Genomic DNA, 57,038 nt, shown 5'->3' with positions numbered 1-57,038 from the left:
GCGGCCTCGTTCGCGACTATGTCGAACACTCCGCAACAGTGGAATGGCCGATGATGGCGCGCCAGACCGCCTCGCTGCGGGCGGCTCCGCCGGCGCTCGTCGAAGCCCTGCAACTCGTCGTCGCGATCGCCCCACAGGGAGAAGGGCAGCAGAACGCACAGCGCGAAATCATCTCCGCACTTCAGTCCGCCCTGGATGCGCGAAGGCAACGCATCATTGTCAGCCAGGCTGAGGTGAACCGGGTCAAGTGGTGGTGCCTCTATCTGCAGGCGATATGCGAGCTGCTGGTGATCGCAATCGTGCACGTCGACAATCGGCTGGCATCCGCCATTGCGTTGGCGCTGTTCGCGACCGGTGTTGCCGCTTCGGTCCTACTGATCGCGGCGCATGACCGGCCCTTCACCGGCCAGATATCGATCGGGCCGGAGCCCCTGCTGCAAATCATGCCAAGCGCTCTGAACAGCCGGTAAGCCGCCCGTCCCTCTCACACTATCGAATAGCCTTCGCCGTCTCGACCAGCCGCGCGCTGGTCGTTGCCGTCGCCAGCAATGCGCCATCCTCGGCCATCAGCCGCCCCTCCACGAAAGCGACGGTCTTGCCGAGCTGGGTGACTTTCGCCTCGCCCGTGATCGGCCCTGGCCTCGCCGGCGCGAGATAATTCACGGTCAGGGTGATCGTCGCCGTATATAGCCTACCCTCGGTCATAACGAAGACCGCCGGCCCCATGGTGTCGTCGAGCATGGCCGAAAGGATGCCGCCCTGCACGAAGCCGGCCGGATTGCAAAAATCCCGCTTGCCGTCGAAGCCGATGCGGATCCAGCCCTCTTTCGGCCGCGCGTCGAGCAGGCGCCAGCCGAGCAGTCTGGAAGATGGCGGCGGGTTGAAATTGTCGAGCGCAGTCGCGATCATGGGAACCTCCTTGAGGCTCCTTCCTAACCCAGCCCTGCTGCCAGCATGGTGTCAGCAAGCTGCGCGTACCGGGGGCGCGAGCTTTCAATTTTGATCGTTTCCAGAATTCGAGGCTGGCGCCCGCACCGCATCCCGGTTAGGAAGCGGCTGCTGCGCTTAAGGCGCACCGTAAGCGTCTCACGTCAGGCAACGCATTCAACCGGTCGGCTCGACCCCGGAGGAATGCATCATGCGCCATCGTGATCGACCGACCAAATCCAAAGAGTGATATCATGATTACGTATCAGGCTCCGCGCTCGCGCGGAAAATTACCTGCACGCTATGCGGCGGTCGTCATGCCGCTGGTGTTGTCGGTGCTGATGACCTTCGTCGCCTCCGCGATTTCGACCTTGAGGAGTCTCGGTCCGACACCTGCCTTCATGGCGACCTGGCCCGCTGCATGGGCGATATCCTGGCTGGTGGCGTTTCCGACGCTGCTCGCGGTGCTACCGCTGGTGCGACGAATCGTGGCGTTCGCCGTCGAGGCGCCAAGATCAAACTAGCCAAGGCAAGCGGGCGCGGTCATAAGCGCCCGCTTCATTCGCCTGGCCGCTCGTGACGACCCGCGGAAATGCGAAGTATTAATTTCGCCACTTCACGTCGTGGCCTTCAGCTATTGACGATTGTTGAGCTTCCGCTGACCGGAAGCACTTGAGCTTCGGAACAGCTCTTCTTACTTCGGGCGCCCCGATCCTTGGCGAGGCGGCGCGGCCCGTTCGGCCGGCATCTGCAGCGAAACGCGCGCTCCCTGTCCCGAGAGTTCAGCGACCAACGTCTTCGCCTGTTCAAGGTGGCTGAGTACGACCGGCAGGGTAGCGGCCGCCCATCGCTGCAGAGCTGCGTCCTGGCCTCGCCCGATCTCCCAGGTCAACAGCACAACCGTCTTCTGATGATCGATGACCTGCCGTTGCATGTAGGCGAGGTCGAATGCATCTGCGGATGCACTCTCAAGAGTCGCGCGCACGCTTTGGTCCTCCGGGTTGAGTTGGGTCGGAAGCGGGATCTGCGCGGCACTCGCAAGGCGTTCCAGTTCGCGATTTGCCTTGGTGTGGTCCGCGATCATGAGCCGGGCGAAATCTCCAACTGCCTGGCTTCGGGCCTTGCCCTCAGCCAGTCGCCCGAGGTCAACTTCAGCCATGCCCCCAGCAGCCAAAAGGCGCGCAAAAAGTCGATCCTCGGTGTTCGTCTGATGAGGCGCGGGCACACCTGGAGTTGCCTCTTGCGTTCCAGGCGCCACTCCGGCCGGATTGCCGAGCTGAGCGGTTGCAGACGTGGCGACCAGAAAAGCGGCCAGAATCAAAGGAATGCGCATTGCGTTCTCCTTCTGAGGAATCAGAGAGTGAGCATGAAGGCAACCAGTGCATCCTTTTCTTGCTGGGTCAGACGGGTGCCGAGGACAAGATTGAAGAACTCGACCGTGTCCGCGAGCGTCATCAGCCGTCCATCATGCAGGTATGGCGGCGAATCCTTGATCCCTCTAAGCGTAAACGTCTTGATGGGACCATCCGGAAGCGCAACAAAGTCATTCGCGACTTGGCCGGTACGATAAAAGCGCTCGAGCTTCAGATCGTGCATGTTATTGTCCATGAACGAGGTCTGAGGCATGTGGCATTCGCCGCACCGTCCCTTGCCGAAAAACGCGCGCTCTCCGGCAAGCTCCTGTTCACTTGCCTTCGCAGGATCGAGACGACCGAACGGGTCCAATTTCGGAGCGGGCGGGAAATCCACGATGTTCTGCATCTGCGCCATCATCGCTACCTGATTGGGTCGATCAGGCAGATGAACGCCTTTGCGCGTCGCGCTGACATGGTCGCCATTGAAATAGGCTGTGCGCTGCTCGAACTCCGTGAAATCCTCAACGGATCGCAGCGAACGCTTCGAGCCGTGAATCTGCTGGTTGAACAGCCCGCGCAAGCTGACCGTGTCGAGGCGAAACCGCGCCGATTGCGGCCGTACGTCAGGCGTCAGGTGGAAGGCGCTGTTGGTATGGAAATTGGAATGACAATCCAGGCAGGTTACGCCCATGCTCTGGTCGGCGACCTTGCGGTCTTCCGTTTGATTAAACTCTTCCTGTGGAAACGGCGTGAGAAGCAGACGCAGGCCTTCCATCTGGACCGGCGTTACAATGCCGTTCATCAGTTCATAAAAGTTCTTGATCGTTAAGAGCTGCCCTCGTGACACATCGCCCAAATGCGGCTGGGTAGTCAGGAAGATCGGCGGAGGAAATTCAGCGGTTAGATGATCAGGAAGATCGAAGTTCACGTCGAACCTCCTGAGGTCCCTGCTTTCCTGGCGTCTTATTTCGTCGATTTGCCGGTCTGGGAAGACCTGGCCGCCGGTTGCCTGCTTGACATGAGGCAAAGGCATGAAGCCTTCGGGCAACAGGCCGCGCTGGCGGATTTCGTCTGGACTCATGGCGGCCAGCGAATCCCAGGTGACGCCGGCTGGTAGCTTCACCCGAACGCCGGCCTGCACTGGTTTCTTGCCGCCGGACATCATGACACCGGCGATCGGCTGGTTCGTGAGATCGTACCGACGATTCAACAAGTCCGCTTGTCGTGCCATGACTTGCGGCTTCTGCGCTTCGTCATCGGCCCTTATCTCGGAAAGCGGCCGAGTCGGCAGCGGGCGATAGGTGGTGCCAGGAGGTAGCGGGTCGGATGATGCGGAAATTACCAGCGCAGAGCAAATGCCGATTATGGCAAATGCGGGAATTGCCTTGGCGAATAGCAGCATGCTGACCTCCGCGACCGACTTCGCATAGCTGGGGTCACCCGCTAACACCCAGGCGGTGCGGTTGTTCCTAATCGGGAAGTCCAAAAGGCTGATCGAGTGCAAGCTGCGAAAGTGCTTTTGTTCTTGCGCCAGGACCGCGTTCGCACCTGCGGCTCAATTTCGCGCTGTTAGACACCAAACGGGATGCCCTGTTGCTGCACGCTCATATCGACGCGCATTTCAACAGCGCCGGAGAGCGCGCGGCCATTTGAGGCATAACGCGAAATTCTCGGGTGGCACAACGTCTGTAGCTGCCGGCAGCGTACATCGCATTTTTATGAATGCACGGCCTGGCTCAGTCCAAGGCGTGCGCGATGGCCTTGCGCATCACATTCGGAAGCGCCTCGTCGGCAAGCGTGGCGACCGCCACCCAGCGCATGCCCTCCGGCGCGCGCGTTCGCGCCGGCACGGTTGCGGTATAGATCACGAGCTCGAGCGGAAAATGCGTGAACACGTGGGTGACAACACCGGTCTTGCGATGCCAGCGCGAGATGGCCTTCATCGCGGGCGCCTGATCCAGGGCCGTCCTGTCGTCCTGGCCGCTCAGCCATTCCGAGCCGGGCACTTCGGTCATGCCGCCGAGCAGGCCCTTTTGCGGCCGCGTGCGCACCAGAAGTTCATCGCCGCGCGTGACCACGAAGGCCGCGCCACGGCGCAGCTCGCCCGACTTCTTCGGCGCCTTGCGCGGAAACGTCTCCTGATCGCCACGCAGGCGAGCCACGCAATCATCATTCAGCGGGCATAGCGCACAAGCTGGCTTCTTCGGCGTGCAGATCGAGGAGCCCAGATCCATCAGCGCCTGCGCGCTGTCGCCGGCGCGATCAGAGCCGAGCAAGGTCGCGGCCAATTCCTGGATGCGCGGCTTGGCCTGTGGCAGCGGCTCCTCTACCGCGTAAAGCCGCGACACCACGCGCTCGATGTTGCCGTCGACCGGCATGGTGCGGACGTTGAAGGCAATGGCCGCAATCGCCTTGGCTGTATAGGGCCCGATGCCTGGCAGTTTGCGCAGGCCGTCTTCGGTGTCGGGAAACACCCCGCCATGGTCACGCAGCACCGCGACCGCGCAGGCATGCAGATTACGCGCGCGCGAATAATAGCCGAGCCCGGCCCACATCCGCAGCACGTCATCCAGCGAGGCGCGGGCGAGCGCAGCGACGTCCGGCCAGCGCGCCACAAACTTCTCGAAATACGGCCCGACCGTCTTCACGCCGGTCTGTTGCAGCATGATTTCGGACAACCAGACACGATATGGATCGGCTTGCTCGCCGGCCGGCGGACGCCACGGCAGGCGCCGGCGATGACGGTCATACCAGTCGAGCAGCAGCGCGGGACGGTAGGCGCTTTCGGCAGGAAGTTCCTGTCGTTTGATTTTGGCGGCGGCGGACGAAACCATCCGGTTACTTTAGTGTCGGATCGCAAATCTCTCCACGTCATGCCCCCGGCTTGTCCCGGGCATCCACGCCTTTCTTCGGCGCCGCCGGCGTGAAAGAACGTGGATGACCGGCATAGGCGAGCGGTAGCGACGCCGTCCTTCTCTATGCCCCGCATCACTCAAGGTGATACAAGCGCCCATGTCCAAACCCGGCCCGATCTCGGCCAAGCCGCTTTCCGTCCTGCTCAAGGACGTGTTTTCCGACGCCTATGCCAAGCAGGGGTTTGCCGCGCGCGAACTGGTGACGCGCTGGGCCGAAATCGCCGGGCCCGAGATCGCCGCCCATTCGGAGCCCTTGAAGATGCAATGGCCGCGGCCGGTGGAAGGCCAGCCGCAGGAGCCGGCGACGCTGGTGTTGCGGGTGGAAGGTCCAATGGCGCTGGAGATCCAGCATTCCTCCGACGTCATTCTGCAGCGGGTCAACCGCTTCTTCGGCTGGAGCGCGGTCGGCCGGCTGGCGCTGCGGCAGGCGCCGCTGTCGCGCCGGAAAGCGCCCGCGCGCCCGCGCGCGCCTGACCCGAAATCGGTCGCCAAGGTCGCCGAAACCCTGTCCGCGGTGGAAGACGAGGAATTGCGCGCCGCGCTGGCGCGGCTCGGCGCCGCGATCAAGCGAAATTGAGCCTTTTGCGCGGCTCGCGAAGCGCAACGCGGCATTGCCTCAAGTGGCGTTTCAAGCTAGCGAAGGCTTCTTTTTCGTAACTTTCGGGCGTGAACGCGCCATTTGGGAGCCGACTTTGATGATCACGCGCCGCGTCTTCACCGCCGCCCTTTCGCTGACCGGGCTTGGCCTGCTCACCGGCTTCTCGCCGCTGCGGCTGATCACGGACGCAATGGCGCAGACCGCCACCGACGTGGCGAAACCGGTGTCGCTGCCCGACATGGCGCTGGGCCCGGCCAATGCCACGGTGACCGTCACCGAATTCGCCTCGATGACCTGCCCGCACTGCGCAGCCTTCACCGAAAAGGTGTTCCCGAAGATCAAGTCGGAATTCATCGACACCGGCAAGATCCGCTTCATCTTCCGCGAATTCCCGCTCGACATCAAAGCGGCGGCCGGCTCCATGCTGGCGCGCTGCATCGCCAAGGACGACGCTCCGAAATATTTCGCCGTCATCGATCTCTTGTTCAAGCAGCAGAACGACTGGGTGGCGAAGAACACCACGGAGACGCTGACCCGGATCGGCAAGCAGGCGGGCTTGACCCAGCAACAGGTCGAGGATTGCCTGAAGGATCAGGCGCTGCTCGACAAGATCGCGGCCGACCAGAAGTACGCCGCCGATGTGCTGAAGGTGGATTCGACGCCGACCTTCTTCATCAATGGCGAGAAGGTCAAAGGCGAGCAGAGCTTTGAGGAGTTCTCAAAGCGCATCAATGCGCTGCTGAAGAGCTGATTCGAGCATTCGGATTGATTCGCTGCCAATAAGTCCAGCGAAAGACGCCACACAACCGCCTCAAATCCCTTGGGAAAAGCCCCGCGCGGCCGTTGCCCTCCGGCCCCGGCCTCGCCATTGTCGCGGGCCATAAGGGCTGCCACCGGCGGTTCGCCCACACACCGACATTGCCATCTATGGTATTGTCACGGCAGGGAGATTCGCGCCCGGCCAACAGAGATTTGTGTTCATGAAACTCACGCGCCTCCGCCTCCACGGTTTCAAGTCGTTCGTCGAACCCACTGATTTCATGATCGAACCCGGCCTCACTGGCGTCGTCGGTCCGAACGGCTGCGGCAAGTCGAACCTGGTCGAGGCGCTGCGCTGGGCGATGGGCGAAACCTCGCACAAATCGCTGCGCGCCGCCGACATGGATGCGGTGATCTTCGCCGGTTCCGGCAACCGTCCGGCGCGCAACCACGCCGAAGTCACCATGACGATCGACAATACCGATCGCACCGCACCGGCCGCCGTCAACGACAGCCAGATCCTGGAAATCTCCCGCCGCATCGAGCGCGAGGCCGGTTCCGTCTACCGCATCAACGGCCGCGACGTCCGCGCGCGCGATGTGCAGATCCTGTTTGCCGATGCCGCGACCGGCGCGCGTTCGCCGGCGCTGGTCCACCAGGGCAAGATCGGCGAGATCATCCAGGCCAAGCCTGAGCAGCGCCGCCGCGTGCTGGAAGACGCCGCCGGCGTCGCCGGCCTGCACGCCCGTCGCCATGAGGCCGAGCTGCGGCTGAGGGCGGCCGAAACCAATCTCACCCGCGTCGAGGACGTGATCGGTCAGCTCACCGGCCAGATGGAAGGGCTGAAGAAGCAGGCGCGCCAGGCCATTCGTTTCCGCGAGGTCGCCGCCAAGGTGCGCAAGGCCGAAGCAACCTTGTTCCATCTGCGCTGGGTCGAGGCCAATGCCGACGTCGCCGAAGCCGCGCACACTCATGACATCAACGTGCGCGAAATGGCCGAGCGCACCCGCGAGCAGGCTGAAGCTGCGCGCATCCAGGCGATCCGCGCCTCCGAACTGCCGGCGCTGCGCGAGGGCGAAGCCCGCGCGGCGGCGGGACTGCAGCGCCTCACCAATGCGCGCGAGCAGCTCGACCGCGAGGAAGAGCGCGCCAAGGAGCGCGTCGCCGAGCTCGACCGCCGGCTGTCGCAGTTCGCCGGCGACATCGCCCGCGAGCAGCAGCAGACTGCGGATGCCGAGATCGCGCTACAGCGCCTCGACGCCGAAGACGCCGAACTGAAGGAAGAGATCAAGTCGCGCGTCGAGAAGCGCTCCGGCGTTGACGAGCGGGTCGCGGAAGCGGAAGCGACGCTGGCCGCTGCCGAACGCATGTTCGGCGAACTAACCACCGCGCTCGCCGACCTCACTGCCAAGCGCAACCAGTTAGAGGCCGGCGTGCGCACCCATCGTGACCGGCTGGCCCGTCTCGATCAGGAAATCGCCACCGTCCAGGCCGACGAGCAGAAGCTCCTTGAGGAAACCGGTAGTCTCGGCGATCTCGACGCACTCGCCGCGACCATGGAGACCGCGCAGGAAACGCTGGCCGCGTCCGAAGCCGCCGCGCAGGCCAGCGAGGCCGGCCACGTCGCCGCGCGGCAGAAGCTCGAGGCTTCCCGCGGCCCGCTCACCGAGGCCGAAAAGCGCGTGCAGCGGCTGGAGACCGAAGCGCGGACCATTTCGAAACTCGTCAATGCCGAGACCAAGAATCTGTGGCCGCCGATCATTGACGGCGTCACCGTCGCCAAGGGTTTCGAAAAGGCGCTGGGCGCCGTGCTCGGCGACGACCTCGACGCGCCGGTCGATCCTTCCGCGCCGATGCGCTGGACCAACGCGGGCGCGAGCTTCGACGATCCGGCGCTGCCTGATGGCGTTGAACCGCTGGCGGCCCATGTCGAAGCACCGGCCGAGCTGCGGCGCCGCCTTGCGCAAATCGGCGTCGTGTCGAAGGAACGTGGCGCGGAACTCGTCTCGCAGTTGAAGACCGGCCAGCGGCTGGTGTCGCTGGAAGGCGACGTCTGGCGCTGGGACGGCTTTGTCGCCGCGGCACATGCGCCGACCGGCGCCGCACGGCGTCTTGCCGAACGCGCGCGCCTCGTCGACATCGAACACGAACTGGAGCAGGCCCGCACCGATGCGGCCGCCAAGCGCCAGGCGCTCGAAGACGCCGAGGCGGAGCTGAAGGCAGCATCATCAGCCGAGACCGCGGCCCGCGAGGCCTGGCGCGCCGCGCAGCGCGAGGCCGATGCTGCGCGCGAGCGCCATGCCGCGACCGAGCGCGAGATCAACCGCCATGCCGCACGCAAGTCGGCGCTGACCGAAGCCCACACCCGCCTCGCCGCCGACCGCAGCGAGGCCGAGGCGGCGCACGAGAGCGCGACGGCTGCGCTGGCCGAACTGGCCCCGACCGACGAGACGGAAGCGAAGCTGAGCACCGTTCGCACCGAGATCGACGGACACCGCCGCTTCGCCGCGCAGGTGCGCGCCGAAGCCCAAGCGCTGGCGCGCGAAGCGGAACTGGCCGACAAGCGCGTGCAGGCGATCACCGCCGAGCGTACCGAATGGCAGAACCGCAAGCAGAGCTCCGCCTCGCAGGTCGCCACCGTCGAAGCGCGCATCACCGAAGTGACGGCCGAGCGCGCCGAACTTGATAATGCGCCCGTCGTGTTTGCCGAGAAGCGCCGCGCGCTGATCAACGAGATCGAATCAGCCGAAGGCGCCCGCCGCGTCGCCGCCGACGCGCTCGCCGCCGCCGAAAGCCTGATGGCGGAAACCGACCGCGCCGCGAAAGCCTCGCTCGAAGCCCTCTCCTCCTCCCGCGAGGCCTGCGCCCGCGCCGAGGAACGCATGGAAGGCACCAAGCGCCGGCTTTCCGACATTGAGCGCGAAATCCACGACATGCTCGAAGTCGAGCCGCATGCCGTCGCAGGCCTTGCCGAGATCGAGCCGGGCGCGGAACTGCCGCCGGTCGGAGAGATCGAGGAGAACCTCGAAAAGCTGCGCCGCGACCGCGAGCGTCTGGGCGCCGTCAACCTGCGCGCCGAGGAAGAGCTGCGCGAGGTCGAGGCCCAGCACACCGCGCTGACCACCGAGCGCGACGACCTCGTCGAGGCCATCAAGCGCCTGCGCCAGGGTATCCAGAGCCTCAACAAGGAAGCCCGCGAGCGGCTCTTGACTTCGTTCGAAACCGTCAACGAGCATTTCAAGCGGCTGTTCGTCGAACTGTTCGGCGGCGGCGAAGCGGCGCTTCACCTGATCGAGAGCGACGATCCGCTGGAGGCCGGCCTCGAAATCATCGCAAAACCGCCCGGCAAGAAGCCGCAGACGCTGTCGCTATTGTCAGGCGGCGAGCAGGCGCTGACGGCGCTGGCGCTGATCTTCGCGGTGTTCCTGACCAACCCCTCGCCGATCTGCGTGCTGGACGAGGTCGACGCGCCGCTCGACGACCACAACGTGGAGCGGTTCTGCAACCTGCTGCACGAAATGACGTCCTCGACGGAAACCCGCTTCATCATCATCACGCATAATCCGATCACGATGGCGCGGATGAACCGGCTGTTCGGCGTCACCATGGCCGAGCGTGGCGTCTCGCAACTGGTCTCGGTCGGCCTCGATGATGCGGTGAAGATTCTCGATCAGAACGTGGCGTGAGATTACGCTTTCGCCGCCGCAAATAATGATGTCATCATCCGCCAAGGCGGATGATCCAATACGCCGCGCTGCCCGTGATCGCCACAGCCGCCTCGGCGTACTGGATGCCCGCCGGAGCCTGTCATCGGGCTCGCCGAAGGCGAGACCCGGTGGCGGGCATGACGAGACGAGATGACATCACCCGACCTCCCCGCTGAGCTGAAAGCCGCGCTCGACAGCAAGCTGCGCGGTTTCTCGCGCAGCGATGCCGCCGAGCGCGCCGCTTCGATCTCAAAGACCTATCGCGGCGGCGGCAACTCCGGCGCCATCCGCTCCGAGACCGATGCGCTCGCCTATGCGCTGGCGCGGATGCCCGCGACCTATGCCGCCGTCACCGCGAGCCTGAACGCACTGGCCGAGATCAGACCGGACTTTGCACCGAGCAGCCTGCTCGACATCGGCGCCGGGCCGGGTACGGCGACCTGGGCGGCGACCGAAGCTTTTCCATCGCTGAAGAATTTCACGCTGCTGGATGCCAACGACGCGCTCCGCGCGCTGGCACTGGACCTTGCACGGGACAGCACGCGGTTACGACACATCAGCTACGAAAGCGGCGAAGCCCGCGCCACGCTGGCGAAAGCGGATGCCGCCGACCTCGTCATGGCCAGCTACATGATCGGCGAGATCGGCGATTCCGAGCAACGCGCGCTCGCCGAACTAATGTGGACAAAGACCCGCGACACGCTGCTCGTCGTCGAGCCCGGCACGCCCGCGGGCTACGCGCGGATCATCGCGCTGCGCGCCCATCTCATCGCCCTCGGCGCGCATGTCGCCGCCCCCTGCCCGCATGACAGCAAATGCCCGCTTGAGCCGCCAGACTGGTGCCATTTCAGCCAGCGCTTGCAGCGCTCGCGCGCGCACATGCAGGTCAAGGGCGCGGAAGTGCCGTTCGAGGATGAACGATTCTCCTATGTCGCGCTGATGCGTATGCCCGTCGAAGGTCGACGTCTTTCACGCGTGCTGGCGCAGCCCGATATCAGCAAGGTCGAAATCACAGCGAAGCTCTGCACGCCGGAAGGGCTCAGCTTCAGCAAAGTGCCCCGCCGCGCCAAGGCGGATTATGCCACCGCCCGCCGTTGGCGGTGGGGCGATGCGGTGAACAAGGAGAGCTGATTCTCGGTGCCCCGGATGATGCTTCGCATCGCCGGGAAATCGCTGCACCGCATCCGTGACACTAACGAATGAACTTATCCCGTCCCACTGCCGACTAACGCCATGCCCACCTTCCGGGCGGGCTGCCGCGCGCCCCGGTTTTCGTCTAGTTTCGCTGTCTTTCGTCCCTTCAGGAGTTATTCCCTCATGTCGACCGGCTGGATCGTTCTCGGCGTCATCGTCATCATCGTGCTGTTTGCGTTCGTTGCGTATAACCGCCTCGTCGCGCTCAGCCAGCGCGTCGGGCAGGCCTTTGCCGATATCGATGTCCAGCTCAAGCAGCGCCACGATCTCGTTCCGAACCTCGTCGAGACCGTGAAGGGCTACGCTTCCCACGAGCGCGGCACGCTCGACGACGTCATCAAGGCGCGCAATTCGGCGATATCGGCGCAGGGGCCGGCGCAGGTGTCCGCCGCCGAGAATCAGCTCTCCGGCGCGCTCGGCCGGCTGATCGCCCTCTCGGAGGCCTATCCGGACCTCAAGGCCAACGCCAACTTCCAGCAGCTCGCCGGCGAACTGTCCGACCTCGAAAACAAGATCGCGGCCAGCCGCCGCTTCTTCAACAATGCGGTCCAGGAATACAACACTGGCATCCAGCAGCTTCCCGCCGCGCTGTTCGCCGGCATGTTCGGGTTCACCCGCAAGGAATTCTTCGACCTCGGCGCCAGCCGCACCGAAGTCGAGGTCGCGCCGACCGTGAAGTTCTGACGCTTCGGACGCACGGCAGAGCAGCCCCATCATGGCCGCGTACGGTCTCTACACGCATATTGCATCGAACAAGCTTCGTTCGATGCTGCTGCTCGCCGGCCTTTTTCTGCTGATCTACGTGCTGGTCTTTGCCGGCGCGCTGGTTGCGGAAGTGGTGCTGAACAGCGGCGCTTCCCTCGATTACTATCTGACGCGCGCCTCGCGCGATCTGATCGCGGCCTTCCCCTACGCCACCATCGTCGCCGCGCTGTGGATCGTGATCGCCTATTTCTTCCACCAGAACATGATCGATGCCGTGACCGGCGGCGAGAGCGTGACGCGGAAGCAAGAGCCGCGGCTCTACAATCTTCTGGAAAATCTCTGCATCTCGCGCGGCATTCCGATGCCGAAGCTGAAGGTGATGGACAGCCCGGCGCTGAACGCTTTCGCCACCGGCCTCAACCGGCGGCAATATTCCATCACGGTGACGACGGGTCTTCTACAGGCGCTCAACGACCAGGAGATCGAGGCCGTGCTCGGCCACGAGCTCACGCATATCCGCAACGGCGACGTGCAGTTGATGGTGGTCGCCATGATCATCGCTGGCGTAGTGGGCTTCATCGGTGAGCTGTTCTTTCGCACGTTCACCAACCTGTCCTGGAATTCGACCGGCAGCGATTGGTCTTCTTCTTCATCCTCATCTTCTTCGTCGTCCTCCTCTTCCTCGTCCGATCGCGGCAAGGGCGGCGGTGGCGCCATCATGGCGATCATTATCGCGGTCGTGCTGATCATGCTGGCCTGGCTGTTGTCGCAGGTGGTCAAGCTGGCGCTGTCGCGGTCGCGCGAATTGCTGGCTGATGCCGGTTCGGTCGAGCTGACAAAGAATCCGGACGCCATGATCACGGCGCTGCGCAAGATCGAGAACCGCGGCGAGCTGCCCGGCGCCACGTCGGCGGTCATGGAGCTTTGTATCGACAATCCGCGCGAAGGATTTGCCGACCTGTTCGCGACCCACCCGTCGGTTGACGCGCGGGTCAAGGCGCTGGTGCAGTTTGCCGGCGGCCACGATCCCGGCCCGCTGGCCTTGCCCTCCGAGACGGCGGACGAAGCGGATGAGTCCCAGGAAGCGACCACCGAGCAGCTTCCGCCGCCGGTTCCCCGTGGCCCCTGGAATGATGCCGCCGAGCCTGCCGGCGCCCCGGGCCCTCGTTTTGGCCCCTCAGATGGCCCTTGGGAGCCGCATCGTTAGGCAACCGGCCTATCCACGGCTGAATTAACGAATTCCGGTATGAATAATGGCGGTGGCCGTCTAAGGAATTGAATTATCCCTTGTTTCTGCCATGTTCGCGCCCAAAGCAGGGAATGGGACATGCCGGCCGCTCCCCGCGGCCGGAGCTGCTGTTCAAGGGATTTCCATGGCAAAGCCAGTCGTGATTGTGGTGGGCGCGGACAAGGGCGGTGTCGGCAAGACGACCGTGTCGCGGACGCTCCTGGATTACTTCAGTGCCAACAACGTGCCGACCCGGGCATTCGACACCGAATCGCCACGCGGCACCCTGAAGCGATTTCACCCTGATATCACCGAGATCGTCGACATGACGACGACATCGGATCAGATGAAGATCTTCGATACGCTGAGCGCGGGGCCTTCGGTCACCGTGATCGACGTCCGCGCCGGACTGTTGTCGCCGGCGCTGGCTTCGCTCCGCGACATCGGTTTTCTCGACGCGGCCAAGGCCGGCCAGATCACCTTTGCCGTGTTCCATATACTGGGACCCTCGATCGCCTCGCTGGACGAAATCGCCGAGACCGCGAACTTCATGCAGGGGGCCAAATATTTCCTGGTGAAGAACTTCATCAACGACACCCAGTTCTTCCAGTGGGACCAGTCGACCTACAACTCGTACTTCCACCGCATCAAGGATGCCACCGACCTCACGATTCCCAAGCTCAATGAGATGGCCTACGAGCAGGTCGAGGTTTCCTCGGTGCCGTTCCTCAAATTCGTCGCCAACAAGGGCAAGGACGACGAAGCCGCGAACTATTCCTTCGTGCTGCGCGGCTATGTCCGGCACTGGCTCGCCAATGTCTGGAGCGAGTTCGATCGCATCAAGCTGACCGATCTGGTCGGCGCCAAGTCGGCGACGCGCGGTGGCGAAAAATAGTCGCGCGGCCGCGGCCAAAGGGACTGGATTAGCCGAAAAATTCCTTTGATATAGCGGGTGATGAGCTCCACACCCGTCTACATCGTCTGCTCGCCCAGGCCGCTGGTCGGCAAGACGTTGCTTGCCCGGCTGTTGAGCGAGTTCCTGCTGCTGAAAGACGGGACGGTTGCCTCCTTCGACATCAACCTGAAGGAACCGTCGCTGCTCGAATATCTGCCGCGCATCACCGAGACCGCCGACGTGATGGACACCTACGGCAAGATGCAGCTGATGGATCGCCTGATCGTCAATGACGGCATCGCCAAGGTGCTCGACCTCGGCTTTCATGCCTTCGACGAATTCTTCAAGATGACCCACGAGATCGGCTTCCTGAAGGAGGCGCTACGCCGCCGTGTCGCGCCGGCCGTGCTGTTCATCGCCGACACCGACCGCGTTTCCGCGCGCAGCTATCCGATGTTGCAGGAGCAGATCCCGCAGAAAGCGCTGATTACAATCGACAACGAATACGTCGTGCGGGGCGAACTGCCCGCTGAGATGGGCATGGGACAGGTCTTGCGGATACCGGCCCTGCCCTCGTTCCTAAAGACCTATGTCGACCGCCTGAGCTTTTCCTTCACCGACTATCTGCGCAACGAGCGGGACTCCTCGACCGAGCTGCACCAGTGGATCCGCAGGAACTACACCGCCTTTCGCGAGCTCGAGCTCAGTCTGGTGCCGCAGCGGCAGTGATAGCCCCAACTGCCTCTCACAATTTCATCCGGGTAATATTGACGCCGGATAACCAATCCTGTTATGCCTCTCGACCAACCGGCAGTGCGAAGGGCATCCACATGACATTACCAAGAAAGGCAGCCATCGCCGCCTACAAGGAGCGGAAGTCCGTCGCGGGCATCTTCGCGATCCGCTGCCAATCCCCGCCGCAGGCGTGGGTCGGCCAGACCCCCGATCTGGAAAAAATCCAGAACAGGATCTGGTTCACGCTGCGCCAGGGCAGCCACCCCTGCCGCAGCCTGCAGGCGGCATGGACCACGCATGGGACGGACAGTTTTTCGTTCGAGGAATGCGAGCGGCTGGAAGAGAAAGAGAGCGCTTACGTCCGCGACGCGCTCCTGAAGGAGCGCGTGGTGTATTGGCGGAAGCAGCTCAACGCTGAAGCGGTGTAACATTCATCCCGGATGACGGCTCGGTAGGTTGGGCAAAGGAGCGCCGAACTCGCTGCTCGATAGTGGGCACGGTTCGCTTTGCCCACCCTACGGCACCGGAGTGATTTGCTTGCGCGCGCAAGCGCAATTGTATCCGGCGGCCTGCGGCATGGTAACGCGAGGAGCAAATCACTTCTGATTTCACCGCAAGATGAGGGGCGTTGGCCACGTCACCAACGTGCAGTGAGATGCGATGGACGCAGATGGCGCGCTAGACGTACGCGCCGGAAGCGTACGGCGAAGTCGTGTGGTTCGGGCGCCGCGGTGCTGGCGTTAAGTTTCGCGGGGTTGTCTCGTGAGGCGATGGTGGCAATAAAGCCGTTCACCAGGAAGAGCACGAAGTAAGCCGCAAAGCCATTGCGCAGGGAAGGCCGGAGTGTTTCCGCTGTACCTGTATGCTCGTGTGCGTTTCCTTTTTGCGCAACGGCACACGAGACCGCGGGTGCAGCCAGCACCCGGTCTTCCCTGCGCCCTCTATCTCGATGAGGGCAACAGAAGATGCAAAACTCGGACGTGATACGTCGCGAGAGCGCGGACACATACTCCGTTGTCATCGCCCGGCTTGACCGGGCGACCCAGCATTCCAGAGACAGCCCTGATCAAACCGAGAAGCCGCGGCGTACTGGATCCCCCGCATGCGCGGGGGATGACAGTCGAACATTGGGCCGTTACCTCAGCGTCATTGCGAGCGCAGCGAAGCAATCCATTGTCACCTCATACACGGAAGGATGGATTGCTTCGCTGCGCTCGCAATGACGGGGAACGGCCGCAGCGCCCCCGTCGACGCGGAAAGGATGGCGGCGAAACCTCAATGACCCTCGAACGACATCAGCGTGCGCACCGGCACGGCCATCGCGCGGAGCTTGTCGGCGCCGCCGAGGTCCGGCAGGTCGATGATGAAGCAGGCCGCGACCACGTTGGCGCCGATCTGGCGCAGCAGCTTCACCGCGCCTTCGGCGGTGCCGCCGGTGGCGATGAGATCGTCGACCAGGATCACGCGCTCATCGGGCTTAATCGCATCGACATGCATTTCCATCTCATCGAGGCCGTACTCCAGCGAATAGGCAATTCGCACCGTGGTGTGTGGCAGCTTGCCTTTTTTCCGGATCGGCACGAAGCCGGCAGAAACCTGATGCGCCACCGCGCCGCCGAGGATGAATCCCCTCGCCTCGATGCCGGCGACCTTGTCGATCTTCAGTCCCGCCCAGGGCTGCACCAGCTCGTCGACCGCGCGGCGGAAGGCGCGAGCGTCCGCAAGCAGCGTCGTGATGTCGCGAAACAGGATGCCCTGCTTCGGGTAATCCGGAATGGTGCGGACAGTGGCTTTGATGTCGTGATCGAATGTCATCGGTGATTATCTCGCTTTCGATTTTTCCACCGTCATTGCGAGCCACCCGGTCGGCGCGAAGCGCCGCCGGATGACAGGCTCCGCGAAGCAATCCATCGCGCCTCGAATGCGGTATGGATTGCTTCTTCGCTTCGCTCCTCGCAATGACGGGTCAATCAGTTTGCTCCAACATTCAGCCGGAACGCATTTTCGACGATGCGCAGCCCCACCTCGCCGCCAAGCGACATCAGCGATTCCGGATGAAACTGCACGCCGCCGACCGGCAGGGTCTTGTGCTCGATCGCCATCGCGACGCCGTCCTCGGTGGTCGCGGTGACATCGAGAACGTCGGGCACGCTGTCGCGTTCGACATAGAGCGAATGATAGCGGCCGATCACGATCTCGTTCGGCAGGTTCTGCATCAGGCGTCCGCCGCGCACCTGGATCCGCGACGGACGGCCGTGCGCGGGCTGGCTGAGCTGGCCGAGCTGGCCGCCGAAATATTCGCCGATCGCCTGCACGCCCAGGCAGACGCCGAAGATCGGCAGCTTCTTATCAAGCGCCGCGCCGATGGTCTTCGCGATCCCGAAATCCTCAGGCCGGCCCGGGCCCGGCGACAGCACCAGGAGATCCCAGCCTTTCTGCTTCAGCATCTCCTGCGCGTGGACGTGGCGGACCACGGTCACGCTGGCGCCGACCTGGCGGAAATAATCCGCCAGCATGTGCACAAAACTGTCGTCGTGATCGATCAAGAGCACCTTGCGGCCCGAACCGGTCGCGTCGGGCGCGAAGGTCGACAGCGGTTTTGGCGCATCGCCGCGCAGCGCCTGGAACAGCGCGGCCGCCTTGACCTGACATTCGCGGTCTTCGGCGGCGGGATCAGAGTCAAAGAGGCAGGTGGCGCCGACCCGCACCTCGGCGAGGCCGTCCTTCATGCGGATGGTGCGGATCGTCAGACCGGTGTTGATACTGCCGTCGAAATTCACCGCGCCGATCGCGCCGGCATACCAGCGCCGCGACGAACGCTCATTATCCTCGACGAACTGCATCGCCCACAATTTCGGCGCGCCGGTCACGGTTACCGCCCAGGCGTGCGTCAGGAAGGCGTCCAGCGCATCGAAGCCCGGGCGCAGCATGCCCTCGACGTGATCAACCGTGTGGAACAGTTTCGAATAGGTCTCGATCTGCCGCCGCGCCAACACCTTGATGGTGCCGGGAATGCAGACGCGCGCCTTGTCGTTGCGGTCGACGTCGGTGCACATGTTGAGTTCGAACTCGTCCTTCTCCGAGTTCAAGAGCTGCCTGATCTGCTCGGCATCGCCGATCGCATCGACGCCGCGCGCGATGGTGCCCGAGATTGGACAGGTCTCGACCCGGCGGCCATCAGAACGCACGAACATTTCCGGCGAGGCCGACACCAGGAATTCCCCCTCGCCGAGATTCATCAGCGCGCCATAGGGCGACGGGTTGATGCGGCAGAGCCGCTGGAATACCTCGGCCGGCGAGCGCTCGCACGGCTCGGCAAAGAGCTGCCCCGGCACCGCCTCGAACAGATCGCCACGCGCGAACGCCGCGCGCGCGACTTCCACCGTTGCCTGATATTCTCCGGGCGCGTGATCGGCAAAGCCCTGTCGCGGCGTCTTGGCGTAGACGCTCGCGGCGGTGTCGCGCGGCAGACCTTGTGTGGATTTGCCCTTCCAGGAGAAATCGTAACTCAACGCGACGCCGCGGCCGGTTGCTCGGTCGTAAGCCAGCAGGCGATCGGGCACATAGAGCACGATGTCGCGCTGATCGGCCTCGCGTGGGCGCTTCTGCACGAGGTCCTCGATCTGGAACACGAGGTCGTAGGCGAAGGCGCCGTACAGGCCGAGCAGCGGATCGTCATTGGCGGCAAGGGCGGCGATGAGATCGCGCACCAGCGACATCACGCTGGCGCGGCGGGTGCGCTGGTCTTCCTCGACCGGCGCGGCGCCGCGGATGATGTGGCCGGCGAGCCGCGTCGGGCTTTTTTCAGAGATGACGACGCAGGGCTCGCGGAGCACGTCGCCCAGGAACGCGATCAGCACCTCGCCCCGCGCATTCAGCGCCGACAGCGAAAAGTTCGCGCCGACGGTTTCCAGCACCAGCGGCGGATCGGCAAAGCCGAGGTCAAAACTTTCGTAGCGGCCCGGCACCGTGGTGCCGGAGGACAGGACGACGCCGCGGCGGCGGTCGAGCAGCTCGATCAGATCGTCCAGGCGCTTGGCATTGCCGGTGAACTGCTCGACGACGCGCGCAATCACCAGGCCGCCGCTGGTCCGGTATTCGCTGCGCTCCGGCAGGGAGAAGACTGTCCTGTTCATGTGATCCTCTTACGAAACTTCGGGAGGGAGCGCCACACAGGACAAACGAAGGGACCGTCGCACTGCGATGGCGACCTTCGACGATTGTAAAAATGAAATCGCACCGGCCACCTCTTAGGAGGTGCGCCACCACAGACGCGAGGGGGTAACGACGGTGCTCATGGGAACTAAACACCATCCGGCGGGAACGATGTCAAGAGAAAGACAGCCCCGGAAGCCTCGCCCCAAGCCTATCCTGGGGCGTCCCGGCGTTCGCCGGGACGGCGTGTTTGCTACTTGCGGTAACACCCGTGCTCGATCTCCTCGATCAGCGAGCGCGCTCTCGGTCGCCAGCCGAGCTCGCGGCGCGCGCGTTCGGCACGGACGCGGCTATTGGAGGCCATGGTGTCCTCGGCCGTCCCCTCGCCCCATTCTCCGGCCGCCTCCTGCATCGACATCGCCGACGGCGCGCCGGCGAAGCCGAGCATGCGGTTGATCGCCTCGCACGCCTCCCGCATCGAATTCTCGCCATTCTCGGCGAAATAGAAGCTACCCGCCGGCGCTTTGTCGATCGCGAGCATGTACAGCGTCACGAGATCGTCGATATGCACGTTGGACCAGATGTTCTCGCCGGGCCCGGCATGCGCCGCGTTGCCGCGCTTTTTGGCGAGCTTGATCAGAAGCGGCACCTGCACGCTGTCGCGCCCTGCCCCGTGGCCGATGCCGTAGATCAGGCTCGGGCAGATGATGACGGGACGACAGCCCTTGTCGCGATGGGAGAGAATGAACTCGTTCAGCGCGACCCGCGCCGCGCGGGCGGGCGATGGCGTCACGGGCGTATCTTCGTTGAAGATGTCATCGGAGCGCTCGCCGCGGGAGCGCTTGCCGACGATGCTCGATCCCGATGTGTGGATGAATGCCTTGCCGCTTCCGGTGAGCGCATCGAGCAGCGCGACAACGGCGCCCTTGTGGTCGGCGCTTGCGGCATTGACCACGATATCGGCGGCCCACGCCGCTTGCGCCAGAACTTCCCCGTCGTCCAGTGTGCCCAGCACCGGCTCGATGCCGAATGCGCGAACGGCCTCGGCCTTTTCAACGGAACGGACCAATCCGGTCACCTGATGGCCGGCCGCCGCCAGATGCGCGGCAACCGATCCGCCGATATAGCCCGAGGCGCCCGTGCAGAAGATTTTCATTCACGGCCTCCACCGTCATTGCGAGGAGCGAAGCGACGAAGCAATTCATGTCGCCGCATCCCTCGCGATGGATTGCTCCCGCCTTCGCCAAGGCTTCGGCGGACAAGTCGCTCCGCTCGCAATGACGAGCAAGCGACCAGCTCACCCCAAATGCTTTGCGAAAAACGCCGTCGCCCTGCCCCAGGCGAGTTCAGCGGCCTGGCGGTCATGCACGGATTGCCGCTGCTCGTTGACGAAGGCGTGCTCGGCGTCATAGCGGAAGAGCTCGAGCGACTTGCCGGCGTCCTTCATGCCTTGCTCGAACGCATCCACGACTTGCGGCGTGCACCAGTCGTCCTTGTTGGCGAAATGCGCCTGCAGCGGGATCTTCACGTCAGCCGGCTTTGCGGCCTGCTCCGGCGGAATGCCGTAGAACACGACGCCAGCCGCAAGCTCCGGGATCTTGGTGGCGCCGATGATGGTCACCGCGCCGCCGAGGCAGAAGCCGGTCAATCCGACCTTGGCCCCATTACGCGACAGATATTGCACGGCGCCCCGCACGGTCTGCGTGGTGGCGTCCATGAAATCCAGCGACTTCATTTCCCGGCCGGCCGCATCCGTGTCGTGATACGGCACCACCGTGCCGTTGTAGAGATCGGGCGCCAGCGCGTCGAAGCCCGCCAGCGCGAAGCGGTCGCACATGCCCTTGATCTGGTCCTGCAATCCCCACCACTCCTGGATCACGACCACTCCCGGCGCATTGCCGCGCGAAGCGTTGGCAAGATAGCCGGCGGCATCCTTGCCGTCCGGCCGCTTGAAGGTGATGCTGGTACCCATGGAGTCCTCCCGAATGATCTTGGGCTGATTGACGGTATTCTGTCCGCAGTAGAGATGGGGCGCAATCCCGTCCTTGCGAGGAGCAACGCTGCGCAGAATGCACGCAACAAAAAAGCCCCCGCAGGGGCTTTTCCGAATTCGCGATGTGAAGCGCTGGGATCAGTGGGCGTTGGCCCAGACCTTCTTCTTGGTGAAATACAGCAAGACGGTGAGCAGGATCAGGAACGCGAACACCTGGAGGCCGAGTTGCTTGCGCGTCTCCATGTGCGGCTCCGCGGCCCACATCAGGAACGTGGTGACGTCCTTGGCGTATTGCGCAACCGTCGTCGGCGAGCCGTCGTCATAGGTAACCTGGCCGTCGCTCAGCGGCTTCGGCATCTTGATGGCGTGGCCGGGGAAGTAGGTGTTGTAGTAGGAGCCCTGCGGCAGGTTGAAGCCGGCCGGCGGCTTGTCCTCATAACCCTGCAACAGCGCCACGAGGTAATCCGGTCCCTGCTCCTGATACTGGGTGAAGAAGTCGATCAGGAACATCGGGAAGCCGCGGCTGTAGCTGCGCGCCTTGGTGATCAGCGACAGGTCCGGAGGAAATGCGCCGCCATTGGCCGCGCGCGCCGCCTGCTCGTTGGGGAACGGCGAGGGGAAATAATCGGCCGGCCGGCCCGGCCGTTCGAACATCTCACCCTGGTCGTTCGGGCCGTCCTTCACCTTGTATTCGGAGGCGAATGCGGCGGCCTGCGCCACGGAGTAACCCGGACCGCCGGCTTCCGCGAGATTGCGGAAGGCGACAAACGAGAGGCCATGGCAGGACGCGCAGACTTCCTTGTAAACCTTCAGGCCGCGCTGCATCGCGCCCCGATCGAACTTGCCGAAGGGGCCGGAAAACGACCACTTCTGCGCCGGTGGCTTGGTGCTGCCTTCAGCGGCGCGAGCGCTGTCGGCGCCGCCCAGCAGCAAGCCACCCGCAACCATCAGTGCGATCACGGTCGACACCATCGGTGCCGGCTTGCCGCCGGTCTTGGCCAGCACATCGTCCGCAATCGAATTCGGCACGGGACGCGGCTTTTCAATTCGGGAGAGCAGCGGCAGCAGGATCAGGAAGTAGGCGAAGTACAGGACGGTCAGGATGCGGCCCACGATGACGTAGATGCCTTCCGGCGGCTGCGCGCCGAGATAGCCGAGACCGATACAAACCGCGACAAAGACCCAGAAGAACTGCTTGGCCAGCGGGCGGTACTTCGACGAGCGTGTCTTGGCACTGTCGAGCCAGGGCAGGAACGCCAGCACGATGATCGCACCGAACATCGCCACGACGCCGGCAAGCTTGTCCGGGATCGAACGCAGGATCGCGTAGAACGGCAGGTAATACCATTCCGGAACGATGTGCGCGGGCGTCACGGCCGGATTGGCCGGAATATAGTTCTCAGGGTCACCGAGATAGTTCGGCATGTAGAAGATGAACCAGGCGTAGAACAGCAGGAAGCAGGAGACGCCGAACAGATCCTTGATCGTCGCGTAGGGCGTGAACGGCACCGTGTCCTTTTCGCTCTTCGGCTCGACGCCGGCCGGATTGTTCTGGCCTGCAACGTGCAACGCCCAGACGTGCAGCACGACGACGCCGGCGATCACGAACGGCAGCAGATAGTGCAGCGAGAAGAACCGGTTCAGCGTCGGATTGCCGACGGCGTAGCCGCCCCACAGCCACGTCACGATGGTCTCGCCGAAATAGGGCACGGCCGAGAACAGGTTGGTGATCACGGTGGCGCCCCAGAAGCTCATCTGGCCCCACGGCAGCACGTAGCCCATGAAGCCGGTCGCCATCATCAGGAGATAGATGATGACACCGAGGATCCAGAGCACTTCGCGCGGCTCCTTGTACGACCCGTAATAAAGACCGCGAAACATGTGGATGTAGACCGCGAAGAAGAACATCGACGCGCCGCTGGCGTGGATGTTACGCAGCAGCCAGCCGTAATTGACGTCGCGGACGATGAGTTCAACGGACTTGAACGCCATATCGGCATGCGGCGTGTAGTGCATCGCCAGGATCACACCGGTCAGGATCTGCACGCCCAGCATGAACGAAAGGATCGCGCCGAAGGTCCACCAGTAGTTCAGATTACGCGGCGTCGGATACGCCACGAACGAGGAATGCATAAGTCCCATGATCGGGAGGCGCCGTTCGATCCACTTCAAGGCGGGATTGGTCGGCTGAAAATCGGATGGTCCGCTCATTGATGCGATCCTGAGGAAGTAAGACGACGCGACGGCTTAAGGGTCTCGGACTGGCGTCCGAGCCCTTTAGCCGATCTGGATTTTGGTGTCGGAAACGAAGGAGTACGGCGGCACGACCAGGTTGGTCGGCGCAGGTCCCTGACGAATGCGGCCCGAGGTGTCGTAGACCGAACCGTGGCAGGGGCAGAAGAAGCCGTCGTAAGCGCCCTCATGGGAAATCGGGATGCAGCCGAGATGCGTGCAGATGCCGACCACGACCAGCCACTGATCATGACCCGGCTTGACCCGCTGCTCATCGCTCTGCGGATCGGGCAGGCTCGATACCGGCACCTTGCGGGCCTCCTCGATCTGCTTCTTGGTCCGATGGCTGATATAGATCGGCTTGCCGCGCCAGAACACCTTGATGTCCTGACCTTCGGCGATCGGGGTCAGGTCGACCTCAATCGGCGCACCGGCCGCGACTGTCGAGGCATCCGGATTCATCTGGGAAACCAGCGGCCACACCGTGGCAGCCGCGCCTACGGCGGCGACGGCTCCCGTTGCAACATAAAGGAAATCACGGCGTGTCGGATGGTCCGCCGAAGACGCTGTCGTCACGATTCCAAGCCCTTTCTTATCTGCAGCCAGCAGCACCGCCCCGGGGAGCGCCCAACGCGACCCGCAAGAGGCTGCCGGCGCCCGCGGCCCCCGCGGCGGCAGAAAAACCGCTTTTCCTCCCCCATTCCGGCGGAACAAGCAGTCCAGAATCGTTCTATTGGCACCCTTGCCGTGAGAGCGCAAGCCCGCTATCGGCTCGCAAACGTGCAATGCACTAAATCCGCGCCCGATCGTGATTATTCAGTCATTCATCGCGCGCCCCGAAGTCCTAGAGACATGCACATCGCCCTCTTCCAGCCCGATATTCCCCAGAACACCGGGACGATTCTGCGCCTGTGCGCGTGCCTGGGCGTATCAGCCCATATCATCGAGCCGGCAGGGTTTGCGACCTCCGACCGGCATTTCCGCCGGGCGGGAATGGACTATCTAGATCAAGTCGCCCTCACCCGTCATGACTCATGGTCAAAATTCGAGGAATGGCGTAACGAGGCGGGTTCCCGGTTGGTGCTATTTACGACCAAGGCGGCCGGTTCCTATCTGGATTTCCGCTATCAGAGCGACGATGTCCTGCTGTTCGGCCGGGAATCCGCTGGGGTCACTGAGGAAGTCGTTGCTGCGGCCGATGCCCGCGTGGTGATCCCGATCAGACCGGGCTTGCGCTCGCTCAATGTGGCCATGGCGGCCGCCATGGCAGTGGGAGAGGCGCTGCGGCAGACGGGTCATCGGATAGCGGTCGAGACCGGATCCAGGGAGAAGGTGTGAGCTACGCGGTCAAAGAGATATTCCTGACCTTGCAAGGCGAAGGCGCGCATGCCGGCCGTGCGGCAGTGTTTTGCCGTTTCTCCGGCTGCAACCTCTGGAGCGGCCGCGAACAGGACCGCGCGACCGCCACCTGCCAGTTTTGCGATACCGATTTCGTCGGCACCGACGGCACGCTCGGCGGCCGCTACGCCTCGGCGGACGAACTCGCCGACGTCATCGCCGCGCAATGGACCGGCGACAACACCAACCGCTACGTGGTGCTGACCGGCGGCGAGCCACTCCTGCAAGTCGATACCGCGTTCATCGATGCGCTGCATGCGCGCGGCTTTGCCATCGGCATCGAAACCAACGGCACGATCGAGCCGCCCGAGGGAATGGACTGGGTCTGCGTCAGCCCGAAAGCTGGCGCCGAGCTCGTGGTGCGCCGCGGCCATGAGTTGAAGCTGGTCTATCCGCAGGCCGGCGCCGTGCCGGAAGATTTTGCAGGGCTCGATTTCGAACGGTTCTCGCTGCAGCCGATGGACGGACCGGACGTGATCGAGAACACCGCGCGGGCGGTCGACTACTGCCTGCGCCATCCGCAATGGCGGCTCAGCCTGCAAACGCACAAGACACTTGGCATCAGATAATTTGGCATCAGACAGGAACCTGACTTTCAAGATGTGGGAACTGACGAAATCATTTCGCTTCGAAGCCGCGCACTCGCTGAAGGGCACGACCTTCGGCGCGGCCAGCGAGGAAATTCACGGCCACTCGTTTCGCGCCGAGGTGAGCGTGCGCGGCACGCCCGATCCGGAGACCGGCATGGTGCTGGACCTCGGCCTCCTGGAGCGCAGCATGGAAGAGGTGCGCAAGACCCTCGACCACAAGCTCCTGAACAAGATCGAGGCACTGGGGACGCCGACGCTGGAAAACATCTCGCGCTTCATCTGGGAGCGGGTCCAGCATGCCGGCAAGGTCACCCGCGTCACCGTTCATCGTGATAGCTGCAACGAGAGCTGCACCTATTTCGGGCCGCAGGACTAGGAGATACATTTTTCCGTCGTTGCGAGCGGAGGATCGGAATTTCTGATGGACATGTCGCTGATCGAAGATCGCAAGACGCGCGCAAGAGCCTGGTTCGAAACGCTGCGCAACGACATCTGCGCAGCCTTCGAGCGGCTGGAAGATGACGCGCCCCCTGCCCTCTACCCCGGTGAAGCGGGACGATTCGTGCGCACGCCCTGGAACCGTACCGATCACACCGGCAAGCCCGGCGGCGGCGGTGTGATGGCGATGATGCGCGGCCGGCTGTTTGAGAAAGTCGGCGTGCATTGCTCGACGGTGCATGGCGAGTTCGCCCCCGAGTTCCGTGCACAGATTCCGGGCGCGGCCGACGATCCCCGGTTCTGGGCATCAGGCATTTCGTTGATCGCGCACATGCGCAACCCGCATGTGCCGGCCGTGCACATGAACACCCGCTTCGTCGTCACGACCAAGGCCTGGTTCGGCGGTGGCGCGGACCTGACGCCGGTGCTCGATCGCCGGCGCACCCAGGAAGATCCGGATACGCTCGCCTTCCATCAGGCGATGGAGCAAGCCTGCGGCGGATCGAACAGCGTCGCCGACTACGACAAATACAAAAAGTGGTGCGACGAATATTTCTACCTGCCGCATCGCAAGGAACCGCGTGGCATCGGCGGCATCTTCTACGACTGGCACGATTCCGGCGACTGGGATGCCGATCTCGTCTTCACGCAGGACGTCGGCCGCGCCTTCCTGAAAGTCTACCCGGAGCTCGTTCGCCGCAATTTCGCCACCCCTTGGACTGCCGCCGACCGCGAGGAGCAGTTGATCCGGCGCGGGCGCTATGTCGAGTTCAACCTGCTCTACGACCGCGGCACCATCTTTGGACTGAAAACCGGTGGCAATGTGGATTCCATTCTGTCGTCAATGCCGCCGGAAGTGAAATGGCCATGATCGCATGATCGGTTTGTCATGACGGATCGCTAGTGTGCGATTCGTGTCATGCAATCCAAGGAGCAGATCATGGATCTAAAGCCAGGCGACGTCGTCACTCTCAAGTCCGGCGGCCACCCTCTCAGCGTGGTGGAGGTCAAGGACGGCAACGTCGTGTGCGTATGGATGGGCAACGAAGGCGATCTGTTTCGCGAGACGCTGCCGCTTGCCGTCCTCGAACTCGCCGAAGCCGATACTTCCGATGATGAGGAAGAAGACGAGGACGAGGACGAAGACGACGAAGAGGAAGACGAGGACGACCGTCGCAACAAGGTTGCGTAAGGGATAACGATCTTTGACGCCGTCGGCATTCTGGCCGGCGGCGTCGTTTTCTCGGGATTGGACCCGGTGCGGCTGATCTGATATTCGCGGCAAATCGGCCGCGGCTTCTCGCGGCCGATGCCTCCAGCAGTGAGATGACCGCGAAAACGATGACCGAACTTCCCCGCGCGATGCTGATCGACATGGACGACACCATCCTGTCGGCCTATGGACGTCCCGAGATCGCCTGGAACAACGTCACGGCGGAATTTGCCGCCGAGTTCGGGCCGCTGACCTCGCAACAGGTCGCTTCTGCCGTACTCGATTCCGCGCGCAAATTCTGGGCGGTGGCGGAGGCGGAGTGGCGGCTGAAACTGGATGAAGCGCGGCGCGTGACGGTCAGGAACGGATTTGCCGCCCTCGCAGCTAGCGGCCACGTCCTGCCTGAAGATCTGGCGATACGGCTCGCCGACCGTTTCACCGCCTACCGCGAAGAGGAAATGTTCGTCTTCCCCGGCGCGCATGATGCGATTGACGAACTGAAGGCCCGCGGCGTGAAACTCGCACTGGTAACGAACGGCGCCGCCGGCGCCCAGCGCGCCAAGGTCGAGCGCTTTGCGCTGTCGCACCGTTTCGATCACATCCAGATCGAGGGCGAACATGGTTTCGGCAAGCCCGACGAGCGCGCCTATCTGCACGCCATGCAGGCGCTCGGCGTCACCGCATCCGAGACCTGGATGATCGGCGACAATCTGGAATGGGAGGTCGAGGCGCCGCAGCGGCTCGGCATCTATGCCATCTGGATCGATGTGCATGGCGAAGGCCTGCCGCCCGATTCCACCGTCAAGCCCGATCGCATCATTCGGTCGCTGACGGAGCTTTTGCCTCGCGAGCCCGCCTAGAGCCAGGCCTGTAGCTCCATTGTCCGGCGGCTGCCGCATCGCACGATCGTGTGTAGTGTGAGCTGCCTCACAGCGCGAAAGGAGGCCATCCCAGATCGTGTCGCCGTAGTTCCAAGGTTGAAGTCCGAGGATGGGGAGTTCACCGATGCCGAACGACGACCCACACAAGCCGCTGCTCGCGGCGGCCGACACTGCACCGAAATTCGCCCCGCTCAGATGGCTCTGGAAGTTCAATCACGGGCTCGACATCGTCAAAGGCTTGTCCCTGGTCACTGTGCTGAGCAGTCTTGCGGTCGGCTACCTTCAGTACCTCAACGCCTATCAGGAAAAGGTGAGCAGCCAGGCCAAGGAAGACATGGCGGCTGCGACGACGACGTTCACGGAGATCTCGCGCGCATTCTCCGAACTGCAGGCACTGCAGCAAACGCTCTATTCCGATTTCACCCGCGCGATCCGCGACAGATCGGACGAAAGCGACAAGGCGCTCATCACCAAGAACGCGCGCGCTATCTCCGAGCGCTACGAAAACGCCCGGATCGCATTGCGCGAGAATATCGACATGCTGACGCGAAAAGCGGAGGTCTATATCGACTGGGCCAGCGACACCTATCGCGATCCGGCCGAGAAACATAATGTTGGCGACGATCCGCTGTCGCGGCAAGTGCTGCGCGACTATGCCTTCGACTGTTCCGACAAGTACAATTTTCCCGCGTTCGGAAACGTGTATGCCGAGGATGACGATACACCCGCCAAGCAGGTTGCAGACGATGAATATTGCGCAATCGCCGAGAAGCGCGGCGTCGACAACAAGACCAAGCCGCAAGACGCATTCGTCCGGATCTGCGCCGGCCCTAACGATAAGGCAAGCAAGCGAATCTATTGGTACAGCGCCAAGCACCACGTTCTGACGATGCACTATTGCTTCGAGGCGGCCCACAACAGACTGGCTGCCGCGCGGCAATGGGCCTCCGATAGCGAGCGGGACGCCGCGAAGGAACGCGAAATCGTCGAGCGTGAGAAGGAGATCAACGCCCAACTGGATGATCTCGCCGGACGGGTCAGCGCGTTCAGCAGCCTTGCGCTGTATCAGATGGAGCGAATACGGGTGAAATATCGTCCGGTCGGCTTCCTGTGCAGCGTACCGCTCGTCCGCAATATACCGAGCGTCAACTGCTTCCCCATCCGTACCGCGCCGCTCATGCGCTGACCAGTCAGTGCCGCAGTGCCTCTGTGATCATGACGACGCCGCCGACCATCACGGCGGCGTCGAGAATGGCAGTATGGATATGCACCGGCATGCGCTCGACGAAGGCCTTTGCGAGGAACGCGCCGGGAACTGCGATGGCACAGCGCGCGACGCCGGTCGGCGTAGCGAAAATACGCCACGAAGCGGCTGATATTGGTGAAGATCGCTGAGATCGCGATGATCGGCACCACCGGCTCTGCGCCGACCAGCGGCACCAGCACCAGCGGCATCAACGCGCCTGTGCCGTAGCCGGCAAGCCCGCCTACGACGGAGGCCAGCAATGCCATACTTCCAACCAGGACGAGTTGACCGAGAGAAATGTCGGCGAAACCGGCCAGAACATTCACAGCCGGTGATCTCGGATGAAACGAGCGGCGGCCTGGTCGGCGATCGCAGCCAGTGCGGATGGATCGAGCGGAAAATCCGCGGCCAGCCACGCATCTTCCGCAAGCGTCAGCACATGGCCGAGCGCAGGGCCTTCGGCAATGCCGCGAGAGATGAAGTCGGCCGCCTTCAATGGAAATTTCGGCGCGCTCCAGCGCTGCGGTAGCATTGCGAGGTCACGCCAGCGCGCGGCGCCGTTGCGGACGCCGCCTGCGCGCGCCCACGCCAGCATCAGCCGGTCTCGATAGGGATCCTCGCCGAGCCGATAGAGAAGCTGCCGGGCGCGTGCATCGTCCTTGCTGGCGAGCCGCCACCAGCGGTGGCCCATCGAGTCGAGCGCCTTGGTTTCCGCGTTGGAGAGACGAAGCCGCGCCGAGACGCGCCTGGCGTCCTCGGTGACCGCGACAGTGAGCGCGGCGATCCGGCGCACGGCGTTTGGGGCTAGCCCCATCTCGCGTTCGGCCGCGATCATCGCCGCGAACGTTCCGGTGTAGGCGACGCCGCCGAAGATCTGCAGCAGGAGACCGGCATCGGCCATCGCCTGCACCGAGACTGCGGCGCCTTCCGCGATCAACAGCTTCAACACTTCCATACGCACGCGTTCGGCGGAAAGGTTGGAAAGCCCCGCGCGTCCGGCGATGCAGGCGAGATATCCGGCGCGATCGGGCTCGCCGGCCCCGTAGGCAGCATGCATGCGGAAGAAGCGAAGGATGCGCAGATAATCCTCGGCGATGCGCTGGTTAGCGTCGCCGATGAAGCGCACACGTTTGGCTGCGATATCGGCAAGCCCACCGACATGATCATGGACGACGCCATCGGCATCGACGGAAAGCCCGTTGATGGTGAAATCGCGACGCTCCGCATCGCTAGCCCAGTCGCGTCCGAACGCAACCTTGGCCTTGCGGCCAAAGGTCTCGGTATCCTCGCGCAAGGTCGTGATTTCGAATGGATGGGATTCGACCACCAGCGTTACCGTGCCGTGGTCGATGCCGGTCGGCACGCATTTGATGCCAGCCGCCTTGGCGCGGCGGACCACCTCGTCCGGCAGCGCCGTGGTCGCGATGTCGATGTCGCCGAGGGGAATGTTCAGCAGCGCATTGCGCACAGCCCCGCCGATCACGCGAGCCTCCTCGCCATCGCCATTGAGCAGCGCCAGCACGCGCGCGGCCGGCCCCGATCTGAGCCAGGGCGCGTCCGCCAGCACCCGTGCCTCGCTCATTTCTCGTCTCCGTGAACCAGCTTGCCGTTTTCGAGATGCGCGGGAACATAGGTCGAGCCAGGCGGCGCCCCGGAGAATTGCGCGAGCATGACGAGGCTGATCGCTACCAACAGCAGCGATACCAGGGCCAGTTTGGCGACGAGATGCGCCGGCCATGAGGAGGACGCGAGCACGCCGGTACGGGTGGCAATCAGGAACAGCGCATAGACCGCGAAGGGGATCAGGAAAATTCCGATTTCAGTCAGAATCGGACGAATCATGCGAGGTAAATCCGCTCATACAGCACGCGCAGAATTCCTGCGGTCGCGCCCCAGATGTAACGCTCGGCAAACGGCATGGCGTAATAGGACCGCTCGATGCCGCGAAAATCCTTGGAATGGATCTGGTGGTTCTCGGGATTCATCAGGAAGGCCAGCGGTACCTCGAAGGCGTCCACTACCTCGCCTTCGTTGATCCTAAGCTTGAAGCCGGGCTTCACGCGCGCGACCGTCGGCAGGATGCGAAACCCGAAGGCGGTGCCATAGAGGTCGAGATAGCCGATCGGTTCGATGAACTCGCGCTTGAGGCCAACTTCCTCTTCCGCCTCCCGCAAGGCGGCGTCAAGCGGGGAAGCATCCGTGGCGTCAATCTTGCCGCCCGGAAAGGAGATCTGGCCGGCATGGCTCGAGAGATGCGGCGAGCGCTGCGTCAGCAACACGGTCGGCTCGCCGTGATCGACCACCGGGATCAGCACCGCCGCCGGGCGCACCGGCTGCTCGCGAGCCACGATCTCGAGCATGCGGTCATTACCCGCGTCGCCGGTTTTTGGAATGATATTGGGATCGATCAGGCCGGGCGGCACGTCGAAGGTCAGCCGGGTCTTGCTCCGCGCGAAGAACTCCGACGCATTGATCGGAGCCGCCTCCATCTTCTTCAGTATCGGCTCGTTCAAACCACGTCCCTCACCTGCTTGGCGTCGGCCATGGCAAAGAACTCGCCGCCGGACTCGACGCCGAACATCGGCTGGCCATCGACCATCCGCTCTTCCCCCATGTCAACCAGGTCGTAATAGAGCGCGCGGGTCACCTTCGCCCACAGATCGGCGCGGACGTGCAAATAGGGCGTGAGCCCGCCATCGGCGGCCACCTCGAACCGCAGGCGATGAGCGGAATCGCATGGCACCCAGTCGTCAACGTTGGTGCGAAAGCGCAGCAGCCGGCCGCGATCGCCGGCTTCGATCTGCATCTCCACCGCCAGGAACGGCGCATCGTCGACGCGGATGCCCACCTTCTCGACCGGGGTCACGAGAAAGTGCTTGCCGTCCTCGCGCTTGAGAATGGTCGAGAACAGCCGTACCAGCGCCGGCCGGCCGATTGGCGTACCCATGTAGAACCACGTACCATCACCGGCGATTCGCATGTCGAGATCGCCGCAGAACGGCGGATTCCACAGATGAACCGGAGGCAGTCCCTTGCCGGCCGAGGTTCGGTTAGCGGCTTCCCTGGCGGCAATTGTCAGGCCTTCAAGGCCTTCGCCTTCGAGATTCTTGCTTTCGCGCCGCTGGCCGCTGGTCTGCCCTTGCTTCGCCATTGTTTGCCCTGAGTCTCAGCGCCTCGATCTGGCACGATTGGTGCATTCGTGATCGGTGCATTTGTACCGATATACGAACCGATAGGTAGCCATATCTGTACTGACGGGTACCGTTATGTGTTCCTGACGATCCAGGTCCGTAACAAAGCCGGATCAGGTCGCCACATCGTGATGCCGTTCATACCCTGAAATACCGATAATGTGGGGATAGTTTAGTTCAACGAATACATGCCTCTTGCACGGGTTTAGCATGAGGTCCGAGGCATGACGACGCAAACCCGACGCAACCAGCGGTGTCATGAAGGGTTTAGGTGAAGGAGAAAGACATGGCGAGTGCAGACGGTGTCGAGAAACTCGAGGATGCGATCGTCCGGTCGGCCGAGCAGGTCGCCGGCCAGATTCGCGCCGCAAAGGAAGCGATCTCCACCGTCATCTTCGGCCAGGACCGGGTGATCGAAAATACCCTGGTGACGATCCTGTCCGGTGGCCACGCGCTCTTGATCGGGGTTCCCGGTCTTGCCAAGACCAAGCTCGTCGAAACCCTCGGCGTCACGCTTGGGCTCGACGCCAAGCGCATCCAGTTCACGCCGGACCTGATGCCGTCGGATATTCTGGGCGCCGAGGTGCTGGACGAGAGCCAATCCGGCAAGCGGTCGTTCCGCTTTATCTCCGGACCGGTGTTCGCGCAGCTCCTGATGGCCGACGAGATCAACCGCGCCAGCCCGCGCACGCAATCGGCGCTGCTGCAAGCCATGCAGGAACAGCACATCACCGTTGCAGGCGCGCGGCATGATCTGCCCAAGCCATTCCACGTACTCGCCACCCAGAACCCGCTGGAGCAGGAAGGCACCTATCCGCTGCCCGAAGCACAGCTCGACCGCTTCCTGATGGAGATCGACGTCGATTATCCTGACCGCGATGCCGAGCGCCGTATCCTGTTCGAAACGACGGGCGCGGAAGAGACGCTTGCCAAGGCCTCGATGGACGCGGAAATCCTGATCGCGGCGCAGCGGTTGGTGCGGCGCCTGCCGGTCGGTGACAGCGTTGTCGAGGCGATCCTGTCGCTGGTGCGCGCCGCGCGCCCGAGTTCCGAAGGCGGCAGCGACAAGCTGATCGCCTGGGGGCCAGGCCCGCGCGCCAGTCAGTCGCTGATGCTGGCGGTACGCGCCCGCGCGCTGCTCGACGGCCGCCTGGCGCCCTCGATCGATGACGTGCTCGATCTCGCGGAACCCATCCTCAAGCACCGCATGGCGCTGACCTTCTCGGCGCGCGCGGAGGGCCGCACGATTCCCGACGTAATCAGACAATTGAAGACGCGGATCGGTTGATGGCCGCAGAGACCAGCCACGAGACCAGGGAGATTCCAGCAATCCGACGTGCCGATGGCGAAAGCCGAACGCTCGCCGCATCGCTGCCCCGTCTCGTGCTTGAAGCCCGCCGCATCGCCGCCAACGTCATTCACGGCCTGCATGGCAGGCGCCGCGCCGGCCCCGGCGAAAGCTTCTGGCAGTATCGCCGCTTCGTCTCCGGCGAGCCGTCGCAGAACGTCGACTGGCGACGCTCGGCGCGCGACGATCATCTCTATGTCCGCGAGCAGGAATGGGAGGCCGCACACACTGTCTGGGTATGGCCCGATCGTTCGCCGTCGATGACGTTTGCGTCCAAGGGCGTGCGCGACTCCAAGCTGGAGCGCGGCCTGATCGTGACGTTCGCGCTGGCCGAACTCCTGGTGTCGGGCGGCGAGCGCGTCGGCATTCCCGGCCTGATGAACCCGACCGCAAGCCGCAACGTGATCGACAAGATGGCGCAGGCGATGCTGCATGACGATGCGGCGCGCGCGAGCCTGCCGCCGTCTTTTGTCCCTTCGGCACTGGCCGAGATTGTCGTGCTGTCCGATTTCTGGTCGCCGATGAACGAGATCCGGACGATGCTCGCGGGCCTCTCCGCCTCGGGCGCGCATGGTACGCTGATCCAGGTCGTCGATCCCGCCGAAGAGACCTTCCCCTATGCGGGGCGGGTCGAGTTTGTCGAGCCGGAAGGCTTTGGCGTCATCACCGCAGGCCGCGCCGAAAGCTGGGCCAGCGACTATGTCACGCGCGTCGCCCTCCACCGCGACGAGATCCGCAGCGAGACCAACAAGCTCGACTGGCTGTTCTCGACCCACACCACCAGCCGTTCCGCCGCCGAACTCCTCCTGTTCCTGCATTCGGGCATGATGGCAGCCAAGGGCAGCGTGCGTGGCTCAACCGTCAAGGCGGGGCGTAGCGCATGATCGCAGGCATTCCCCTAACCTTTGCGCAGCCGCTGCTGCTGCTCGGCCTGTTGAGCCTGCCGGTGTTGTGGTGGCTGTTGCGCGTGATGCCGCCGCGGCCGCGGCGGATCGAGTTCCCGCCGACGCGGCTGCTATTCGACATCAAGCCGAAGGAAGAGACCCCGTCGCGCACGCCGTGGTGGCTGACGGCGCTCCGGCTTGCTGCTGCTGCGCTGGTCATTCTTGCCGCCGCGGGTCCGATCTGGAATCCGCAGACCGCGGTCGGCGGCAGCAACGCGCCGTTGGTGATCCTGCTCGACGACGGTTGGAGCGCGGCGGCGAGCTGGGACACGCGGATCAAGGCCGCCGACGAATTGATCGCCAATGCCGACAATGACCGCCGCGGCGTCGCGCTCGTTCCGCTCTCCGAGCCCGCGCGCGACATCACGCTGATGCCGGCCGGCACCGCGCGCGTCGCATTGCGCCAGATTTCGCCAAAACCCTATTCGGTCGACCGCGTCGACACCCTTGGCGCGCTGGACCGCTTCCTGAAGGCCACCGGCGATGCGGAGATCGCGTGGCTGTCCGACGGCGTCGATACCGGGCGCGGCACCGAATTCGTCGAAAATCTCGGCAAGACCGTCGGCGACCGCAAGCTGACGGTGTTCGAAGGCGGTGCGCCTCCCGCGCAGGCGTTGGTAGATGCTGAAAACGCCGCGGCGAAGATGACGGTGAAGGTGCTGCGCACCACGGGCGGCGTCGCCGCCGGCGTGGTTCGCGCGCTCGACGCCAAGGGCTCGCCGATCGGCGAGGCGCGCTACGCCTTCGGCATGCAGGATCGCGAGAGCGAAGCTTCGTTCGATCTGCCAGTCGAACTGCGCAACGACATTGCGCGGCTGGAGATATCCGGCGAACGGTCGGCGGGCGCGGTGCAATTGCTCGACAAACGATGGCGGCGGCGCGCCGTCGGCGTCGTCACCGGCTCAACCAGCGATACCGCCCAGCCGCTGTTGGCGTCGACCTTCTATCTGACCCGCGCCTTGTCGCCATTCGCCGACGTACGGCTCGGCGACCGCGGCTCGGCGCAGCAGGTCATCGCGCAATTCCTCGATCAGCGGCTGCCGATGATCGTGCTCGCCGACGTCGGCACGCTGTCGCCGGAGATTCGCGAGCGACTGAATGCGTGGATCGATCAGGGCGGCGTGCTGGTGCGTTTCGCAGGCCCCCGCCTGGCGCAGGCCGATGACGATCTGGTGCCGGTGAAACTGCGCCGTGGCGGCCGCATCCTGGGCGGCAGCCTGACCTGGGAAAAGCCGCAGCATCTGGCCTCCTTCGCCGCCGACGGTCCATTCGCGGGCCTCGTAGCCCCCAAGGACGTCACAGTGAACCGGCAGGTGCTGGCCGAGCCGGATGCAGTGCTCGCCACCAAGACCTGGGCGTCGCTGGAAGACGGCACGCCGCTGGTAACCGGCGAGCATCGCGGCAGGGGCATTGTCAGCCTGTTCCATGTCGGCGCCGACTCGCGCTGGTCGGACCTGCCGATGTCCGGCAGCTTCGTCGAAATGCTGCGCCGACTGGTCGATATGTCCGGTTACACCTCGAAGCCGGGTGCGGGTGTTGCGGGCGAGGCCGCCAAAGTCGAGACGGTGCCGCCGCTGCGCATTCTTGACGGCTTCGGCGCGTTCGGACCGCCGCCCTCCACCGCCAAGCCGATGCCGGCGGACTATCGCGACCGCGGCACGTCAGAACATCCGCCGGGCTTCTACGGACCAGCCGATGGACCGATCGCGGTCAACACGCTGGCCCCGGCCGATCGCATTGCGCCGCTCGATACATCCTCGCTGCGCGCGCAGCGCGCCAGCTACACCAACGCCGAACCGCGCGACTTGCGCGGCATCCTGCTGTCGTCCTCGCTGGTACTGTTCCTGATCGACGCGATCGTGGTCGCGATGATGGGTGCGGGTCTTGCCGCGCTGTGGCGGCGGCGCACGGCGACGGCCGCCGTTCTGCTCGCCCTGACTCTGGCCGCAACCACGATCGTGCCCTCCCCGACGCGTGCGCAGAACAATGATGATTTCGCCATCAAATCGGTGTCGCAGACGCGGCTTGCCTATGTCGTCACCGGAAATGCTGACGTTGACTCCATCGTCAAGGCCGGCATGGCTGGATTGACGCTGTTCCTGGCGCAGCGCACCGCGCTCGAGGCCGGCGATCCCGTCGGCGTCGATCCGGCGCGCGACGAGCTGGCATTCTTTCCGCTGATCTACTGGCCGGTGGTGCCGGGCGCGCCGAAGCCGCCGCAGGACGCCATCAACCGCATCGACGCCTACATGAAGCAGGGCGGCACGGTGCTGTTCGATACCCGCGATGCGATCGAGGCCCCGCCGGGCGAAAACGGCGCGTCGCAGACGCCGGGCATGCGCAGCTTGCGTGAAATCCTCTCCTCCCTCGACGTGCCCGAGCTGGAGCCGGTGCCGCGCGAGCACGTGCTGACCAAGACGTTCTATTTGCTGCGCGACTTCCCCGGCCGCTTCAACACGGGCCAGACCTGGGTCGAGACCCTGCCGCGCGAGGAGGACGACGACGCGGCCTCACGGCCGGCGCGCGGCGGCGACGGCGTCTCGCCCATTATCATCACCTCGAACGATCTAGCCGGCGCCTGGGCGCACCGCCCGGACGGCCAGCCGATGCTGCCGCTGACGCCAGGCGAGCCGCGCCAGCGCGAGTTTGCGTTCCGCTCCGGTGTCAACATCGTGATGTACACGCTGACCGGTAACTACAAAGCCGATCAGGTTCACGCGCCTGCTCTGATCGAGCGGTTAGGGCAATAGGCCATGCAGTACGGCATCGCGTTTACTCCTCTCGTTCCGACACTGGTGCTGTGGATCGCGCTGGCCGCAATCGTCGTCATCGCGGCGCTGCTGCTGTTCAGCCGCGCGCGCGGTGCGGCCGTGCGCGTCGCGGCGCTGGCGCTGATCCTGCTGGCGCTCGCCAATCCCTCCTTCACGCGCGAGGACCGCGAGCCGCTGTCTTCGGTCGCCGCCGTCGTAATCGACAAGAGCCCGAGCCAGAATTTCGGCACGCGCAACCAGGAGACGGCCAAGGCGCAGGAGGCGCTGGTCGATACGCTGAAGAAGATTAAGGGACTGGAAGTCCGCGTCGTCGAGGCCGGACAGGCCGACGGCGAGACCGATGGTACCAAGCTGTTCGGCGCGCTGTCCTCGGTGCTATCGGACGTTCCCGTCGACCGCGTCGCCGGCGCCTTCCTGATCACCGACGGCCGGGTGCATGACATTCCCGCCAATGCCGCCGCGGTCGGCTTCCAGGCGCCAGTGCACGCGCTCGTCACCGGGCGCAAGGATGAGCGCGACCGCCGTATCGCGATCACGGCCGCGCCGCGTTTCGGCATCGTCGGGCAGCCGCAGACCATCACCTACCGGCTGGACGACCAGGGGGTCACCGGCCAGCGCGCCAAGATCGTGGTGCGCCGCGACGGCGAGGTGATTAGCGAGCGCAATCTGGTCAGCGGCCAAACCGCTAACGTCGACGTCGACATCAAGCATGCCGGCCCGAACATCGTCGAGATCGAGGCCTCGCCGCTCGAGAACGAGCTGACGCCGGTCAACAACCGCGCCGTGGTCGCGATCGACGGCGTCCGCGACAGGCTGCGCGTGCTCCTGGTGTCGGGCGAGCCGCATTCCGGCGAGCGCACCTGGCGCAACCTCTTGAAATCGGACGCCAGCATCGACCTCGTTCATTTCACGATCCTGCGCCCGCCGGAGAAGCAGGACGGCACGCCGATCAACGAGCTGTCGCTGATCGCGTTTCCGACCCGCGAACTTTTCCAGCAGAGGATCAACGATTTCCACCTGATCATTTTCGACCGCTATGCCCGCCAGGGGGTGCTGCCGATTGCTTATTTCGACAATATCGCGCGCTATGTTCGCGCCGGCGGCGCGGTGCTGGTGTCGGCTGGCCCCGATTACGCCTCCACCACCAGCATCTGGCGCACGCCGCTCGATACGGTGCTGCCGGCCGAGCCCGTCGGCGTCACCGAAAAACCGTTCTATGCGCACTTAAGCGACGCTGGTAAGCGCCATCCGGTGACGCGCGGCCTGGAAGGCTCCGCCAGCGAGCCGCCGCGCTGGAGCCGTTTCTTCCGCACCGTCGAAACGCGGAACGCGATCGGCGCGCCCGTGATGACCGGTCTCGACGGCAAGCCGCTGCTGCTGTTGTCGCGCTTCGGCGAGGGCCGCGTCGCGCTCTTCTTGTCGGATCACATCTGGCTGTGGGCGCGCGGCTATGAGGGCGGTGGGCCGCATCTCGATTTGTTGCGGCGGATGTCGCACTGGCTGATGAAACAACCTGATCTGGACGAAGAGGCGCTGCGCCTGCAGATCCAGGGCAAGGACCTCGTCGTGCTGCGCCAGACCATGGCCGACAACGTGCCGCCGGTGACCGTAACCTCGCCGAGCGGCGCTACGAAGGAGCTCACGCTGACCGCGAGCGAGCCCGGCACCTGGCGCGCCACCCTCCCCGCCAATGAACTCGGACTGTGGCAGGCCACCGATGGCGCGCTGAAGGCCCTGATCAATGTCGGGCCGACCAACCCGAAGGAATTTTCGGAAGTCACCTCCACCACCGAGATGCTGAAGCCGCTGGCGCAGGCGACCGGCGGCGATGCGCGCCGCGTGTCCGATGGCGGAAACCTCGATATGCCCCGCGTCGTGCCGGTGCGCGCCTCCGGCATCTTCCACGGCGACGGCTGGATGGGCGTGAAGATGCGCGAGGCCAGCGTCGTCAAGGGCGTCGGCGTGCTGCCGATGTTCGCCGGCCTGGTCGGCCTGTTGCTGCTGCTCGGCGCCTTCGCCGCGACTTGGGTGCGTGAGGGGCGGTAAGCGCAGCGCGGGTCTTGTCGACAGTCCTATGCGACCTCGTCCGCGCGCCTCCATTTCGGAAATGGATCGACAAGCCCGGACCATTCCGCGATCCGCATTTCCGGTTTTCCCGGAACAAGACAAGCATCAAGCCGCGCCGTTATCGCATCTTGATCCATATTCACGCCTATAAAGACGATCTCCTGCCGGCGATCGCCATACACCTCGTTCCAGTTTTTCTTGAGCGACTGTCGCCAGAACGGATCGTCCGGCCAGCGATCTGCGGGGACATTCGCCCACCAGTATCCCAACCCCTCGGTGCGGACGATCGCGCCGGCCTGACTCAGTTCGCCAAGCCATTGCGGACGAGTTGCAATCCAGAAATGCCCCTTGGCGCGGATTACGCCTGGCCAGTTCTCCTTCAGGAATTGATGAAATTTCGCGGGGTCGAACGGCCTTCGCGCGCGATAGACGAAATTCTTGACGCCGTATTCTTCGCTTTCGGGCTTGTGGTCCGCAAAGCCATAAAGCTCCTTGAACCACAGCGGATGTTGCTGCGCGCGTTCGAGATCGAAGCGGCCGGTATTGAGAATACGCTCCAGCGGCGCTTGGGAGAAATTGGTCTCGATGACATCGGCCTCGGGATTCAAGGATCGGATGATCATTCGGGCGGAGTCACGTTCTCCCTGCGAAGCAGCATCAATCTTGTTGAGCACGATCACATCGGCAAATTCGATCTGCTCAACCAGCAAATCCACAAGTGTGCGCCTGTCGTCTTCACCGAGCGATTCGCCGCGATCCGCCAGAAAAACCGTAGAGGAATAGTTCTTCAGCAGGTTGGCGGCATCGACGACCGTGACCATCGTGTCGAGGAATGCTACGTCGGACAGGCTTTCCCCATCTTCGGAGCGGAAATCGAAGGTCGCCGCGACGGGCAGCGGCTCCGATATGCCTGTGGATTCGATAAGCAGATAATCGAACCGTTCGCTCTCGGCCAGCGCCCGCACTTCCCTCAACAGGTCGTCGCGCAACGTGCAGCAGATGCAACCGTTGGACATCTCGACCAGCTTTTCGTCAGTCCGGGAGAGATTCGCACCGCCATCGCGGACCAGGTCGGCGTCGATGTTGACCTCGCTCATGTCGTTCACAATCACCGCAACCTTCATGCCTCGGCGATTGTTGAGCACGTGATTCAGCAAAGATGTCTTTCCAGCCCCGAGGAAGCCGGACAAGACGGTGACGGGGAGTTTTCGCATGGAGATCAAAAAGCCTCTTCAGCTCGCGAAGTCCCAACCGGGAAGGACGTTTCATTGGGCTCCGGCTAGATATGTTATGTTATAACATAACATATCCTTCGGAGATTGCTGTCAATGGAGGTCCAGGGTGCGATCGGCGGTGGTGTTGCGAAAATCCCACATCCGATGACTCGCGAACCCGCCGGAGAGGCGATTGCCGGGATGACGATTGACACTCCGGCGGATTTTCCGACGTTATAATGTAACATCGGCTGGCTCAGATGGGAGCTTGCCGGGGGACAAGGCGCAGGCTTCGTGAACTGGTTCCGGAAGCACCTCAAGCACGGCTCGCGGCTGGCGCTGTTTGCGCTCGCCGTGCAGTTTGCGCTGTGCTTCGGGCATTTCCATGGGGAAATCGCGCAGGCTGAGCCTGCGGCTCAGGCCGCAGTTGCCGATGCAGATCTCGCCATTAAGGCGACGCTCACGGCGAAAGAGGCGCCGCCTGAGGCTGCGCAGCAGCCTTCCAACCACGACACCGATCGGCACGCTTCCGACTGCGTCCTCTGCGCCGTTCTCTCGCTGGCCAGCAATTTCCTGTTCGCCACGCCACCGCTGCTGGAGTTACCGGCGGCCGTCGAGCTTTTGCACCAGACCACTGGCGCCGAGTTCGCACATCTCGGTTCGCTCCATCCCGCGTTTCACTCCCGCGCGCCTCCCACCCCCTGACTTCGATTGATTGATGCACTCCCCGAGGGGACCGCCGCGCCACGCGGCTGATCTGCCAAGGGAAAATCGGAATAGATCCGTCGCACATCGACGGGATCAGGATCGGGACAATGACATTCAAGAAGAAACGAGCGTTCCATTTCGGTGGAGCAAGCTGGCTGTTGCTATGCGCGACGGCCGACGGGGCGCTGGCCCAGGCGACACCACCGGCATCGACGCAACTGCCTGAGATCACCGTGACGGCGCCGAGCCCGATCGTGCGACGAAAGCCAGTGCCCCCGCGAACGCCGGCACGCGTTGTCCGTGCCGCGCCCGGCCAGAGCCGCGAACGCGCGCCGGAGCCGCAAGCCGCCCCCGCTGCGCCCGTCGCGGCCGCGCCCCAGCAAGGCGTGCTGCCAATCGTGACTGATCAATTCGCAACGGTTACCGTGGTGCCCAACGAGGAGATCCGCCGCCAAGGCACCGCCCAGCTTGGCGATCTCCTGTTCTCGAAGCCCGGCATTACCGGCTCAACCTTTGCGCCCGGCGCCGCGAGCCGGCCGATCATCCGGGGCCTCGACGTCAATCGTGTCGGCATCCTCGAGAACGGCACCAACGCCGGCGGCGCCTCCGATCTCGGCGAAGACCATTTCGTGCCGGTCGATCCACTGGCGACAAACCAGGTCGAGGTCATCCGTGGTCCGGCGGCGATGCGCTACGGATCGACATCGATTGGCGGCGTCGTCAGCGCAACCAACAACCGCATCCCGGACGCCCTGCCTTCATGCGCGGCCGCACCGTTCCAGACCTACGGACTGCCTGCGAAAGCGCCGCTCGCAAACGTGGGATCACCCGCCTGCGTCACGGTCGAAACCCGCACGGCCGTCAACACCGTCGACCGCGGTGTCGACGGCGGCATCCTGATCGATGCTGGCGGCGGCAATTTCGCGTTCCACGCCGACGCCTATGGCCGCAAGGCCAGCGATTACAGCATTCCGAGCTATCCGTATTTGTTCGACCAGACCCGCCCGGTCAACGGCCGGCAGCCCAATTCGGCAATGCAGGCGTCTGGTGCATCGATTGGCGGTTCCTACATCTTCGATGGCGGATTTATCGGCGCGGCGATCACGCAGAACGACACGCTCTATCGGATTCCCGGCATCGACGGCGCCGATCACCAGACCCGCATCGACGCGCGTCAGACCAAATTCACGGCCAAGGGCGAATACAGGCCGGACGCGGCGGCAATCGACGCGGTACGCTTCTGGGCCGGCGCCACCGATTACAAGCACAATGAGATCGGTCTTGCCGATCCCGCCGACTTCTCGTCCACCGGCGTGCGGCAGACTTTTGCCAACAAGGAGCAGGAAGGGCGCCTCGAGGTGCAGATGGCGCCGTTCAATGCGCGCTTTGCCGCTGTTACGACCGCCTTCGGTCTGCAGGCCGGGCATCAGGAACTGACGGCATCAAGCCCGGACGATCCGGGTAGCCCGCTCAACGGGTTGTTTGATCCTAACAAGAATAACAGGGTCGCCGGCTACGTCTTCAACGAGTTCAAGTTCACGGACTCAACCAAGGCGCAGATCGCAGGCCGCATCGAGCATGTCAGTCTCAGCGGAACGACGCCGGCATTTGTTCCGGAGCTGTTCGACCTCAACGTCGACCCCGCCGCCATTGGTCCTGCCACACCGCGCAACCTGAACTTCACGCCGAAAAGTGCGAGCGTCGGTCTGCTCCAGGATTTGCCATGGGGTCTTGTCGCAAGTATTACCGCCCAATACGTCGAGCGCGCGCCCAAGCCGGCGGAATTGTTTTCGCGCGGACCGCATGATGCGACCGCCACGTTCGATATCGGCAATCCCAATCTCGGCATCGAAACGGCCAAATCGATCGAGATCGGACTACGACGCGCGACTGGACCATTGAGGTTCGAGGCCACGGCCTACTACACCAAGTTCAATGGCTTCATTTTCCGTCGTCTCACCGGCAACACGTGCGAGGATGTCGCTTGCGTCGGTCCTGCGGACCCGGCTTTTCCCCTGGAGCTGAACCAGGCGATCTATTCGCAGCGCGACGCCACCTTCCGTGGCGGCGAATTCCAGAGCCAGTTGGACGTCGGGCCGCTCTATGGCGGCATCTGGGGCATCGAGAACCAGTTCGATGTGGTGCGCGCGACCTTCAACGACGGCACCAATGTTCCGCGCATCCCACCCGTGCGCGTGGGCGGCGGCCTGTTCTGGCGCGATGCCAACTGGCTGACGCGGATCAACCTGCTGCACGCCTTCGCGCAGAACGATATCGCGCCGATCGCGGGGACGCCGACCGCGGGCTATAACCTGCTTAAGGCGGAGGTCAGCTACAGGACGAAGCTCGATCCAACCTGGTTCGGAGCGCGGGAAATGACGGTTGGGCTCGTCGGCAACAACCTCTTGAACGAGAACATCCGCAATTCGGCGTCGTTCAACAAGGACGAGGTTTTGCTGCCGGGCCTCGGCGTGCGGGCGTTTGCCAATCTGAAGTTCTAGGACGGATGTACCGACCCATGGGGTAGCGTTAGCTGGTGCTACCAGCTAACGTTCAGGCGAAGACCCCTGGAAGCGGATTCACATCGAATAGATGACTTCGTCCATCAATGTTCACGTCTATAGTGACGCGCTCGTTCTGCTCGGTACTGCGGGCGTCGTCATTCCGTTGGTGCGACGATTCGGCTTCAACCCCGTTCTTGGCTACCTCGGCGCCGGCGCGATCCTGGGTCCTCTTGGCCTCGGATCATTCATCGATAAGTTTCCGTTTCTCTACTGGTTTACCGTAGTCGACCCGGCAAACGTCTCCGGCATTGCGAACCTCGGCGTTGTATTCCTCCTCTTCCTCATCGGCATGGAGTTGTCCTACGATCGATTGAAGGCGATGCACCGCCTGATTTTCGGATTGGGCAGCCTGCAGATCATTCTCTCTACTGTGGTGATCGGTCTGGTTGCGGCCCTCGCGGGCAGCAAGGCTCCGGTAGCGCTCATCCTCGGTGCGTGTCTGGCTTTATCCTCGACCGCCATTGTCGTTGAGATTCTATCCAGACAGAAGCGGCTCAATACAAGCGCGGGGCGAGCAAGCTTTGCGGTTCTTCTGGCGCAGGATCTGGCGGTAGCCCCCCTTCTGCTCTTCATCACGATTTTTGGCGCAGGAGACTCCGGTTCGGTAATCGCGACGCTGGCGCTCGCGCTCACTAATGCTGCCATCGCGCTCGGCGTTATCGTCGTCGTAGGCCGCGTGGTGATGCGTCCCCTCTTTCGCCTCGTGGCATCGGTGGGCATGAGCGACCTGTTTGTCGCCACGACGCTGTTCGTGATCGTCGCGACCGGGGTAGCCGCCGCCGTGGCCGGCTTCTCCATGGCGCTTGGCGCTTTTGTCGCAGGCCTCCTGCTGGCCGAGACTGAATTTCGCAAAGCCATCGAGACCGCGATCGATCCCTTCAAGGGACTCTTGCTCGGCCTGTTCTTCTTCACGGTCGGGATGAACATCGACTTTCGCCAGATTGCCCGAGACCCGATTTGGCTGATTGCGGGCGCGGCCGCGCTGATTGCCGTGAAATCTACCATCCTCGTCTTCCTGGCCCGGATGTTTCGTCTCTCCTGGCCCGCTTCGATCGAGGTGGGACTGCTGCTCGGCCCGGGCGGCGAGTTCGCCTTCGTTGCCATCGGCATGGCGACCACGCTTGGCCTGATCGATGCCAACCTATCGAGCTTCGCAGTCGCGCTGACCACGCTGACCATGATGCTCACCCCTGCGCTTTCTCATGTCGCAAGGCAGCTGGCACCGATGGTTCGGGAGGACAAGCCGCTTGATCCCGAACTCACCGTTGCTCCGAGTGTAGGCAGTGGCCATGCCATTGTCGTCGGACATGGCCGGGTTGGACAGGTGGTCTGCACCATGCTGGACCGTCATCAGTTCAAATATATTGCCGTCGACAATGATGCCGCAGCGGTTCCAGAGCAGCGCAGGCAAGGACGCACCGTGTTCTATGGTGATGCGACCAATCCGGAGTTCCTGAAGAGCTGCGGCCTCATGGACGCCGCCGCCGTTATCGTCACGATCAACGAAGCCGAAGGTATCGACGAAATCGTCGCGCAGGTTCGCGCGCTGCGGAAAGATATACTGATCGTCTCTCGCGCGCGCGACGCCGACCACGCCCGGCATCTCTATCGGATTGGCGTTACCGACGCAGTGCCGGAAACCATCGAGGCAAGCCTGCTATTGTCCGAAGCTGCCCTGATCGGCCTTGGAGTGGCGATGGGACTGGTCGTTGCGTCCGTCCACGAGAAGCGCGAGGAGTTTCGGCACGAACTGCAGCAGGCAGCCGGAAGCGTGGCATCTGCACCGAAGCCGGTGGCCGGCACAAAAAGGCGTCGACTGTTCCGGTAGCGAAAAGGCCGAGCGCTCCCGCGGAGAACCGCACCTGGGGAAAGTTGAGTTATCGCGCCTTGCTCCAGTCGGGCCGGATAGTGCCGGAGACGCCCTCGAACGCGCCATCGACCAATTCTGCCACCAAAAGGCGGCCGTAATCGACGGGGCCAGGCATGATCACTCGTCCCTTCGGAATGACCTTGAAGCCGACGCGGCCGTAATAGGGCTCATCGCCGACCAGAATGACCAGGCGGTGCCCCTTGGCCTTGGCGTCCTTTAGCGAGCGATCCAGCAGCATGCGGCCGACGCCGCGGCCGCGGAACGGCGGCTCGACCGTCAAGGGCCCGAGCATCAGGGCCGGCGTGTCGCCGATGCAGATCGGCAACTGGCGCACCGAGCCGACCAGCAACGTGCCGATCCGCGCCGTGAACGAGAGATCGAGCAGGTGATCGACATGCTCGCGCAGGCGATAGGCGCTCAGCACGAAGCGGCCGGGGCCGAAGGTACGCTCGTGCAGGCGTTCGATCGCCTGCGCGTCCTTTGGTGTTTCCGCCAGGATAGTGACGTCAAGTTCGCTCATGATGAGGCGCGGGATAGCATCTGGCGTCGGCGCGGTCCATCGCTGGAAGCGGCAATTCTGTATTGCCTCAATCCTTGCTGATGGCTGGCTGGGACAAATAGGCCAAAAGCTTCATTTCGCGGCGGCCGCGCGTCACCGTATCCAGTACCAGACCCGAACTTGCCGAAAGCACCGCAACGATCATCAGGCCCATCGACAGCACCGCTGTCGGCAGCCGCGGAACGATGCCTTCTTCGAGATAGGTGATGATCACGGGGATCGCGAGGCCGATCGAGACCAGCATCAGGAACACACCGATAACAGTGAAGAACCGCAGCGGCTTTTCCGACCGGTACAGTTTCAGGATGGTGCCGAGAATCCGGAAACCGTCGCGCCAAGTGTTGAGTTTGCTGAACGATCCCTCGGGGCGGGCATAATACGGCGTCTCTATTTCCATCACCGGCAGCGCCAGTTCGAGCGCGTGCACGCTAAGCTCGGTTTCGATCTCAAAGCCGTCGGACAGCACTGGAAAGGATTTGACGAAGCGGCGCGAGAACACCCGGTAGCCGGAAAGGATATCTTTGAACGCCTGGCCGAACACCGTGGATAGGAAGCTCGTCAGCATCCAGTTGCCGGTGCGGTGACCGGGCCGGTAGGCAGCGACCGACTGGTCGACGCGAAAGCCCACCACCATGTCGAGGCGTTCGTTGATCAGCTTATCAATCATACGCGGGGCGCTCGGCGCGTCGTAGGTCGCGTCGCCATCGACCAACACATAGATGTCGGCGTCGATGTCGGCGAACATGCGCCGCACGACATGTCCCTTGCCTTGGCGCCGCTCGCTGCGCACGATCGCGCCCGCCGCACGCGCCACCTCGACCGTGCGATCCCTGGAATTGTTGTCGTAGACGAAGATCTGAGCGCTCGGCAGCGCCTTGCGAAAATCGGAGACGACGGTGGCGACCGCAGCCTCCTCATTGTAGCACGGCACCAGAACCGCAATCCGCAGCGCCGGCACCGTCATCGCAGGCTCACCGAGTTAGGTCCGTCCATGGCGCGTCATACCGCAATCAGGCGCTAGCCGGTTGAGGAAAGGCCGCGCAAGCGGCGGCCCGTTCGCTGCGCAACTTGAGCGTTGCGAACAGCAGGGTCCAGAGGGAAAGCATGTCGATCGGAATGATATAATATGGCGTAAAAATCGGATGGGTCATGAAGAAAATCAGGTTTACCGCAAGGTTTACGGCAACCAGAACGGCGATCTGCCGGGCGCGGTCCCGATCGACACGCCACAGCCAGGCGGTCCAGACCACCGAGATCGCCAACAAGGTGAATTGAACGTCAACGAGATAGCTTAAGACCACATCTGCCTTCAGCTCGGGCGGCGCAACGTCGACGCCGCCATAAGTGGTCGAGAACGGACTACCTGCGTTGATCGCGTTTGCAATCAGGGTGGGCACCATCCCGATCAGGAAGGCGATGCCGAACGCGGTTCCCTGCAGGAAGGTCTCCTTGCTTCGCGCCAGCAGGAACGCGCCGGCAAGATACAGGCAATAGCCGGCCGCCAGAAACAGGTTGGCCAGACGGAAGTTGACGGAGAGGCCGATCAGCAAACCGATCACCGCCCACAGGGCGAACCGATGCCGCGATGGTTGCATGAAGAGCTTGGCCGTCAGAAAACCCGCCAGCGCGCAAATCATCATCGTCGGCGCTACAGAATAGCTGGCCTTCGCCGGATTGATCATCAGATAGATCGCACTGTCCCCAAACGCCGCAACAAGAATCAGTCGATAGACTGTAGACGCTAAGGTCAACGCGAGGAGTGAAAAGCCGACAGCGACGACTGACGTCAATATATAGAGCGGGATGACCCGAAATCCGGCGGGAAACAGCGACAGAATGAAGCCGGTCCCGGGCGGATATTGCAGTACGTGTTTATCCGCACTGGCGTTCCAAGTGTGGCAAGGAGCTCGCTTCACATCATTCCATTCCGGAAAGTCGATCTCCTTCAACTTGTTCTTGAGATAGTGATCGTCGTCAAAGGTAATGTTGGTGTCGATGCCACGAAGACCAAATCTGTCGAACAGATGCGCCTGCCGCAGGTAGCAGATATCGTCATAGACGCCGCGGGCTTCAATCCAACCGGATATCGACCAGATGTTGCTTGCCAGTACGACGAGGAAGCCAATCGCGCAAAGGATCTTCAGGAATTTCATTTTTGCCTGATCGCCCCTAGCGCCAGGTCGCCATTGGAGCCACGCCATCGAGAACTTCCGCGATCCGCAGCCGCGTCCCCCTGGTCGTCTCCGCCGGCAGCGCACCCGCGGCATAAAATCCGCATTCCACAATCTCGCGATTAGGCTCCGGCACGCGATCCTGCCGGAATTGCCTCACAATATAAACGGCGACGTGGTCGCGGCGGGAAACGTGGCTGTTGAAAAACAGGCCGTGCAGCGCCGGCTCGCCGGTCAGTTCAATCCGCCCCTCCTCGACCAGCTCCCGCCGCAGCGCGTCGAGAAAGGTCTCGCCGACCTCGACGCCACCGCCCGGCAGATGCCAGCCCGCGACGTAGCTGTGGCGGACCAGAAACACCCGGTTCTCGTCATCGAGGACGACGCCACGAACCCCCAGCGTCATGCCGCGGGCCATCCGCCAGTAGAGATGAAACACCCGCCGCAACTGTGGTTCGAAACGTTCTCGCAAGTGCTGCAGCGCCGTCACGCAAGCCTCGGATGGACAGGTGTCACGTTTGATCCTTATATCGCCGACATGATCGTGCGACGGCTCTATAGCACAGGGAATGTGGCAGAGCGCGAATGACTGATACCTTCACGCTGGCGCATCTGTCCGATCCGCATCTGCCGCCTTTGCCGGCGGCGCGGCTGCGCGACCTCGCCGGCAAGCGTGCGCTCGGCTATATCAACTGGATCCGCAACCGCCACAAATATCACCGCCGCGAGGTGCTGGACGCCCTGGTCGCCGACATGCAGGCGCAACGGCCGGACCACATTGCAGTGACCGGCGATCTCGTCAATCTGGCGCTCGAGGCCGAGTTCACCCCGGCTCAGGCCTGGCTTGAAAGCATCGGCACGCCGCAGCAGGTCACCGTCGTTCCCGGCAATCACGATGCCTATGTGCGGGCGACGCGGCATCATTTCGGTGGAACATTCGAGAAGTATCTGAAGGGCGATGCCGAGGTGGATGGCCCGCGGTTTCCATTCCTGCGCCGGCGCGGGCCGCTGGCGCTGATCGGGGTTTCCTCGGCGGTACCGACGCTGCCACTGATGGCGACCGGCCGGCTCGGCCGCGCACAGCTTGATGCCCTCGAGCGCCAGCTTGCGCAATTGCGGCCGGAGGAGATGTTTCGGGTGCTGCTGGTTCATCACCCCTTGAACGCGACGTCGCGGATGAAGCGATTGACCGACTCGAAGGCGCTCCGCGCCGTGCTTAAACGGCACGGCGTGGAGCTGGTCCTGCACGGCCACGACCACATTCATTCGACGATGTGGATCGAAGGCGCCGACCACCAGATCCCCGCCGTCGGAGTGCCATCGGCATCGGCGCTGGCGCACCGGCATTATCCGGCCGCGGCGTACAATCTGTTTTCGATCGCGCGCGATGGCGACCGATGGCGCTGCGTGCAGACGGTGCGCGCCATCGATGCCGACTTCAAGGTCAAGCAGATCAAGCAGGCGACGCTGCTTTAGAGGTTCTCGGGCATGCGATAGCGCGATTTTCTCAAATCCCGCCACCGCCGCAGCCGGCGCGCCACCACCGCCGTCGCTGCCGGTATCGCCAATTCCGTCCGAGGTGCCGATCCTAGAAGTTGTTCAGGCTCGCATAGAGCGCGAGGCCGAACAGCGCGACCGCGCCCAGGACGAAGCCGAGCACGAACATGCCGAGACCACGGCGGCGCGGCTTCTTTTCCGCAGGCGGCTCGGCGGCCGGCATCGCCACCATCGCGTGCTCGCGCTCGATCATGCGGCGCGCGACATAGCCGGTGACGGCATCAACGATGACGGGCACGTCATGCGACTCGGCGAGCACGATGCGGCCGAAGCGCGTGTCCTGCACGAAGCGGTAGATGCGCTTGTCGCGCCCCATCACGATATGCGCGACCACGTCGATCCAGAGCCGCGGCGTCTCGCCCTGGCTGACGCCGCGATCGAACAGGTCGATCTGCGCCGGCACTTCGGCGAACAAGGGATCGAGCGCTTCGTTCAGGATCTCGAGCCGGGCGACTTCGGCATCGCGCAGCTCGACAACGACACCGGTGCGATCGGCAGCCTCGATGCGGGCCTGGCGCAGCGCATCGCGCAGCCGCGTCGGTCGCATATCACGGGCTTCACTGGCGGTATTTTGCGCGTCTGACATCGGGTGCCGCCTTTATCCTGCGAGGGGGTTAGCCCGATTAACCTAGCAGTAACTATGTTGCGCGCAAAGGCCGTTTAGTTGCAATGGGTTAGCGATCCACCGGGTTCTGAGACCGGGTTCTGAGTCTGTGGCGAGACCCCCACCCCGGCCCTCCCCCGCAGGCGGGAGAGGGAGAAGACTGAATCGCAAGCGGCCCCACCCGGTTTTCCGGATGGGGCCGCCTGTCGTTGGCGCTTCCTCTAAGACTTATCGGCAGCCGTCAGGCCGAGACGCGCGAGGGCTCTTCGACGATCGAGAAGCGTACGCCGGCCTTATGGCGGCTCTCTTCCGAGACCTCCTTCCAGCACTCTTCGGCTTCCTTGCGGGTCTTGAACGGGCCTCTGACCTGGGCCGAGCCTTCGACGAGCTTGTGGAAGTTCATCGAACCGAACTCGCCGCCGATCACCCAGAAATTGCTGCCTTTGGTCATTGTCAGTCTCCTGTTAGCCGAACTGGTTCTTAGCCGAACTGGTTCATCGTGTTGTGGACGCCGCCCGCCTTCAGAGCGGCCTCGCCGGCGAAATATTCCTTGTGATCGTCGCCGATATCGGAGCCGGCCATGTTCTGATGCTTGACGCAGGCGATGCCCTGACGGATCTCCTGGCGCTGAACATTCTTCACATAGCCCAGCATGCCCTGCTCGCCGAAATACTCCCTCGCGAGATTGTCAGTCGACAGAGCTGCCGTGTGATAGGTCGGCAACGTGATCAGGTGGTGGAAGATGCCAGCACGCTTTGCTGAATCGGCCTGGAACGTGCGGATGCGCTCGTCGGCTTCAATGGCCAGCGGCGTGTCGTCGTATTCCGGCTTCATCAGCTCGGCGCGATTGTACTTGCTGACGTCCTTGCCGGCTTCCTTCATCGCATCGTACACCTGCCAACGGAAGTTGAGCGTCCAGTTAAACGAGGGCGAGTTGTTGTAGGCCAGCTTCGCGTTCGGAATCACCTCGCGAATGCGGTCGACCATCTTGGCGATCTGCTCGATATGCGGCTTCTCGGTCTCGATCCACAAGAGATCGGCGCCGTTCTGCAGCGAGGTGATGCAGTCGAGCACGCAGCGATCTTCGCCAGTGCCAGGACGGAACTGGTAGAGGTTGCTGGCAAGCCGCTTCGGACGCATCATCTTGCCGTTCTGGTTGATGATGACATCGCCGTTCCGGGCCGTGGCGGCCGTCACTTCCTCGCAATCCAGGAAGCTGTTGTACTGATCGCCGATGTCGCCCGGCTTATGGCTGACGGCAATCTGCTGCGTGAGGCCGGCGCCGAGCGAGTCGGTGCGGGTCACGATGATGCCGTCTTCGACGCCGAGCTCGAGGAAAGCATGGCGGCAGGCACGAATCTTCGCCAGGAACACCTCGTGCGGCACGGTCACCTTGCCGTCCTGGTGGCCGCACTGCTTTTCGTCGGAGACCTGATTTTCGATCTGCAGGGCGCACGCACCCGCCTCGATCATCTTCTTGGCGAGCAGATAGGTCGCCTCCGCATTGCCGAAGCCAGCGTCGATGTCGGCGATGACGGGCACGACATGGGTCTGGAAGTTGTCGATCTTCTCGATCAGCGCCTTTTCCTTCGCCTTGTCGCCTTCCTTGCGGGCAGCGTCGAGGGCGCGGAAAATATCGTTGAGTTCACGGGAATCCGCCTGACGGAGGAAGGTGTAGAGCTCTTCGATCAGCGCCGGCACCGAGGTCTTCTCGTGCATCGACTGGTCGGGCAGCGGTCCGAACTCGGAGCGCAGCGCGGCGATCATCCAGCCGGAGAGATACAGATAGCGGCGATCGGTCGTGCCGAAATGCTTCTTGACCGAAATCAGCTTCTGCTGCGCGATGAAGCCATGCCAGCAACCGAGCGACTGGGTGTACTTGGTGGGATCCGCGTCATAGGCAGCCATATCGGCGCGCATCAGCGCCGCGGTGTACCGCGCGATGTCCAGGCCGGTCTTGAAGCGGTTCTGCAGACGCATGCGCGCCACGGCTTCGGCGGTGACGCCGTTCCAGGTCGGCTTGGTCTCGAGCAGCGCCTCAGCGGCCTTGATCTCGCTCAGATAGGAGGCCGGTTGCTGGGTAGCCCGGTCACTGAGCCCACGTGGCTGGTAGTTCATGTGCGTAATCCTTTCAGTGCCGACAAATCTGTGGCGCTTTTCATTGCCACGCTTCGACATTCTTAACAGTGCATTGCGAAATGCGTGTCGAGAGGTAAACGCGAAAAACAGAAATTCGTATAGACGCCTTGTTTTCTATTGGTGATGTCATGTAACATAGGTACTTGTATCAAATGTAACTTTGTAATTTTTGTCACAAACGGGTCAGGAACCCTGCCATGCCCGCCGATACCGGAAAGAAGCTTTTCGTAGGCCCCCGCTTCCGGCGCATCCGCCAGCAGCTTGGCCTGTCGCAGACCCAGATCGCCGAGGGGCTCGGGATTTCTCCGAGCTATATCAACCTGATAGAGCGGAACCAGCGGCCGGTGACGGCGCAGATCCTGCTGCGGCTGGCGGAGACCTATGATCTCGATCTGCGCGATCTTGCAACCGCCGATGAGGATCGGTTCTTCGCCGAGCTCAACGAGATCTTCTCCGATCCGCTGTTCCGCCAGATTGACGTGCCGAAGCAGGAACTGCGCGACCTCGCCGAACTCTGCCCGGGCGTGACGCACTCTCTGCAGCGGCTCTACGCCGCCTATACCGAGGCACGCCGCGGCGAGACGCTGGTCGCGGCCCAAATGGCCGACCGCGACGAGGGCGCCCGCTTCGAGGCCAACCCGATCGAGCGCGTGCGCGACCTGATCGAGGCCAACCGCAATTACTTCCCCGAGCTTGAGCAGGCCGCGGAGAATTTGCGCGACGAGCTCAACGTCTCCGCCGAGGAATTGTTCGCTGCGCTTGCGGCACGACTGCGCGAAAAGCACTCGATCGTCACCCGCATCATGCCTGTCGACGTGATGCGCGAGACGCTGCGGCGGTTCGACCGTCATCGCCGGCAACTTCTGATTTCCGAACTGGTCGACGGCTCGGGCCGCGCCTTTCAACTTGCGCTGCAGATCGGGCTTGCCGAATGCGGCGCTGCCATTGACGGCATCGTCAGCCGCGCCGGCCCGCTCGACGACACGCCGCGCCGGCTCTACCGGATTACGCTCGCGAATTATTTTGCCGCCGCCGTGATGATGCCCTATCAGCCGTTCCACAGCGCGGCGGAAAACCTGAACTATGATGTGCATGTGCTGGCGCAGCGCTTCAATGCCGGCTTCGAACAGGTCTGCCACCGCCTCACCACGCTGCAGCGGCCGAACGCGCGCGGCGTGCCGTTCTTCCTGCTGCGCGTCGACAATGCGGGCAACGTCTCCAAGCGATTTTCCTCCGGCACGTTCCCGTTCTCGAAATTCGGCGGCACCTGCCCGCTGTGGAACGTGCATTCGACCTTCGACACGCCGGACCGCTTGCTCAAGCAGGTGATCGAACTGCCCGACGGCACGCGCTACTTCTCGATCGCGCAGATGGTGCGCCGGCCGATCGCGCCGCACCCGCACCCGCAGCCGCGCTTTGCGATCGGTTTGGGGTGCGAAATCCGCCATGCCTCGAAGCTCGTCTATGCCGCCGGGATGGATCTGGAGAAGGCCGAGGGCACGCCGATCGGCGTCAACTGCCGGCTCTGCGAACGCGAAAACTGCAGCCAGCGCGCCGAGCCGCCGATCACGCGCACGCTGATCCTGGACGAGAACACGCGGCGGCTTTCGTCGTTTGTGTTCTCGAATGCACGGGAGTTGTGAGGCGCTCGCCCCAACATAACTCGTCATGCCCCGCCACCGGGTCGCGCGAATGCGCGCCCGATGACAGGCTCCGGCGGGGCATCCAGTACGCCGCGGCTTATCAGCTCAATCATAGCTAGTCGTGCGCGACAGGTGCGTTCCCTCTCCCCTTGCGGGAGAGGGTTAGGGAGAGGGGTGGCGGCAACGGCGGTGCTCGTGGCTTACCCCTCTCCCCAGCCCTCCCCCGCAAGGGGGGAGAGAGCGCAGTATGCGTTGGGGCGATAGGGTAGAATAACTTCAGAAAAGCGCTTCAAGAAGAACGCTCGCATGCGTTGACGACGACGTTTAAATACAGTTCGCGATCTCGCCGCATCATCTGCGCGAGTTGTGATTTGAACTCTTCACCCCCATCAAAAATCAGAGGGCGCAGGGAAGACCGGGTGCGCGCCGCACCCGCGGTCTCGTGTGCAATTATGCGCAAAAAGCACGCACACGAGCATACAGGTTCGGCGGAAGCATCCCGGCCTTCCCTGCGCAATGGCTTTACGGCTTACTTCGTGCTCTTCCCGGAGAACGGCTCTTTTGCCTCCGTCGCCCGCAAGACGCTTTCGCTTCTCTCGGACTTAACGCCAGCACCACGGCGCCAGAACCACACGACTTCACCGTACGCCTCCGGCGCGCAACGTCTCTCGCGCCATCTACGTCCATCGCATCTCACCGCGCGTTCCTGACGTTCGCGAGCGCCCCTCATCTTGCGGCGAGACGGACGCAGTTATGCCGCTGATTTGGGTGAGAACGAAAGCGGAATATTTTTGATTCTCAGCAATTCTTGGGCTTGACACGATTTCTGAAAATCAGAAGTGATTTGCCCATCGGATAGTCAGGCGCGGGGCCTCACATGTCGGACCGGCGCGCCTTCTCAAGATGCGATTTGGCGGAAGATGAAGGCATGTTCATCAGCATTGCTCTGCAACTATAGACGGGAAAAAGCGGAACATCATGGTGGGCGAAGCGTTGCTTGGTCCTCTGCAACAGGAGAAACATATGCTGAAGACATTGATCACTGTTTCGACCGTACTGCTTGCGACCTCGGCGTTTGCGCAAGGCACGAAATCTCCGGGCTCCTCCGAATACGCTCCCGGACAGAAGATGCAGAAGAGCACGAAATCGACGGCGCCGGGTGCGTCGGAATACGCTCCGGGACATCAGAAGAAGACCGCGAAGGGCCGTTCGGAGAGCGCGCCCGGCAAGCAGACGACAACCGGATCTGCGGCGAAGAAGAAGTACTGATTTTCCGATAGCGCGGCCCGGAATTCCTGCCGGGCCGCTTCGCATTGCTGCACGCCCTACCTCACCACCGGCGCTGAATGAGCCTTCGAGCGCCTGCGCGAAGCAACTGGTGGCAGCGAGCAGCAGCAGCGCGACGCAGGCGAGCGCTAACAGTCGCGTGGTGAAGCCGGGCATCCGGGAATCTCTCCGGGGTTTTACGGATGTGCCATCGAAGCGTAAGCCCCCTTGCCCCCAAACGTGTTGCGATACGTCAACACCCGGATGACTTTTCAGCCGGCGGCTTGCGCGAATCTTCTTCGAAATGACAAAGTTAAATCCCGGGGATTGCGCAATTTGGCGATGGAACGGCCGGGGTGATTCGCTAGTTTGAAACAAGCGAATCTCGACTCGCAAAAAGTGGATGCAAACCGATGTTGCGACGCGTCAAGCTGATGAACCCGTTCGAAATCGTCCAGGACCTGATGGCGCCGGACCGGCCGCAACCGCAGCCGATCGAGCGCGTGGTGATCAATCGCGCCGCCCGTTCCACGCCTGTCTGCGCCGCCTGCGGCTCCGATGACATCATCTGCCACGCGACAGCGCAATGGAGCAACGAAGCGCAGGAATGGCAGCTCGCCAACACGTTCAATCAGCCGGCGCACTGCAATACGTGTCACAGCGACGTCAACCTGGTGTGGGTGACGCTGAATTAAAGTGAGGTGCCGTAGGGTGGGTTAGCGAAGCGTAACCTACCGACCTTGTCGCACACACGCGGCGGATTACGCTGCGCTAATCCGCCCTACTGCTTCTGACGTTGAATTGAGGCGACGTGGCCCCGCTGGTGCCATTCATCCTTCGAGACGCCTGCTTCGCAGGCTCCTCAGGATGAGGTCTGACAGACTCAAATCTCCGCATACATCTCCAGCAGATTCCCATCGGGATCCCTGAAGAACAGCGTGCGATGCCCGAAGGGCTGGTTGGTCGGCGGCTCCAATAGATCGACGCCATGCCGCAGCAATTCCTCGGCGCAGCGATCGACATCCTCAGCGGCAACCTTGAACGCAAGCTGCAGCGAAGCGCTCCCCTTCGGCGTCGGCGCATCCTTCGCCGTCCGGCTCGGCCGCGCCAGCGCGAGCGTGTTGCCGCCGATCTGATATTCGATCCACCCCGCCGACAATTCGCGCGTCAGCGGAAAACGAAGCACGCCCTCATAGAAGCGGCGCATCGCGGCCATGTCGCGCACGAAGATGACGGTGTAGTCGACGGCGCGGATGGACTG

Annotated in this window: 52 protein-coding genes and 1 pseudogene (2 of these 53 cut by a window edge); 29 read left to right on the top strand and 24 right to left on the bottom strand. The window is 63.2% G+C overall.

Annotated features, from left to right (window positions below):
* Positions 1–470, top strand: the 3' portion of a protein-coding gene (locus tag J6524_RS27730) for a bestrophin-like domain (RefSeq protein WP_225676504.1). Its footprint begins 319 nt before the window's first position; the window shows 470 of its 789 coding nt (coding positions 320–789); the start codon falls outside the window, past its left edge; it ends in the stop codon at positions 468–470.
* A 19-nt stretch (positions 471–489) separates the two neighbouring features.
* Here J6524_RS27730 and J6524_RS27725 read toward each other — a convergent pair whose 3' ends face one another.
* A complete protein-coding gene (locus J6524_RS27725) occupies positions 490–909 on the bottom strand; it encodes a PaaI family thioesterase (RefSeq protein WP_225676502.1) in 420 nt (139 codons plus the stop codon).
* 272 nt (positions 910–1,181) lie between these two features.
* Between J6524_RS27725 and J6524_RS27720 the strand changes: the two genes are divergently transcribed.
* On the top strand, positions 1,182–1,451 hold the full coding sequence (locus tag J6524_RS27720; protein ID WP_225676499.1) for a DUF2798 domain-containing protein: 270 nt from the start codon (positions 1,182–1,184) through the stop codon (positions 1,449–1,451).
* A 170-nt stretch (positions 1,452–1,621) separates the two neighbouring features.
* Here J6524_RS27720 and J6524_RS27715 read toward each other — a convergent pair whose 3' ends face one another.
* From J6524_RS27715 to mutY, 3 genes are all read right to left on the bottom strand, one after another.
* A complete protein-coding gene (locus J6524_RS27715) occupies positions 1,622–2,260 on the bottom strand; it encodes a DUF4142 domain-containing protein (RefSeq protein ID WP_225676497.1) in 639 nt (212 codons plus the stop codon).
* A gap of 20 nt (positions 2,261–2,280) precedes the next feature.
* On the bottom strand, positions 2,281–3,684 hold the full coding sequence (locus tag J6524_RS27710; RefSeq protein ID WP_225676495.1) for a cytochrome B6: 1,404 nt from the start codon (positions 3,682–3,684) through the stop codon (positions 2,281–2,283).
* 334 nt (positions 3,685–4,018) lie between these two features.
* The gene (gene mutY, locus J6524_RS27705; protein WP_225676493.1) at positions 4,019–5,116 is read right to left on the bottom strand and encodes an A/G-specific adenine glycosylase; all 1,098 of its coding nucleotides are present in this window, start codon (positions 5,114–5,116) and stop codon (positions 4,019–4,021) included.
* A 178-nt stretch (positions 5,117–5,294) separates the two neighbouring features.
* Between mutY and J6524_RS27700 the strand changes: the two genes are divergently transcribed.
* The 9 genes from J6524_RS27700 (at position 5,295) to J6524_RS27660 (ending at position 15,446) form a co-directional block, all read left to right on the top strand.
* A complete protein-coding gene (locus J6524_RS27700; protein WP_225676492.1) occupies positions 5,295–5,774 on the top strand; it encodes a DUF721 domain-containing protein in 480 nt (159 codons plus the stop codon).
* 115 nt (positions 5,775–5,889) lie between these two features.
* Positions 5,890–6,546, top strand: a complete 657-nt coding sequence (locus J6524_RS27695) for a DsbA family protein (protein WP_225676490.1) — start codon at positions 5,890–5,892, stop codon at positions 6,544–6,546.
* 229 nt (positions 6,547–6,775) lie between these two features.
* The gene (smc, locus tag J6524_RS27690) at positions 6,776–10,240 is read left to right on the top strand and encodes a chromosome segregation protein SMC (protein WP_225676488.1); all 3,465 of its coding nucleotides are present in this window, start codon (positions 6,776–6,778) and stop codon (positions 10,238–10,240) included.
* Positions 10,241–10,411: 171 nt separating this feature from the next.
* Positions 10,412–11,392, top strand: a complete 981-nt coding sequence (locus tag J6524_RS27685; protein WP_225676486.1) for a small ribosomal subunit Rsm22 family protein — start codon at positions 10,412–10,414, stop codon at positions 11,390–11,392.
* Between the two features lie 186 nt (positions 11,393–11,578).
* Positions 11,579–12,139, top strand: coding sequence for a LemA family protein (locus tag J6524_RS27680; protein WP_225676484.1), 561 nt, complete (start codon positions 11,579–11,581; stop codon positions 12,137–12,139).
* Between the two features lie 31 nt (positions 12,140–12,170).
* The gene (locus J6524_RS27675) at positions 12,171–13,367 is read left to right on the top strand and encodes a M48 family metallopeptidase (RefSeq protein WP_225676483.1); all 1,197 of its coding nucleotides are present in this window, start codon (positions 12,171–12,173) and stop codon (positions 13,365–13,367) included.
* Positions 13,368–13,533: 166 nt separating this feature from the next.
* Positions 13,534–14,283, top strand: coding sequence for a P-loop NTPase family protein (locus J6524_RS27670; RefSeq protein ID WP_225676481.1), 750 nt, complete (start codon positions 13,534–13,536; stop codon positions 14,281–14,283).
* Positions 14,284–14,343: 60 nt separating this feature from the next.
* Positions 14,344–15,012: a P-loop NTPase family protein gene (locus J6524_RS27665; protein ID WP_225676479.1), complete on the top strand. Its 669-nt coding sequence runs from the start codon at positions 14,344–14,346 to the stop codon at positions 15,010–15,012.
* A 101-nt stretch (positions 15,013–15,113) separates the two neighbouring features.
* Complete coding sequence (locus tag J6524_RS27660; protein ID WP_225676477.1) at positions 15,114–15,446, top strand: GIY-YIG nuclease family protein; 333 nt, start codon at positions 15,114–15,116, stop codon at positions 15,444–15,446.
* Between the two features lie 847 nt (positions 15,447–16,293).
* Here the strand turns inward: J6524_RS27660 and J6524_RS27655 are convergent.
* From J6524_RS27655 to petA, 6 genes are all read right to left on the bottom strand, one after another.
* On the bottom strand, positions 16,294–16,833 hold the full coding sequence (locus J6524_RS27655; protein WP_225676475.1) for an adenine phosphoribosyltransferase: 540 nt from the start codon (positions 16,831–16,833) through the stop codon (positions 16,294–16,296).
* A gap of 155 nt (positions 16,834–16,988) precedes the next feature.
* A complete protein-coding gene (locus J6524_RS27650) occupies positions 16,989–19,154 on the bottom strand; it encodes an anthranilate synthase component I (RefSeq protein ID WP_225676473.1) in 2,166 nt (721 codons plus the stop codon).
* A gap of 272 nt (positions 19,155–19,426) precedes the next feature.
* The gene (locus J6524_RS27645) at positions 19,427–20,329 is read right to left on the bottom strand and encodes an NAD-dependent epimerase/dehydratase family protein (protein ID WP_225676471.1); all 903 of its coding nucleotides are present in this window, start codon (positions 20,327–20,329) and stop codon (positions 19,427–19,429) included.
* Positions 20,330–20,470: 141 nt separating this feature from the next.
* The gene (locus J6524_RS27640) at positions 20,471–21,145 is read right to left on the bottom strand and encodes a dienelactone hydrolase family protein (protein WP_225676470.1); all 675 of its coding nucleotides are present in this window, start codon (positions 21,143–21,145) and stop codon (positions 20,471–20,473) included.
* 159 nt (positions 21,146–21,304) lie between these two features.
* Positions 21,305–23,377, bottom strand: a complete 2,073-nt coding sequence (locus J6524_RS27635) for a cytochrome c1 (protein ID WP_225676467.1) — start codon at positions 23,375–23,377, stop codon at positions 21,305–21,307.
* 66 nt (positions 23,378–23,443) lie between these two features.
* Positions 23,444–23,974 carry a ubiquinol-cytochrome c reductase iron-sulfur subunit gene (petA, locus tag J6524_RS27630; RefSeq protein ID WP_225676465.1) on the bottom strand — a complete coding sequence of 177 codons (531 nt, stop codon included), beginning with the start codon at positions 23,972–23,974 and terminating at the stop codon, positions 23,444–23,446.
* A 276-nt stretch (positions 23,975–24,250) separates the two neighbouring features.
* On the opposite strand from petA, the gene J6524_RS27625 reads away from it, so the two are divergent.
* The 7 genes from J6524_RS27625 (at position 24,251) to J6524_RS27595 (ending at position 29,104) form a co-directional block, all read left to right on the top strand.
* Entirely contained in the window at positions 24,251–24,736 is a 486-nt protein-coding gene (locus tag J6524_RS27625) for a tRNA (cytidine(34)-2'-O)-methyltransferase (protein ID WP_225676463.1), read from the top strand.
* Positions 24,733–25,365: a 7-carboxy-7-deazaguanine synthase gene (gene queE, locus J6524_RS27620; RefSeq protein ID WP_225676461.1), complete on the top strand. Its 633-nt coding sequence runs from the start codon at positions 24,733–24,735 to the stop codon at positions 25,363–25,365. The genes J6524_RS27625 and queE overlap by 4 nt, the downstream gene beginning before the upstream one ends.
* A gap of 31 nt (positions 25,366–25,396) precedes the next feature.
* Positions 25,397–25,762 (top strand): 6-pyruvoyl trahydropterin synthase family protein, encoded by a 366-nt coding sequence (locus J6524_RS27615; RefSeq protein ID WP_225676629.1) that lies wholly within the window; start codon positions 25,397–25,399, stop codon positions 25,760–25,762.
* Positions 25,763–25,807: 45 nt separating this feature from the next.
* Complete coding sequence (gene hemF, locus J6524_RS27610; protein WP_225676459.1) at positions 25,808–26,695, top strand: oxygen-dependent coproporphyrinogen oxidase; 888 nt, start codon at positions 25,808–25,810, stop codon at positions 26,693–26,695.
* Positions 26,696–26,764: 69 nt separating this feature from the next.
* Complete coding sequence (locus J6524_RS27605) at positions 26,765–27,016, top strand: YodC family protein (RefSeq protein WP_225676457.1); 252 nt, start codon at positions 26,765–26,767, stop codon at positions 27,014–27,016.
* 149 nt (positions 27,017–27,165) lie between these two features.
* Entirely contained in the window at positions 27,166–27,897 is a 732-nt protein-coding gene (locus tag J6524_RS27600) for an HAD family hydrolase (RefSeq protein WP_225676455.1), read from the top strand.
* Between the two features lie 145 nt (positions 27,898–28,042).
* Positions 28,043–29,104, top strand: a complete 1,062-nt coding sequence (locus J6524_RS27595) for a hypothetical protein (RefSeq protein ID WP_225676453.1) — start codon at positions 28,043–28,045, stop codon at positions 29,102–29,104.
* Positions 29,105–29,108: 4 nt separating this feature from the next.
* On the opposite strand, the pseudogene J6524_RS27590 reads toward J6524_RS27595, so the two are convergent.
* From J6524_RS27590 to J6524_RS27570, 5 genes and pseudogenes are all read right to left on the bottom strand, one after another.
* Positions 29,109–29,490 (bottom strand): annotated as a pseudogene (locus J6524_RS27590) (hypothetical protein).
* A complete protein-coding gene (locus J6524_RS27585; RefSeq protein WP_225676451.1) occupies positions 29,487–30,746 on the bottom strand; it encodes a CCA tRNA nucleotidyltransferase in 1,260 nt (419 codons plus the stop codon). Before J6524_RS27585 ends, J6524_RS27590 begins: the two are co-directional and overlap by 4 nt.
* The gene (locus J6524_RS27580; protein WP_225676449.1) at positions 30,743–31,006 is read right to left on the bottom strand and encodes a DUF6111 family protein; all 264 of its coding nucleotides are present in this window, start codon (positions 31,004–31,006) and stop codon (positions 30,743–30,745) included. Before J6524_RS27580 ends, J6524_RS27585 begins: the two co-directional genes overlap by 4 nt.
* Positions 31,003–31,653 (bottom strand): CoA pyrophosphatase, encoded by a 651-nt coding sequence (locus J6524_RS27575; protein WP_376712088.1) that lies wholly within the window; start codon positions 31,651–31,653, stop codon positions 31,003–31,005. The genes J6524_RS27580 and J6524_RS27575 overlap by 4 nt, the downstream gene beginning before the upstream one ends.
* 20 nt (positions 31,654–31,673) lie before the next feature.
* Entirely contained in the window at positions 31,674–32,315 is a 642-nt protein-coding gene (locus J6524_RS27570; protein ID WP_225676445.1) for a DUF1285 domain-containing protein, read from the bottom strand.
* Positions 32,316–32,641: 326 nt separating this feature from the next.
* Between J6524_RS27570 and J6524_RS27565 the strand changes: the two genes are divergently transcribed.
* Genes J6524_RS27565 through J6524_RS27550 form a run of 4 tightly spaced genes read left to right on the top strand, consistent with a single transcriptional unit; the run spans position 32,642 to position 39,464 of the window.
* On the top strand, positions 32,642–33,643 hold the full coding sequence (locus J6524_RS27565) for an AAA family ATPase (protein WP_225676443.1): 1,002 nt from the start codon (positions 32,642–32,644) through the stop codon (positions 33,641–33,643).
* Positions 33,643–34,587 carry a DUF58 domain-containing protein gene (locus J6524_RS27560; RefSeq protein WP_225676441.1) on the top strand — a complete coding sequence of 315 codons (945 nt, stop codon included), beginning with the start codon at positions 33,643–33,645 and terminating at the stop codon, positions 34,585–34,587. Before J6524_RS27565 ends, J6524_RS27560 begins: the two co-directional genes overlap by 1 nt.
* Positions 34,587–37,397 (top strand): DUF4159 domain-containing protein, encoded by a 2,811-nt coding sequence (locus J6524_RS27555; RefSeq protein ID WP_225676627.1) that lies wholly within the window; start codon positions 34,587–34,589, stop codon positions 37,395–37,397. Before J6524_RS27560 ends, J6524_RS27555 begins: the two co-directional genes overlap by 1 nt.
* Positions 37,398–37,400: 3 nt before the next feature.
* Positions 37,401–39,464: a hypothetical protein gene (locus J6524_RS27550; protein WP_225676439.1), complete on the top strand. Its 2,064-nt coding sequence runs from the start codon at positions 37,401–37,403 to the stop codon at positions 39,462–39,464.
* A 26-nt stretch (positions 39,465–39,490) separates the two neighbouring features.
* Here the strand turns inward: J6524_RS27550 and zigA are convergent, their stop codons facing one another.
* A complete protein-coding gene (gene zigA, locus J6524_RS27545) occupies positions 39,491–40,699 on the bottom strand; it encodes a zinc metallochaperone GTPase ZigA (RefSeq protein WP_225676437.1) in 1,209 nt (402 codons plus the stop codon).
* A 294-nt stretch (positions 40,700–40,993) separates the two neighbouring features.
* Here zigA and J6524_RS27540 point away from each other — a divergent pair, with 294 nt between their 5' ends.
* The 3 genes from J6524_RS27540 to J6524_RS27530 all read left to right on the top strand — a co-directional run bounded on the left by J6524_RS27540 (position 40,994) and on the right by J6524_RS27530 (position 45,799).
* Positions 40,994–41,404 carry a DUF2946 family protein gene (locus J6524_RS27540; RefSeq protein ID WP_225676434.1) on the top strand — a complete coding sequence of 137 codons (411 nt, stop codon included), beginning with the start codon at positions 40,994–40,996 and terminating at the stop codon, positions 41,402–41,404.
* A 110-nt stretch (positions 41,405–41,514) separates the two neighbouring features.
* A complete protein-coding gene (locus tag J6524_RS27535) occupies positions 41,515–43,908 on the top strand; it encodes a TonB-dependent receptor (protein WP_225676432.1) in 2,394 nt (797 codons plus the stop codon).
* Between the two features lie 91 nt (positions 43,909–43,999).
* Positions 44,000–45,799: a cation:proton antiporter domain-containing protein gene (locus J6524_RS27530; protein WP_225676430.1), complete on the top strand. Its 1,800-nt coding sequence runs from the start codon at positions 44,000–44,002 to the stop codon at positions 45,797–45,799.
* Positions 45,800–45,848: 49 nt separating this feature from the next.
* Here the strand turns inward: J6524_RS27530 and J6524_RS27525 are convergent, their stop codons facing one another.
* The 4 genes from J6524_RS27525 to J6524_RS27510 form a co-directional block, all read right to left on the bottom strand.
* A complete protein-coding gene (locus tag J6524_RS27525; protein WP_225676428.1) occupies positions 45,849–46,361 on the bottom strand; it encodes a GNAT family N-acetyltransferase in 513 nt (170 codons plus the stop codon).
* Between the two features lie 67 nt (positions 46,362–46,428).
* Entirely contained in the window at positions 46,429–47,364 is a 936-nt protein-coding gene (locus J6524_RS27520) for a glycosyltransferase family 2 protein (RefSeq protein WP_225676426.1), read from the bottom strand.
* A gap of 46 nt (positions 47,365–47,410) precedes the next feature.
* Positions 47,411–48,667: a hypothetical protein gene (locus J6524_RS27515; protein WP_225676425.1), complete on the bottom strand. Its 1,257-nt coding sequence runs from the start codon at positions 48,665–48,667 to the stop codon at positions 47,411–47,413.
* On the bottom strand, positions 48,570–49,058 hold the full coding sequence (locus J6524_RS27510; RefSeq protein ID WP_225676423.1) for an NUDIX domain-containing protein: 489 nt from the start codon (positions 49,056–49,058) through the stop codon (positions 48,570–48,572). Before J6524_RS27510 ends, J6524_RS27515 begins: the two co-directional genes overlap by 98 nt.
* A 95-nt stretch (positions 49,059–49,153) precedes the next feature.
* Between J6524_RS27510 and J6524_RS27505 the strand changes: the two genes are divergently transcribed.
* On the top strand, positions 49,154–50,044 hold the full coding sequence (locus J6524_RS27505; RefSeq protein WP_225676422.1) for a metallophosphoesterase family protein: 891 nt from the start codon (positions 49,154–49,156) through the stop codon (positions 50,042–50,044).
* A gap of 112 nt (positions 50,045–50,156) precedes the next feature.
* On the opposite strand, the gene J6524_RS27500 is transcribed toward J6524_RS27505, so the two are convergent.
* The 3 genes from J6524_RS27500 to J6524_RS27490 form a co-directional block, all read right to left on the bottom strand.
* Positions 50,157–50,711 carry a hypothetical protein gene (locus J6524_RS27500; protein WP_225676420.1) on the bottom strand — a complete coding sequence of 185 codons (555 nt, stop codon included), beginning with the start codon at positions 50,709–50,711 and terminating at the stop codon, positions 50,157–50,159.
* 259 nt (positions 50,712–50,970) lie between these two features.
* The gene (locus tag J6524_RS27495; RefSeq protein ID WP_028347002.1) at positions 50,971–51,180 is read right to left on the bottom strand and encodes a DUF4170 domain-containing protein; all 210 of its coding nucleotides are present in this window, start codon (positions 51,178–51,180) and stop codon (positions 50,971–50,973) included.
* 29 nt (positions 51,181–51,209) lie between these two features.
* On the bottom strand, positions 51,210–52,847 hold the full coding sequence (locus J6524_RS27490) for an isocitrate lyase (protein ID WP_225676418.1): 1,638 nt from the start codon (positions 52,845–52,847) through the stop codon (positions 51,210–51,212).
* A gap of 218 nt (positions 52,848–53,065) precedes the next feature.
* On the opposite strand from J6524_RS27490, the gene J6524_RS27485 reads away from it, so the two are divergent.
* The 3 genes from J6524_RS27485 (at position 53,066) to J6524_RS27475 (ending at position 56,472) form a co-directional block, all read left to right on the top strand.
* Positions 53,066–54,511, top strand: a complete 1,446-nt coding sequence (locus J6524_RS27485; RefSeq protein ID WP_225676416.1) for a helix-turn-helix domain-containing protein — start codon at positions 53,066–53,068, stop codon at positions 54,509–54,511.
* A 1,023-nt stretch (positions 54,512–55,534) separates the two neighbouring features.
* Complete coding sequence (locus J6524_RS27480; protein ID WP_225676414.1) at positions 55,535–55,780, top strand: hypothetical protein; 246 nt, start codon at positions 55,535–55,537, stop codon at positions 55,778–55,780.
* A gap of 410 nt (positions 55,781–56,190) precedes the next feature.
* Positions 56,191–56,472, top strand: coding sequence for a hypothetical protein (locus J6524_RS27475; protein ID WP_225676412.1), 282 nt, complete (start codon positions 56,191–56,193; stop codon positions 56,470–56,472).
* A gap of 188 nt (positions 56,473–56,660) precedes the next feature.
* Here J6524_RS27475 and J6524_RS27470 read toward each other — a convergent pair whose 3' ends face one another.
* Positions 56,661–57,038, bottom strand: partial view of a VOC family protein gene (locus tag J6524_RS27470; protein ID WP_225676410.1) — the 3' portion only. The gene runs 36 nt beyond the window's last position; 378 of the gene's 414 nt are visible here — the last part of the coding sequence; the start codon falls outside the window, past its right edge; its stop codon occupies positions 56,661–56,663.

This window comes from Bradyrhizobium hereditatis, assembly GCF_020329435.1.
In the GTDB taxonomy this organism is placed as follows: domain Bacteria; phylum Pseudomonadota; class Alphaproteobacteria; order Rhizobiales; family Xanthobacteraceae; genus Bradyrhizobium; species Bradyrhizobium hereditatis.
This window is presented reverse-complemented; position numbering and strand designations above follow the sequence as displayed.

Bases quoted from the DNA above. Each gene is read 5' to 3' on its own strand.
- J6524_RS27725 (WP_225676502.1), bottom strand. From the start codon at position 909: ATGATCGCGACTGCGCTCGACAATTTCAACCCGCCGCCATCTTCCAGA.
- J6524_RS27720 (WP_225676499.1), top strand. From the start codon at position 1,182: ATGATTACGTATCAGGCTCCGCGCTCGCGCGGAAAATTACCTGCACGC.
- J6524_RS27715 (WP_225676497.1), bottom strand. From the start codon at position 2,260: ATGCGCATTCCTTTGATTCTGGCCGCTTTTCTGGTCGCCACGTCTGCA.
- J6524_RS27710 (WP_225676495.1), bottom strand. From the start codon at position 3,684: ATGCTGCTATTCGCCAAGGCAATTCCCGCATTTGCCATAATCGGCATT.
- mutY (WP_225676493.1), bottom strand. From the start codon at position 5,116: ATGGTTTCGTCCGCCGCCGCCAAAATCAAACGACAGGAACTTCCTGCC.
- J6524_RS27700 (WP_225676492.1), top strand. From the start codon at position 5,295: ATGTCCAAACCCGGCCCGATCTCGGCCAAGCCGCTTTCCGTCCTGCTC.
- smc (WP_225676488.1), top strand. From the start codon at position 6,776: ATGAAACTCACGCGCCTCCGCCTCCACGGTTTCAAGTCGTTCGTCGAA.
- J6524_RS27685 (WP_225676486.1), top strand. From the start codon at position 10,412: ATGACATCACCCGACCTCCCCGCTGAGCTGAAAGCCGCGCTCGACAGC.
- J6524_RS27680 (WP_225676484.1), top strand. From the start codon at position 11,579: ATGTCGACCGGCTGGATCGTTCTCGGCGTCATCGTCATCATCGTGCTG.
- J6524_RS27675 (WP_225676483.1), top strand. From the start codon at position 12,171: ATGGCCGCGTACGGTCTCTACACGCATATTGCATCGAACAAGCTTCGT.
- J6524_RS27670 (WP_225676481.1), top strand. From the start codon at position 13,534: ATGGCAAAGCCAGTCGTGATTGTGGTGGGCGCGGACAAGGGCGGTGTC.
- J6524_RS27665 (WP_225676479.1), top strand. From the start codon at position 14,344: ATGAGCTCCACACCCGTCTACATCGTCTGCTCGCCCAGGCCGCTGGTC.
- J6524_RS27660 (WP_225676477.1), top strand. From the start codon at position 15,114: ATGACATTACCAAGAAAGGCAGCCATCGCCGCCTACAAGGAGCGGAAG.
- J6524_RS27655 (WP_225676475.1), bottom strand. From the start codon at position 16,833: ATGACATTCGATCACGACATCAAAGCCACTGTCCGCACCATTCCGGAT.
- J6524_RS27650 (WP_225676473.1), bottom strand. From the start codon at position 19,154: ATGAACAGGACAGTCTTCTCCCTGCCGGAGCGCAGCGAATACCGGACC.
- J6524_RS27645 (WP_225676471.1), bottom strand. From the start codon at position 20,329: ATGAAAATCTTCTGCACGGGCGCCTCGGGCTATATCGGCGGATCGGTT.
- J6524_RS27640 (WP_225676470.1), bottom strand. From the start codon at position 21,145: ATGGGTACCAGCATCACCTTCAAGCGGCCGGACGGCAAGGATGCCGCC.
- J6524_RS27635 (WP_225676467.1), bottom strand. From the start codon at position 23,377: ATGAGCGGACCATCCGATTTTCAGCCGACCAATCCCGCCTTGAAGTGG.
- J6524_RS27625 (WP_225676463.1), top strand. From the start codon at position 24,251: ATGCACATCGCCCTCTTCCAGCCCGATATTCCCCAGAACACCGGGACG.
- J6524_RS27615 (WP_225676629.1), top strand. From the start codon at position 25,397: ATGTGGGAACTGACGAAATCATTTCGCTTCGAAGCCGCGCACTCGCTG.
- hemF (WP_225676459.1), top strand. From the start codon at position 25,808: ATGGACATGTCGCTGATCGAAGATCGCAAGACGCGCGCAAGAGCCTGG.
- J6524_RS27605 (WP_225676457.1), top strand. From the start codon at position 26,765: ATGGATCTAAAGCCAGGCGACGTCGTCACTCTCAAGTCCGGCGGCCAC.
- J6524_RS27600 (WP_225676455.1), top strand. From the start codon at position 27,166: ATGACCGAACTTCCCCGCGCGATGCTGATCGACATGGACGACACCATC.
- J6524_RS27595 (WP_225676453.1), top strand. From the start codon at position 28,043: ATGCCGAACGACGACCCACACAAGCCGCTGCTCGCGGCGGCCGACACT.
- J6524_RS27585 (WP_225676451.1), bottom strand. From the start codon at position 30,746: ATGAGCGAGGCACGGGTGCTGGCGGACGCGCCCTGGCTCAGATCGGGG.
- J6524_RS27580 (WP_225676449.1), bottom strand. From the start codon at position 31,006: ATGATTCGTCCGATTCTGACTGAAATCGGAATTTTCCTGATCCCCTTC.
- J6524_RS27575 (WP_376712088.1), bottom strand. From the start codon at position 31,653: ATGGAGGCGGCTCCGATCAATGCGTCGGAGTTCTTCGCGCGGAGCAAG.
- J6524_RS27570 (WP_225676445.1), bottom strand. From the start codon at position 32,315: ATGGCGAAGCAAGGGCAGACCAGCGGCCAGCGGCGCGAAAGCAAGAAT.
- J6524_RS27565 (WP_225676443.1), top strand. From the start codon at position 32,642: ATGGCGAGTGCAGACGGTGTCGAGAAACTCGAGGATGCGATCGTCCGG.
- J6524_RS27560 (WP_225676441.1), top strand. From the start codon at position 33,643: ATGGCCGCAGAGACCAGCCACGAGACCAGGGAGATTCCAGCAATCCGA.
- J6524_RS27550 (WP_225676439.1), top strand. From the start codon at position 37,401: ATGCAGTACGGCATCGCGTTTACTCCTCTCGTTCCGACACTGGTGCTG.
- zigA (WP_225676437.1), bottom strand. From the start codon at position 40,699: ATGCGAAAACTCCCCGTCACCGTCTTGTCCGGCTTCCTCGGGGCTGGA.
- J6524_RS27535 (WP_225676432.1), top strand. From the start codon at position 41,515: ATGACATTCAAGAAGAAACGAGCGTTCCATTTCGGTGGAGCAAGCTGG.
- J6524_RS27530 (WP_225676430.1), top strand. From the start codon at position 44,000: ATGACTTCGTCCATCAATGTTCACGTCTATAGTGACGCGCTCGTTCTG.
- J6524_RS27525 (WP_225676428.1), bottom strand. From the start codon at position 46,361: ATGAGCGAACTTGACGTCACTATCCTGGCGGAAACACCAAAGGACGCG.
- J6524_RS27520 (WP_225676426.1), bottom strand. From the start codon at position 47,364: ATGACGGTGCCGGCGCTGCGGATTGCGGTTCTGGTGCCGTGCTACAAT.
- J6524_RS27515 (WP_225676425.1), bottom strand. From the start codon at position 48,667: ATGCCGCGGGTGCGCTGCCGGCGGAGACGACCAGGGGGACGCGGCTGC.
- J6524_RS27505 (WP_225676422.1), top strand. From the start codon at position 49,154: ATGACTGATACCTTCACGCTGGCGCATCTGTCCGATCCGCATCTGCCG.
- J6524_RS27500 (WP_225676420.1), bottom strand. From the start codon at position 50,711: ATGTCAGACGCGCAAAATACCGCCAGTGAAGCCCGTGATATGCGACCG.
- J6524_RS27495 (WP_028347002.1), bottom strand. From the start codon at position 51,180: ATGACCAAAGGCAGCAATTTCTGGGTGATCGGCGGCGAGTTCGGTTCG.
- J6524_RS27490 (WP_225676418.1), bottom strand. From the start codon at position 52,847: ATGAACTACCAGCCACGTGGGCTCAGTGACCGGGCTACCCAGCAACCG.
- J6524_RS27485 (WP_225676416.1), top strand. From the start codon at position 53,066: ATGCCCGCCGATACCGGAAAGAAGCTTTTCGTAGGCCCCCGCTTCCGG.
- J6524_RS27480 (WP_225676414.1), top strand. From the start codon at position 55,535: ATGCTGAAGACATTGATCACTGTTTCGACCGTACTGCTTGCGACCTCG.
- J6524_RS27475 (WP_225676412.1), top strand. From the start codon at position 56,191: ATGTTGCGACGCGTCAAGCTGATGAACCCGTTCGAAATCGTCCAGGAC.